The sequence below is a fragment of the Propionivibrio sp. genome (assembly GCF_041441355.1).
Lineage (GTDB): Bacteria > Pseudomonadota > Gammaproteobacteria > Burkholderiales > Rhodocyclaceae > Propionivibrio.
Genome location: NZ_JASDTF010000021.1, coordinates 1 through 48,163, shown reverse-complemented (window position 1 = coordinate 48,163; position 48,163 = coordinate 1). Strand labels below are relative to the sequence as shown.

Genomic DNA, 48,163 nt, shown 5'->3' with positions numbered 1-48,163 from the left:
CGCCGTAGTTACCGTTGAACGAACCGGTCGTCGTCACCGTCAGCGTCTCGACATCAACGTCGCTGTCGGCCACGTCGCCGAAGGTGCCAAACACCAGGCTGCTGTGATCCAGCGTCTGCAGCACGTTGCCGCTCGCGGCGTTGCCGTCTTCCAGCGCCCAGTTGGTGTCGGCCTTGGCCTCCGGTGCGTCGTTGCTGCCAAAAATGCTAACCGTCAGCGTGGCATCGGCCGGTGCCGTACCGTCGCTCACCGTGTAGTTGAAGACTTCGGTCAGCGCGGGATCGCCCACGTCACGCGCCTGCACGGCGTCGTAGCCACCGGGGTGCCCGGCCGCTGCCGCCGCCGTTTCGGAGGCGTAGAGCGTGTAGGTGTAGGCGCCGGTACCGGTGAGGGTCAGCACGCCGTAGTTGCCGAAGAAGGTACCGGTCGTCGTCACCGCCAGCGTTTCGACATCGACGTCGGTATCCGCCACGTCGCCGAAGCTGCCATACACGCTGCTGTGATCCAGGGTCTGCAGCACGTTGCCACTGGCCGCGCTCGAATCTTCCAGCGCCCAGTTAGTGTCGGCCTTCGCCACCGGCGCGTCGTTGCTGCCAAAAATGCTAACCGTCAGCGTGGCATCGGCCGGTGCCGTACCGTCGCTCACCGTGTAGTTGAAGACTTCGGTCAGCGCGGGATCGCCCACGTCACGCGCCTGCACGGCGTCGTAGCCACCGGGGTGCCCGGCCGCTGCCGCCGCCGTTTCGGAGGCGTAGAGCGTGTAGGTGTAGGCGCCGGTACCGGTGAGGGTCAGCACGCCGTAGTTGCCGAAGAAGGTACCGGTCGTCGTCACCGCCAGCGTTTCGACATCGACGTCGGTATCCGCCACGTCGCCGAAGCTGCCATACACGCTGCTGTGATCCAGGGTCTGCAGCACGTTGCCACTGGCCGCGCTCGAATCTTCCAGCGCCCAGTTAGTGTCGGCCTTCGCCACCGGCGCGTCGTTGTTGCCAAAGATCGTGATCGTCAGCGTCGAATCGGCACCCGTCGTGCCATCGCTCGCCACGTAGTTGAACACGTCGCTCGCCGTTTCTCCGTCGTCCAGGAACTGGGTCTTCGTCGGATCCACCGTGTAGCTGTAGCTGCCGTCGCCGTTCAGGGTCAGCGTGCCGTACAGACCGGCAATCGCAACACCGACATTGCCGGCACTGCCCCCCACCGAGACCACGCTCAGCGTGTCGCCACCGTCCGCGTCCGTGTCAGCCACGTCGCCAAACGTGCCCGACGGCGCGCCCGCATGGGCGAGCGTCTGCAGCACATTGCCGCTCACCGCCACTTCGCCGCCGTCTTCAAGACCCCAGTTGGTGTCCGCCTGGGCCACCGGCGCGTCGTTCGTGCCGGTGATGGTGATCGTCAGCGTGGCCTGATTGGAATTCTGGTAGCCGTCAGTCGCGGTATAGGTGAATTGGTCCTGAAGCGTGTCGCCGTCATCGAGGGACTGGATCGCATCGCTCGCGTTATTGAGCGTATAGACGTAGCTGCCGTCGGGATTGAGATGCAGGATGCCGTATACCCCTGGGATATCCACTCCGCCCGGCGGAATACCGACCACGCTCAGCGTATCGCCATCGACATCGGAATCACTCCCTGGGCTGTCGGTGATGACATTGCCCGTAGCCTGTACCAACAAGCCGCCTTCGCCTTCACCGGTCCACCGGTCTTCACCCACGGCATTGACGTCGTTACGCGCCACTGGCGTCGTGTCGTCATCAACAATCCACCCTGTCGCGGTGTTGTTGGCCGGGTCGATCGTGGCATTGGTCGCGCCGGTCAGTATGATGAAGAAGTTCTCGGCACCGGCAAAGGTGTTCGGCCCTTCATCCAAGTGATCGGGAACGATATTCACCACAACCGGGAATTCGGTCGTTCCGGCCGGAATGGTCACCGTTCCAGTCAGCACGCCTTGATAGTCGGTCCCCGGGAGGGCCGCATTGGGCCCGGCCCCGGGGCGGATTTCATAGGTTACCGTCACGTCTTGGTTGAACGGCGTACTCAGGCGCAGGACGAAGGTCACTGTGTTGAAGGCGCTCTCACCATCCGTTCCTTCAGGGATGTACGCATTGTTACCAACGATGGTCGGCAAACTCGGATCGCTCGGGTTTTCGCTGTTGGGGGGTTGATCGACGATTTCGACTGTTACGTCCAGACCAATCGTTACTGCTGGCAAGGGCTCGGATTCAGGTGGCAGGACTTCACCCGTCGGCTGCTGCAGGGCAAAGCCGATCGGCCCGGTCGGGAAACCGCTATTCACCAGCCCTTGCGGGGCCAGTTGATCGACGACGACAAAGCTACTGCCTTCTCCATCACCGCCGCCACCGCCAGCTCCCGGGCCGGCCGCCGTGGCTTCGGTCACCTGCGTCGGGTCGACGCCGGCCGCGATCTTGGCCTGCAGCGACGCCACGTCCTCCTTGGCACCTTCCGATGACGGCGCCGGCGTCGGCTGGAAGACGCTTTGATCGAGGGTCGCCGAGGAATCACGGCCCAGGTCGAAACTTCCTCCGTTGTTGAACTCGACCAATACCGCGCCGGAGGCTGAGGTCAGAATCATGTCGTTCATGAAGACCTTGTCGCCGACCTGTAAGGTGCGGACGACGCCATCACTGCCCGTCGCCGTAACGACGCCGATGACGCTCTTGACGGTCCCGATCGAGGAAACTTTGGCGCCCGATTCGAGCGTCTTGGTGACGATTTGCTTGGCCATGACAGTCCTCCAGCGAAAAAAGGAAAGAGCTAGACCCTCCGTAGTCTAGGGAGGCGCTGGAAGATGAAAATACGACCAAGGTAGGGGGCGGCGCGAAAGCGGCCGCCGCCGGGATCAGGCGGGCGCTTCGCTGGTGAACGCGCTGAGCAGCAACGCGAGCTTCACCCGGCTCGGCACGCCGAGCTTGCGGAAAATGGCTGTCAAATGCGCTTTGACCGTCAGGTCGGAAAGCCCGAGGCGCTGCGCGATGACCTTGTTGGCCACGCCTTCCGCGACCAAGCCGGCGATTTCGCGTTCGCGCGGAGTCAGTCGTTCAAGCATGGGGTTGGCGTTCGCCGCCGGTTTCGGCGCGGCGGCCTGGCGCAACAACAGGAGCATCTCCGGCAAGGCCTGGCGCGACACCCAGACGCCGCCCTTGAGCACGACTTCGACGATCCGCGCCAGCTCAGCCGGCTCCAGCGTGGCGGCGCAACTGCCGGCCACCCCGAGCGACAAGGCCGCCACTTCGGCGGCAACCGAGAACTCGGTACGCGCCAGCAGCACGCGGGCGCGCCGCGCCAGTTGCGCCAGTTCGCCATCCGCCCCGAGGGTTGTGTGCAGCGGGCTGAGGGTATCGACGACGCATAAGCTCAAACGCCCGCGCTCGGCCAGCCCCAGCGCATCCGCAAGGCGAGCGCAGGTCGCGGCATGGTCGCCCGGCCCCAGATGCTCGCGCAACAGAGAACGCCAGAGTTCGAGAAAACGGCGATCTTCGCTGACCAGAAGAATCATCTATACCCTCATCGGCGCCCTCGGCGCAGTCCCCCGCCCAAGACGCCCGGAACCCGCAGCGCAGGCGGCAGCTACGCCAGCAACCTAACGCGCGCGGCTTTCGGCCGCCGTCGGCGCACGCCGGTTCTTTCCGGCCTCCAGATAGGCGAGCAAGGCCTCCTCGGGCAAAGGGGGTGAGAAGTAATACCCTTGCGTCGCCTTATACCCCAGGGCCGTGATCTGGCGCAAGTCGTCTTCAGTCTCGCACCCCTCGGCGACGGAAAAGAGGCCCAGCTGATCGCAGATGCTGATCGCCGCGGTCAGGATCGAGAGCAGTTTGCGGTTCCGGCTGGCGTCGTGGACGAAGGACTTGTCGATCTTGAGTTCGGTAAACGGGCATTTGGCGAGCTGCTGCATCGACGAATAGCCGGTGCCGTAATCGTCCATCGAAATTCCGAAGCCCTTGAGCCGTAACCGGGTCAGGGTGCTCAGGCTGGCCTTGAGGTTGGACATCACCGAGGTTTCAGTCACTTCCAGGGTCAGTTGATCGGGCGAGAGGCCATGCGCATTCACACAGGCCAGGAGTTTGTCGGCCAGGTCCGGCACCACCAGCAACACCACCGGGAGGTTCACGTTCATCGTCAGGCCCGGGCAGATCGCTTCGGTGCGCTTGAGCATGCGCATCGCCGCATCGACCTGGTGGAAAAAATGCGGATACGCCAACTCGCCGGCCTCGATGAAATCGATGAACACGATGGGCGGCACCAAACCATGCTGAGGATGTTTCCAGCGCGCCAGCGCCTCCATGCCGCACACCCGCCCGAAAGCCAGCTCGATCTTCGGCTGGTAGAAGACGACGATCTCGTCGCATTCGAGCGCCTGCCGGAACTCCTCGGTGCTCAGACTGAGCGGTGCGTGTTTTACGGCGTCCTTGGCATGTCGGTCGGGATCGACATTGGCCAGCGCCTTGCACAGCGCGCCGGCCGAAACGGGTTTGGGCAGGATGCCGATCATCTCGAACTCGCTGTTCTCGGCAATCTCGCGCACCGCGCTCAGCAGGCTGGGGTCGACGCCGCTCATCACGGCAACGAAAAAGCGCTGCGAATAACGCCGCTCGATCTCGGAGAGCAGCTCGACCCCGTCCATCACCGGCATGTTGAGGTCGGTGAGGAGAAAATCGATGCCGCGCTCGTTTTCCAGGAGTTTGAGCGCCCCGCGCCCCTCCTCGGCCTCTAGCACACGCGCGAAGCCCAGCAGGTGGAGAATGCGCGACATCTCCATGCGCGTGCTGCGCGAATCGTCGACCACCAGCGCCGTCCGCCCGGCCCATTGGGGCAGGTGGTTGGCTCTCGAACTCTCGCTAATCATCGCACACCGCCTTTGGAATCTGGGCCAGCGGCAGCACGTGGTCGGCCGCCCCCATTTCGATCGCCACGCGCGGCATCCCGAAGACGACGCAGCTCGCCTCGTCCTGCGCCACCGTACGCGCGCCGCTGTCCTTCATTTCCTTGAGCCCGCGGGCGCCGTCGTCGCCCATTCCGGTCATGATGATGCCGGTTGCATTGGCGCCGGCGCACACCGCCACCGAGCGGAAGAGCACGTCGACCGACGGCCGGTGGCGCGACACCAGCGGCCCGTCCTTGACCTCGGCCACGTACTGCGTGCCGCTGCGCACGACCATCAGGTGCTTGCCGCCCGGCGCGATCAGGGCTAACCCGGCAACCAGCCGGTCGCCGCTCGCCGCTTCCTTGACCTCGATCTGCGAGAGTTGGTTAAGGCGGCGCGCGAAGGACGCGGTAAAGGCTTCCGGCATGTGCTGCACGACGGCGATCCCCGGGCAGTCGCGCGGCAGGCGTGGCAGCACGTATTCGAGCGCCTGGGTCCCGCCGGTCGACGTGCCGATGGCGACGATGCGCTCGGTGGTGCGGAACATCGTGCGTCCGCTGGGCGCCTGCAGCATTGCGTCGGCAGTCAGCTTCACCCGGTTTTCCAGCCCTGTGGGCGTATCCGCAGCCGGCCGCAGGTTGGAAAGCCGCGCGCCGCGCGCCGCGCGCACTTCGTCGATCAACTGCTGGCCGGACTCGGAGAGGAAGCTGCGCAAGCCGATCTTGGGCTTGGTGACGATGGCGATGGCCCCGGCCTCGAGCGCCTGCAGGGTCACCGGCATGCCTTCTTCGGCGAGCGAGGAACAGATGATCACCGGCGTCGGTCGTTCGCGCATGATCTTGCGCAGGAAAGTCAGCCCGTCCATGCGCGGCATTTCGATGTCGAGAATGATCACGTCGGGCCAGTCGCGCTGCATGCGTTCAAGCGCGAACACCGGGTCCTGCGAGGCGTGCAGCACCTCGATGTCGCCGGCCTTGGACAGCACCGTGGTCAGCACCTCGCGTACCACGGCCGAGTCGTCGACGATATGCACGCGGATTTTCGCTTTCATGTCCCGTTCCCTCCGTTCCGGCGCAGCGTGTAGAGCGAGGGCCGGAGTGCCGTGAACTCCGTCCGAATGCCGTTGAGCGTCTCGGAATGGCTGATGATCAGCACACCGTCGTGACGCAGGTGTCGGCCGACGTTTTCGAGCACTTCGGCCTTGGTGTCATCGTTGAAGTAAATCATCACGTTGCGCAGGAAGATCACGTCGAATCCGCCGATGTCGGCGGTCGACGCTTCCTCGCTCCCGAGCAGGTTGAATTTCGAAAAGCGCACGTGCCCGGTCAGTTCCGGGACCACGCGCAGCATGTCGCGGTACTCGTCACGGCCGAACATGAAGTAACGGTGCAGCAGGTGAACCGGAACCTTCTGCGCCCGCCCGCGCGGATACACGGCACGACGCGCGTCGCGCAGGACCTGCGTGTTGATGTCGGTGGCCACCACCTCGAAGTCGCACTGGTTGCCGCAGGTTTCCTTGAGCACGATCGCTGCCGTATAGGCTTCCTCGCCGCTCGAACAGGCCGCCGACCAGACGCGGAAGGTACGCTCGCCGCGAGCCATGTGCTGCCTCGCCCGTTCCGCGAGCCACTCGAAATGCGAGATTTCGCGGAAGAAAAAGGTCTCGTTGGTCGACAAGGCATTGACCACGAACTGCCGTTCGGACTCGGCCCCGGGAGCGCTCACCGCCTGCCAGTAGTCGCTGAAATTCTTCAGCCCGAGCTGCGCGACGCGGCGCGAGAGCCGGGCCTGGACGAGCGCGCGCTTGGTCGGTCCGAGGTCGACACCCGAGGCAGCAAGCATGAACTTGCGGAACAGCTCGAATTCGCGCGCGTTGATGTCCGCCACGACGCCTCCGACATTCAGGTTCGACATGCCCGTCCCGCTCCCGACAGGGCTCTCGCGCATCCGTTCATCCGGCCTCCTGCGTCGTCACGTGTTCGCTGATCTGCGCCCGACCCACCTCGTCGGCCAGTTGCGTCAATTCATCGATCGACAGCGCCTGCTGCACGTCGAGCATGACGACGAAGCGGCTGTCGACGGTGGTGATGCCCTTGATGAAATCGTTGCGCAAACCGGTGCCGAAAGAGGGCGTCGGCTCGATCTGCGCATGCGGGATTTCGACCACCTCGCGCACCCCGTCGAGCAGGATGCCGAGCGTCGAGAACTCGCTGTTCTCGTCCAGGCAGAGGATGGCGATGCAGGTCGTCGGCTTGACCTGGGTCAGCTCGCGGCCGAAGCGGATCGAGAGGTCGATGACCGGCACCACCGAGCCGCGCAGGTTGATGATCCCGCGCACGAAGACGGGCATCATCGGCACCGGCGTGATCTCCTCGTACTCGATGATCTCCCGGATGTGATGGATGTCGATGGCGAAAATTTCCTTGCCGAGCACGAAGGTGACGCAGTGCGCCATTCCTCCGCCCTCGGCTGCGGCATTGCTGTCCAGGCGTCCCATGATCGTCCTCCGGCACCCTAGAAGCGCGTGAATTTTTTCGCATCGAGCGGCTCGCCGTCATCCTCCGCTCCGCTTTCGACGGCCCCAACCGAGGCATGCTCGACGGCCGGCGCCTTGCTCCGCCGCACGGCCTTGGCAGCATTGCGAGCGCGCCCGCCGTTCCCGAGGTTGAACTGTTCGAGCAGGTTCTGCAGCTGGCTCGCCGAAGCGCTCACTTCCTCCGCAGTCGCGCTCAATTCTTCGGAAGACGCCGCGGCGTTCTGCATCGTCTGGCTGATCTGGGTCATCGCCTGGTTGATCTGGCGGATGCCGGTGGCCTGTTCGCGCGAGCCGGCGGCGATTTCCTGCACCAGCGTCGCCGTCTGGTCGATGCCCGGCAACATCTCGGTCAGCTGGCCGCCCGCCTTCTCAGCAATGCCGACCGAGCGCCCGGCCAGCTCCCCGATCTCGCGCGCCGCGACCTGCGAGCGCTCGGCAAGCTTGCGCACCTCGACGGCCACCGTGGCAAAGCCCTTGCCGTGCTCACCGGCCCGCGCCGCCTCGATCGCGGCGTTGATCGCCAGGAGGTCGGTCTTGTTGGCGATGTCGTCGATCATCGTGATCCGGCCGGCGATTTCCTTCATCGCATGCACCATGTTGTCCACGGCCTTGCCGGTATCGTTGGCGCCGCCGGCGGTCTTTGAGGCGATGCCGTCGGCGACCTTGGCGTTGTCGGTGTTCTGGTTGATCGTCGCCGACATTTCCTCGATCGAAGCGCTCGTCTCCTCGACGCTCGCCGCCTGCTGCGCGGCGCCCGAGGCCAGGCCCGTGGCGGTCGACGAGAGCTGCTCGGAGGCGCTGAACAGGTTGCTCGACATCAGCCGGATTTCGGACAGCACCTCGCGCTGCTGCCCGACCATCGCCGACAGGCTGGCGAGCAGGCTGGTCCGGTCGTTCGGACGCAGGTCGATCTGCACCGTGAAATCGCCCTGCGCGACGCGCTCGACGATCTCCTTCACCACCGAAGGATCGGCGCCGAGGATGTTGAGGATCGAGCGGATGACCAGCAGCGCGATGACGACGCTGAGCACGACGCCCACCGTGGCGCCGATGATCATCTGCCAGCGCATCGCCGCGCCTTGCGCGCTCGCTTCCTGCCCGGCCACGTCGTTGAGCCGGTCTTCCTCGTCGGCCAGGTTGCGCAGAATCTCGTTGAGTTTGGCCATCTGCGGCGAAGTCACCGCGTTCAGCTCGGCCAGGGCTTCGGCCTCCTTGCCCTGAGTGTCAAACTCGACGAGCTTGTCGATCGAAGCGAAGGCCACCGGCTTCTGGTTGGCGAGCTGGCTCATCAGGTCGCGCTCGCTGGCCGACATCTGCGCCGCGTATTTCTGGAACAAGGCCTTGATCTCGGTTTCGGCCTTCAGGTAAGTCTCGCGCGCCTTGCTCAGCCGCGCCGCACTCTCCTTCTTCTTCGCCGGATCATTTTCCAGCATCAATTGCCGGTACTGGACGCGCATCTCCTGCGCCGAATCGACCATTTTGGTCGCCAGCCGCCCTTGCACGGCATTGATCTGGGTGATCTCGTAAATCTGCTGGTTGATGGTGGACAAGCCGGCCAAAGTCACCGTCACCATGGCGATCAGCACCAGGATGATCAGTCCGAAGCCCAAGCTCAGCCGGCGGGCGACGGTCATGCTTTGCGAAGCGTTCATATTGACTACCTCCTGATGCGGTTAGGACGATGACTGAGGCTTGCCGGCAGCGCCGGATGGATCGGAACACAACTTGTCGGCACGCGCCTCGACGCGGGTCAGGCGCTCGTTGCGCGCGTGGAGCAGCCGCCCCTCGCGCTTGACCGCCAGATGCACGATCTGCGGCACGTCGAGGATCAGCGCCAGCGTGCCGTTGCCCATGATGGTCGAGCCGCTGATGCCGCGCAGCGAACGGAACATCGTGCCGAGCGGCTTGATCACCGCCTGCACGTCGCCGACGAGTTCATCCACCACGATGCCCGCCGTCGACTGCCCAAACTGGACGATGATCACGTACTCCGCCCCGGCGGCAGGCGGGAAGCCGAACAGCTCGCGCAACGAGACGTAGGGAATCCACTCGCCGCGCAATTGCAGCTGCTTGGTGTCGGGCGACATCTCGACCTCGGGCAGGTCGAGGCATTCGGACATCATGTCGAGCGGCAGAACGAAGGCGCTGCCGCCAACTTCGACGTGGAAGCCGTCGATGATCGCCAGGGTCAGCGGCAGGCGGATGCGCACCGTGCTGCCCTCGCCCGGCACGGTGATGATGTTCACCTCGCCGCGCAGCGCCTCGATGTTGCGCTTGACGACGTCCATGCCGACGCCGCGTCCGGAGAGGTCGCTCACCTTCTCGGCGGTCGAGAATCCGGGCAGGAACAGGAGGCCGAGGATTTCCTGTTCGCTCATCGATTTGCCCTCCGGCACCAGGCCGTTTTCCACCGCGCGGGCGAAGATCTTGTGCGTGTCCATGCCGCGCCCATCGTCGATCACGTCGACGACCACCGAGCCGGTGTCGTGGTAGGCCTTGAGGATCAGCCGCCCTTGCCCCCGCTTGCCGCCAGCCAGGCGTTGCTCGAGCGGCTCGATGCCATGATCGATGGCGTTGCGCACGATGTGCATCAAGGGGTCGGTGAGTTTTTCGACCATCGACTTGTCGATCTCGGTTTCCGCGCCGACCATTTCCAGCTCGACGTCCTTGCCCAGGCGCTGAGTCACGTCATGCACCATGCGCGGGAAGCGGTTGAAAATCTCGCTGATCGGCACCATGCGCAGGGTCAGCGCGTCGTCGCGGATGCCCTCGACGAGCTGGCTCAAGACCTCGAGCGACTGGATCGTTTCGCTATCGCCGGACTGGCGCGCATGCACGCGCGAGCTAGCGGTGGCGATCACCAGCTCGCCGACGCGGTTGATCAGCGCGTCCATCTTGGCCGCCTCGACACGGATGAAGCGCGAGGTGTCGGAGCGCTCGGCGCGCCGCCGTTCGACCACCGGCTCGTCGACGGCGACCGGCCGCGCGCCCTGCTGCACGGCGGGGGCAAGCACGGCACGCACTTCGTCGGCGCTGAGGAAGCCCTGCTTTTCCCAGCGTTTCAGGTGCGCCACCGGGTCGCCACCGTAGTTCTCGGCCAGCACCTTGAAGGCGGAGAGCGACGCATGCGGCGGCAGCATGTCGATCGCGCTGTCGTCGGCAATGAACTCGAACGCCTCGCGCAGCCGGGCCTCGTCGGCGCTGCTGTTGAGGACGACTTCGTGCTGCAGCACGCAGTCGGTCGGGTCGAAACTGCTGATCACGTCGGGCTGGCGCAGCAGGGTGAACACCCCGCGCAGTTCGCCCAGGCGTTCGAGGTAGCGCAGGAAGGTGCTGGGGTCGAAGCCGCTGCGGAACAAATCCTCGCCGTAACGCAGAAAGAGGTGCCAGTCGCCGCTGGCCGATGCCTGCGCTTCGCTCGCCGCCGACAGCAGGGTCAAGGGCGCTTCGGCAACCGCTCCAGGCCCCGCGCCGCCGGCGATGGCCGGCGAACCGAAGGCGCGCAACGCCTCGACCAGCGGCACGCCCTGCGGCCCGATGCTCATCGCCTTGCCGACGTCGAGTTCGGACTCGCGCAGCACTTCGCGCAGGTAATCGTTGCAGCGCAGCAGCAGATCGATCAGCGAATCGCTGGCGACAAGGTCGTGCTTGCGCATCCGGTCGAGCACGTTTTCCATCACGTGGGTGAAGTCGACGATGCCGTCGAAACCGAACAGGCCGGACGAGCCCTTGATCGTGTGCGCGCTGCGGAACATCGCCCCGAGCGCGTCGTCGTCGTGCGGGTTCTTGTTCAGCTCGAGCAGCAAGGCCTCGAGCGTCGCGCATTGTTCCTGCGCCTCTTCGAAGAAAACGGCGGTGGCCGGTGTGGTGTTCATGCCTGTCCTTCCTGCGCCGAAACGTCGGGAAAACCGCTCAGGCCGTAGAGGTCGAGCAAATCAGCAAGCTGCGGCGGAACGTCGATGACCTCCAGCGTGCGCTTGTGGATCGCGGCCTGACGCTGAAAGATGAGCAGCAACTGCAGGCCGCAGGTGTCGACCTCCTCCAGCTGGCCGAGGTCGAGCCGGATGAGCTCGCTGTTGAGCAGGGCGAACAGTTCGTCCTTGACCGCATCGACCGCGGCGACGGTCAGGTCGCCCTGCAACACGGCGCTGACCGTGCTGCCGTCGTGTTCTTCGATGAGCCGTTTGCTGCCGCCTTCGTCCATGGGGTCCATTGCGTCCACTCTCGCCTCCGTCTCGTTCGCGCCCGGCGTCGGCCGGCGCCTACGGCAACACCAGCTTCGATACCGCGTCGAGCAGCACCGGCGGCTGGAAGGGCTTGACCACCCAGGCCCGCACGCCGGCCGCCTTGCCTTCGGCCTTCTTGTCTTCGCCGGCCTCGGTGGTGAGCATGATGATCGGCGTGAATTTGTACGCCGGCAGCTGCTTGGCCGCGCGCACGAAGCTCAGCCCGTCCATCACCGGCATGTTGACGTCGGAGACGATCAGGTTGAGCTTGCGACCGTCGAGCTTGCTCAGGGCGTCCTTGCCGTCGCAGGCCTGGATCACGTCGTAGCCGGCGCCCGAGAGCGCCAGACTGACCACTTGCCTGAAACTCACGGAGTCGTCGACGATGAGGATGGTTTTAGCCATGGGGTGTCTCCAGGGCGGTGGCCCGCGCGGGATTTAGAAAAAAGTGACGTCAGTGCTCTGCGGCGTGCTGCGGACTTCACGGGCGTGATGGATGTCGCGCTGCTCGGCGGTGGTGTAGCTGGCTTCCAGCGTCTTCAGCCAGGCCCCGGACTCGGGGATGCGGTCCTCAGCCACGGCCAGCCGCAAGCGTTCGGCGTCGTCCTGGACGTGGCCGAGGATCTGGCTCACCCGGTCCTGGAACTGCAGTTCGACGAGCACGCCGTTGACCGTGCTCTCGACTTCCCGCCCGTTGGCCTGCAAGTGCTCGAGACGCTGCTCAAGCCCGGCGACGCCGCTGGAAAAATCGCTGAGCACGTCGCGCACCACGCCCTGCGCCTGGTCGATCAGCTGCTGCTCGTTCTTGCTGCTCTGGCGCGCCATCTCGATCAGCTGCAGGATCGTGCGGTTGATCGCCGTCACCTTTTCGGTGATGTTGGCCCCGGTCTTGCCCGACAGGCTGGAAAGTTCGCGCACTTCGTCGGCGACCACCGCGAAGCCGCGCCCGGCCTCGCCGGCCCGCGCCGCCTCGATCGCCGCGTTGAGCGCCAGGAGATTGGTCTGCGACGCGAGCTTGCCGACGTCGGCCGCCATGCTCGAGAGCTGGTCGACGAAACGCGTCATCGCCTCGAGTTCGGCCAGGAAGCGCTCACGCGTCCCCTGCGTCGCGCCCAGGGCGTCAAACACGCGCGGCAGCTCCTGCTGCGCCCGCTGCACGCTGCCCACCACGCTCTGCCCGCCGCCGTCAGAGGACATCGCCACCGCTTCGCGCAGCTGGCGGTTGAGTGCGGTGAATTGTTCGGAGAGGCCGTCGATCGCGTTCGCGCTCTGACTGCGCGCCAGCCCGATGTGCTTGCCCCACAACGGCAGCAGACCTTCGAGCAGCTCGCGCAAGTGCGCGGGAATGTGCTCGACCGGCGCGACGACGAGGTCGACCGGCGCCGCTTCGGTCGCGCCCGGGGGAAGGTCCACGCGGCTCAAACGCCAGGCAACCCAAGCCAGCACGCCCGAAAAGAGCACGCCCGCACCGGCACCGAGCCGCCAGTCGGCGGCCAACCAGACCCAGGCCGGCAACATGCAGAACGCCAGCCCCCACAACACCCCAACGATCGTCTTGCCGCTCATCGCCTTGTCGTTCCGTTCGTTGCGTTGTGTTTCGTTTCCATCGCCCGTAGGCCAGTCTAGGAACGCCGGCAAGGCCCAACAATACGTAATTCCCGCCGATCCTTCGAAAAAACCCACGCTTTCCAACAAAAAACCACACTCGCCGCAAAGGCCCGTCCACTGGCGCTTTCAGCGCCGCCCGCTCGCCCCTCCGCGGCGCTCTTCCGCCGCCCCGGCTTTGCCGTTCCAGGCTTTCCCCGAGGCGGCCAGGGCTCGATTGGGGCACAGCCCCCCCTGGTAAACACCTGTTTGGGCATGGGTTATAATCCGCCGCAGTCTGCCCGGCACCCTGCCGCCTACGTGCCGGAACGGAACCCAAGGGGGAACGCCGTCCGCTTTCCGGGCGAAAGAACAAAGAAGGAACGGATGTCGCACAAAACCGCACTCTTGACGCTCAGCCTGCTGACCTGCGCCGCCGCGCAGGCCAGCGGCGAAACGCCGCTGTCGCTGTCGCTCACGCTTGAGCCGTCCTTGAGCATCGCCCAGCCCGCGTCGCCCGTGGACGCCGCGGCCGCCCTGCCGCCGCTCAAGGTCAACGAGCTCAAGCTGCCGCCGGCGCTCGTCCCGGGCGTCGACCTCACCCAGCAGCCGCCCGTGTACCTGACCAAAGTGCCCGAGCCGACGATGGAGCTGAACGACGAGGACATCCTGCCCCGCCTGCGGCGCGGCTTCGGCATGGCCGACATTTCGTCCGACCTCGTGCTCTACCACCAGCAGTGGTACATGAACCGGCCCGACTACATGCGCCGCATGGTCGAGCGCAGCAGCCGCTACCTGCACCACGTGGTCGAAGAACTTGAAAAACGGGGCATGCCGACCGAGCTGGCGCTGTTGCCGATGGTCGAGAGCGCCTACAACCCGATGGCCTACTCGCGCGCCAAGGCGATGGGCCTGTGGCAGTTCATCCCCGCCACCGGCAAGCGCTACAAGCTCGACCAGAACTGGTGGAAGGACGAGCGCCGCGACATCATCGCCTCGACCACCGCCGCGCTCGACTACCTGCAGACGATCTACGAGATGCACGGCGACTGGCACCTGGCGCTGGCCTCGTACAACTGGGGCGAAGGCGCCGTCGCCCGGGCGGTGGCCAAGAACCGCGCGCGCGGCCTGCCGACGGATTACGAGAGCCTCAAGATGCCGAACGAGACGCGCAACTACGTCCCCAAGCTGCAGGCGCTCAAGAACATCTTCAATTCGCCGGCGATGATCGCCGAACTCGGGCTGCCGACCATTCCCGACCGCCCCTACTTCGCCACGGTGATCAAGAACGCGCACATCGACGTCAAGCTCGCTGCCGAGCTGGCCGAGATGCCGGTGCAGGAATTCGTCGCCCTCAACCCGGCGCATAACCGCCCGGTGATCCCGGCCGACACGGCGCTGGTGATCCCGGCCGACAAGCTCGAGACCTTCCAGAGCAACCTTGAGGACCACAAGGAACAGAACAAGCCGCTCTCCGCCTGGCAGGCCTACACCCTGCGCCCGGGCGAGAAGCTCGAGACCGTCGCCCCGCGCTTCGGAATGACCGTCGCCCGCCTCAAGGAAGCCAACGGCATCAAGGGCCGCATCGCCCTGCCGCCGGGCTTCACCCTGCTCGTCGCCGGGCAGGAAGGCGGCGAAGCCGTCGACATGGAGGCGCTGCCCGAGCAGCCGCGCCTGCCCGACCTCAACCACGATCGCGGCGGCAAGACGGTGACCCACACCGTGCGCCGCGGCGAGACGCTGCCGACGATCGCCAAGCGCTACGGGATGAGCGTCGCCGAACTCAAGCGCAGCAACGGCCTCAAGTCCGACCGCCTGGCGGCCGGCGCCAAACTTGCCGTCGCCGCGCCGGCTGAGCGCAAGCCCGCCGTCGAACGCAGCAAGCCCGAAGCCAAGGGCGGCAAGGCCGCAAATCCGCAGAATACGCAGACGGCAAGCAAGAAGGCGACGACCAAGGTCACCCGCTACACCGTCAAGCGCGGCGACACGATCAGCTCGATCGCCCGCCAGTTCAAGGTCGACCAGGACGACCTGCTGCGCTGGAACCGCGTCACCGCCAAGACCCTCGCCGCCGGCCAGACGCTGACCATCCAACTGGCGCAGAACCCGGGCGCCGACAAGCGCTGAGGATTCTCGGACAAGGCGGCGAGCAGGCGAAGGCGAATGCCAAAACCCTGCTCAGCCTTAGCCCGCATCGACCCTTTCGACCTCCCCCGGCACGAGGCGCCGTTCGATCTCCTCGCGCAGACACTCGGAAAACGCCTCGGCCAACGGGTTCGGACGGCCTTCGCGTGCCCGGATAATCCCGAAGTCGAACCACCGCTCGGGGCGTAAGGGGCGCAGAACGACCTCGGGCGTCAAAAAGGCCTGTACGCTCAGACGGTCGATCAGGGTAAGCCCGGCGCCCTCGATCACCAGCCGAGTCGCCATCTGCGAGGACGAGGTCACCACCCGATAGCAGGGCTTTACACCGCAGCTGGCGAATATTTCGTCAACCTGCTCCCGGAACTGAAGTCCAGGCATCTGGGCGATCAGTCGCTCACCAACGAGGTCGGAACCGTCGATCTCGGCCTGGGCAGCCAGCCGGTGCGTTGCCGGCAGAAGCACGCCGATCCGCACGCGCACCAACGAACGCCCCACCGCCGCACGATGGCCCACCGGCGTCCCACCGACGCCAAGGTCATACTCCTTGCCGGCGATCCACTGCTCCATGTCGCGCCGGTTTTTCAGATCGAGCGAAACATAGACCTCCGGATGTCGCCGGCCGAATTCGGCCACGGCCGGACAAACCAGGCTCATCGCCACACGCGGCATGGTCACGAGGCGCAGGCGTTGAATGCCGCTGCTGCGGATCTCGCTGGCGATGCGCGGAATGTCGTCGAGGTTGGCCAGGATGCGACCGGCCTCCTGCAGGAAGGCCGCCCCTTGCTCGGTCAGCACCATACGCCGTCCGTCGCGCAAAAACAGCGTCAGTTTAAGTTCGCTCTCGAGCAGGGCGATCAGCCGGCTGACCGCCGGCTGGCTCAGGCAAAGGGCTTTTGCCGCGGCGTTGACCGACCCTTCGCTGACCACCAGACGAAAGGCACGCAGGGCCTTGATGTTCACTCAACACATCCGTTTTTGTTATCAACCAATAGATTCTATGCATAAAGGTGATAACAAAGCCAATGCTATATTTTTTGGCATCGACTCCAACCCAGTGAAATCGCGGCCATGACTCAGCCCCTCAGCACCTTCACCGTCCCGCTCCCGGAACTCAAAACGGCCCAACTGACGCACGGTCGACTCACCTACCGCGAAACCGGTGAAGGAAAGAAGCGCCAGAACCTCCTCTTCCTGCACGGTTTGCTCGGCAACGCCAAGAGTTGGAGCTATCAGTTCCAGGACCGCAGCCTCGGACAAAATTATCGCCTGATGGCCTGGGACGCCCCTGGATTTGGCGGTTCCGACCTCGTTGAAGCACACATTGATGCTTACCTCGCCGCGCTGGCCGAATTCGTCGACCACGTCGCTGAAGGGCCGATCTTCCTCGTCGGGCATTCGATGGGCGGGACCCTCGCCGCACGTTATGCGGCACGCTACCCCGAGCAGGTCCGCCGACTCGTCCTCTCATGTACCCATCCGGGCTACGCCGAGCCTGAAACCGCCCCGATGTCGGAAAAGTTCGAGAACCGCATGCGCGAATTCGCCGAACTGGGCGCGCCAGCGTATGGAATGCGACGGGCACGCGATCTGCTACCCGAGTCCTGCCCGCCCGAAACGCTGGCCCTGGCTGCGGAAGTCGCCAGCGAAGTGCGCCCAGAAGGCCTGCGCCGTGCGACACGCATGCTGCAACTGGCGGACAATCGCCCCTTGCTGCCCTCGCTCTCGATGCCGACCCTGATTCTCACCGGTGCGTCCGACCGGGTCGTCCAACCCCGGCTACAGGCCGACCTGCTGGCGCTAACCCCCCATGAGCGGCACATCAACATGCCCGGACTCGGACACGGCCCGTACTTTCAAGCCCCGGAGTATTACAACGGATTGATTGCCGACTTCCTGCAGCACGCTTAACGCACCGCCCATTTCCAAATCATTCCAGATCATTCGTGACAGACGACATGCCGCAGAAGGCGCAAAAAAGTCCGCAAGGCGGCTTCGACACGGTCACAGGACAATTTTTAAAAGAAAGTAAACGCCCATCGGAGGGAACCCCATGCTCAGCCTGATCCTCGGCATCGCGATCACGGCCATCGCCGCACGCCTGATCATCCGGAATTACCACCCGCAAACCGTGCTGCTCCTCGCGGGTTTGACGCTGCTCACCCTGACCGTCGCACTCTTCCCCGAACAGTCGATCCTCTATCAGAAAGCCAAAAGCGTTGGCTGGACGGGTTTCGACATTTTTGCTTTCGTGAAGAATTCGCTGACCACCCAGATTGCCGGCATCGGCCTGATCATCATGGCCTCGGCCGGCTTCTCGGAATACATGGATCACATCGGCGCAACACGAGCCATGGTCCGGCTTTGTGTCAAACCGCTGACCTATTTCAAAGCGCCTTACGTCCTGCTTGCCGCCGGCTACGTCCTGGGGCAATTACTGCACATCGCCATCCCGAGCGCCGCCGGCCTCGCCATGCTGCTGCTCGTCACCCTGTTCCCCTTGATGGTCTCCATCGGGGTCAGCAAGCCCGCCGCGGCAGCCATGATCGGTTTAAGCGGTTTCATGGACCTCGGCCCGGCGGTCGGGACCGCCAACCTTGCCGCCAAGACGGCAGGCATTCCAACTGCCGTCTATTTTGTGAAACACCAGATTCCGGTCGCCCTTGGCGTCATCCTCGTCGTCACCGTACTCGTCTACTTCACGGCCCGTTATTTCGACCGCAAAGCGGGGCACTGCATAGCCCCTCAGGAGGTATTGCCGCCAGATCAGGCAAAAGAGGAGGATGCACCGGGTTTCTACGCGCTCATTCCGCTCCTGCCGATCGCCTTGATCGTGGTGTTCAGCCCGTTGATGGTGGCCCACATCGCCATGGATGTGGTCACGGCCATGATCATCGGCGCCTGTGCGGGACTCGGCTGCGAACTCGTCGTCAAACGTGACGTGCATGCCGCCTTCAAGGGATTTCAAGCCTACTTCGCCGGCGTCGGCAACGCGTTCACCAGCATCGTTTCCCTGCTCGTCTGCGCCGATGTCTTCGCCCAGGGACTACAGGCGCTCGGCACGGTCAATGCCTTGATCGACCTCACCCAGCACGCCGGTTTCGGTTTCAACGCCATGTCGGTGGCCATGACCTTGATGGTCTGCGTCACCGGCGTCATCACTGGCTCCGGCGTCGCCGCCTTCTTCGCCTTCAATGGTCTGGCACCGGCCATCGCCGCCAAATACGGGGTCAGTGCCGTGACCATGATCTTGCCGATGCAACTCATGGCCGGCATGGGCCGATCGATTTCCCCGGTCGCAGGGGTCATCATCGCAGTCAGCAAAACGGCGGGCTGTTCGCCTTTCGAGATCGTCCGCCGGACCGCAATTCCGGCCATCGGCGGCATCGTCACCATGCTGGCCCTCAACTACCTGCTCAACGGCCACGCCTGAGCCAAAACCAGAGCGGTCGTCTCACGCCTCGATCCGGTAAATCAAAGCCAATTCAAAGTCGGTGGCAATGCACGACGTGCGTCGCTGACAAGCGCGTCGCCTCCGGGTAGCTCGCCCGACAGGCGTCGTTCGCCTGCGCGCAGCGCGGGTGGAAGTGGCAGCCGGCCGGCGGTGCGGCGGGCGACGGGGTCTCGCCTGGGAGGCGTTGGACGGCTTTCTGATCGTCCAGACGCGGGCTGGGCACCGCAGCGAGCAACGCCTGCGTGTAGGGATGGCGCGGCGTGCGCAGCACTTCGTCGACCGTGCCGCGCTCGACGATGCGCCCGAGGTACATCACCGCCACGTCGTGCGCGAGGTGGTCGACGACGGCGAAGTTGTGGGTGATGAAGAGGTAGGCGAGCCCGAGCTCGTCCTGCAGGCCGCGCAGCAGGTTGAGGATCTGCGCCTGCACCGAAACGTCGAGCGCCGAGGTCGGCTCGTCGCAGACGATCACCTCCGGTTGCACGGCCAGCGCCCGTGCGATCGCGATGCGCTGCCGCTGCCCGCCCGAGAATTCGTGCGGATAGCGCTGCGCCGCACGGGGATCGAGACCGACCTGGGCGAGCAAGGCGGCGATTGCGGCGTCGAGTTCGGCCTGCGGACGGGCGCCTTCGGCGAGCGCGGTCATGCCCTCGGCAATGATTTCGCCGACCGGCAGGCGCGGGTTGAGCGAGGCGAACGGGTCCTGGAAGATCATCTGCAGGCGGCGGCGCAAGGGGCGTATCTGGCCGCGAGAAAGGCCCACGAGTTCTTTCCCGGCCAGGCGCACCGAGCCGCCCGTGGGCTTGATCAGTTGCAGCACGGCCTTGCCGACCGTCGTTTTGCCGCAGCCCGATTCGCCGACCAGCGCCAGCGTGCGCCCGGGCGCGAGGGCGAGCGAGACGCCGTCGACGGCGCGCACGTGGCCGACGGTGCGCTTGAAGAGGCCGCGCTTGATCGGGAAGTGAACGGCGAGGTCGGCGACGTCGAGGACCGCGGTGGAGACAGCGACAGCGGAAGCGTGCGCAGTTTCGATGCGCGTTGCCGGCGCAGCGCCAAGGGCGGGGGCCAACGACTCGGCCAGGTGGCAACGTACACGCGCCTCCGGACGGCCCGGGAGCGCCCGCAGTGCGGGCGCTTCAGCCCGGCAGCGCGGCACGGCTTGCGGGCAGCGCGGCGCGAAGCGGCAGCCGGAAGGCAATTCGTCGAGCGCCGGCACCTGGCCGGGAATCGTCGCCAGCGTGCCGCCGCGCGTGGCGAGGTCGGGCAGCGCGGCAAAGAGCATGCGTGTGTAGGGGTGAGCCGGCGCGCTGAAGAAAGCCTCGCGCGGCGCTTCCTCGACGATCTGGCCGGCGTACATCACCGCCACGCGCTGCGCCATGCGCGCCACCACGCCGAGGTCGTGGGTGATGAGCAGCATGCCCATGCCGCGTTCGGCCTGCAGTCGACGCAGGAGGTCGAGGATCTGCGCCTGGATGGTGACATCGAGCGCCGTCGTCGGCTCGTCGGCGATCAGCACGCGCGGGTCGGCGGCGAGCGCGATGGCGATCATCACCCGCTGCTTCATCCCGCCCGAGAGCTGGAAGGGATATTCGCCCAGCCGCCGCTCGGCGTCCGCAATGCCCACGGCGCTCACGAGCTCAAGCGCCCGCGCGTGCGCCGCGGCACCGGAAAGGCCGCGGTGGCGGGCGAGCGCCTCGCCGATCTGGCGCCCGACGGTGAGCACCGGGTTGAGGCTGGTGGCCGGTTCCTGGAAGATCATCGCCAGCCCGCCGCCGCGCACGTCGCGCATCGCCGCTTCGGGCAGGCCGAAGAGGTCTTGCCCGGCGAACCGGACGTCGCCGCCGAGCACCCGCCCGCCCGGCGGCATGAGGCGCATCAACGCCAGCGCGCTCGCCGACTTGCCGCAGCCCGACTCGCCGAGCAGGGCCAGCGTCTCGCCGGCGGCGAGGTCGAAGGAGACGCCATCGACGGCGGTCAGCACCCGTTCGCCGGCGACGAAGCCGGCGGAAAGGTCGCGGACGGACAACAGGGGCGCGGTCATCGGCTCAGCTCCGGCGCGGATCGAAAGCGTCGCGCACGGCGTCGGCCAGGAGGTTGGCCGCCAGCACCAGCGTGAACATGAAGACGAAGGCGGCGGCCAGCGACCACCACACCATGGGTTCGCGCGCCAGTTCCATGCGCGCGTTGTTGATCATCGTGCCGAAGCTGATCATCGTCGGATCGACGCCGATGCCGACGTAGGAGAGCACCGCCTCGGCGAGGACCAAGCCGGAGAAATCCATCACCAGCGCGACGATGACGAGGTGCATCAGGTTGGGCAGGATGTGGCGGCTCAAGATGCGCGCGTCGGAGACACCGAAGGCTTGCGCCGCCTGGATGTAGTCGAGCTCGCGCAGCTTCAGTGTCTCGCCGCGCAGGAGGCGGGCAAGGCCCGTCCACCCGCTTAAGCCCAGGATCACGCACAGCGCCAGGAGGCGCAGGTCGGCGCGCTCGGCGGCGGTGGCGAACCATTCCGGATGGGTGTCGATCACGACCTGCATCATCAGCACCGCGGCGGCGATCAGCAGCACGCCGGGAATCGAGCTCAGGGTGGTGTAGAGGTATTGCACGACATCGTCGACCCAGCCGCGGAAGTAGCCGGCGAGCACGCCCAGCAGCACCGAGAGCGGCAGCATCACGAGGGTGGTGACGAGGCCGATGACCAGCCCGGTGCGAATGCTTTTCAGCACTTGGTAGAAGACGCTCTGGCCGACCTTGTCGGTGCCGAAGACGTGGTAGCCGGACGACAGCGCCAGCAGCGGCCCGAACACGGCCAGCAGCACCGCCAACGCGAGCAGCACCGCGTTCCAGGCGAAAACCGTCTCACCACGCGCCAGCTGTCCGCAGGCGGCGCGGAAGGAGGTGCCCGAACGCCGCGCCAGACGGGCCGCGCAGCCGGCCGCCAGGGCGCACCAGAGCAGGGCCGCAGCCCCGAGCCCGAGAAGGGAGAGGCGCAGCAGGTCGGCGCCCCAGCCGGCTTCGTCGGCCAGATGCGCGCCGCCGTAACGCAGGCGCGGAAACTCGCGCTGCTGCACCGGTCGCCCGTCCGGCCCGGCGACTTCGACCGTCTCCTTGGCGTAGGCGCGGGTGGCGAGCGGCGCCGAGTAGGTTTTCTCGTTGCGCGCGCGCAGCGGTTCGGCAAGGGCATCGAGCAGCGAACGCACCTCAACGGCGTAGGCCGTCTTCTGCCCCGCTTCGCCGGCCAGCGGCGGGCGGTAGTGCAAGGAGTCGAGCAAGCCGATCGCGATGAAGGCGGCGAGCACCGTCGCCGCCGCCATGCCCGGTCGGCTCTGCCCGACGCGAGCGAGCGCCGCGCGCACCAGCGGCAGACGGCGCGCGCGCCAGAAGAAAGCCCCGACCCCGACGGCGAGCAGCCAGATCAGGGCGTCGGTCCACAGGAGCACGGGCATGAAGTTCATTTTTCGAAGCGCACGCGCGGGTCGACGAGGGTGTAGGAAATGTCGGTGAGCACCAGACCGACGATGTACAGCACCGAACCGATGAAGACCATGGCGCGGACGACGGCGAAGTCCTGCGCGGCGATGGCGTCGATGGTGTAGCTGCCGAGGCCGGGAATGCCGAAGAAGGATTCGGTGAGCAGCGAGCCGAGGAAGAGCGAGGGAATCAGCACCACCACGCCGGTGAGGATGGGGATCAGCGCATTGCGCAGCACATGCCCGAACAGCACGCTGCGTTCGGACAAACCCTTGGCGCGGGCGGTGCGCACGTAGTCCTTGCCGATTTCCTCGAGGAAGATCGTACGGTACCAGCGCGCCGAGGCGCCCAGCCCGGCCACCACGCCGATCAGCACCGGCAGGATGAGGAATTTCCAGGCATCGAGCTCGCCGCTGTAGCCCGAGATCGGCACCAGCCGCCACAGTTTGCTGATGAGGTACTGCCCGCCGATGATGTAGAAGAGGCCGGAGATCGACATCATCGCCACGCACAACACGACGCCCCAGAAGTCGAGCGGCGTCGAGCGGAAGAAGACCAGCAGCAGGGCGAAGGCGACGGTCACGTACAGCCCGAGCAGGAAGGTCGGCAGGGCGATGGCCAGCGACGGCCCCATGCGCGCGCTGATCTCGCGTGCAATGTCGCGCCCGTCCTCGGCACGGCCCAAATCGCCGATGAACATGCGCGCCGATTTCTCGAAGAAGATCGTCTCGGTGACGGCGCCCGCGCCGGAAGCAGCCGGATTGATGAACAGCGGCTTGTCGTAGCCGCGCTCGGCCTTCCACTTCTCGATCGCCTCGGGCGTCACGCGTTTGACTCCGAGCTGCATGCGCGCCATGTCGTCGGGCGTGTTGACCATGAAGAACAGCGCGAAGGTGATGAGGTTCACCCCGATCAGGATCGGGATGGCGTAGAGCAGGCGGCGGACGAGGTAGGCGAACATGGGATCAGCTCCGCGCCGTGCCGCGCTCGCGGCGGCGGTAGGCGCGCACGGCGGGGACCACCGCCGCGGCCAGCGCGGCGAACAGGAGAGCCAGCGGCCAGAACACCGGCGCGTTCCACTCGGCGCGCCGGCGCTGGCGCTCGGCGGCGTCGATGCGCTGGTACTTGAGGATGTTGTTGCCGACTTCGCTCGGCTTGCGGCTCTGCAGCCAGGTGTGGGCGAGCGTGTAGCGCTTGGGGTGGAAGCAGAAGATCCAGGGCGCGTCGCGCTGCAGGATGGCCACCATGCGCGCGATCAGTTCGAGCCGGCGGGCCGCGTCCGGCCCATCGCTGCGCATGTCCTTCATCTGCGCGAAAAGGCGGTCGAATTCGGGATTGACGTAGTTGGTACGGTTCTCGCCGCCCGTACCGCCGGCTTCGCTGCCGGCGAGCAGGAAGAGGAAGTTCTCCGGGTCGGGATAATCGGCGCCCCAGCCGAGGAAGAAAATTTGCACCGCGCCGCGTTTGAGTTTGTCCTGGAAGCGGTTGAAATCGGTGGCGCGCACCACGAGCTGGATGTCGAGTTTGGCGAACTGGCGCGTCAGCCAGTCGCTCATCGACTTGTCGCCCATGCCGCCGCCGGTGGTGTCGAGGTAGAGAACCAGCGGCTCGCCGCTCTTGGCGTCGCGGCCGTTCGGCCAGCCGGCTTCGGCGAGCAGGCGCCGCGCGGCCTCGACCGGTTTGCGCTTGGGCTGGCCGTCGACGAGGTCGTAGACCACCGGGTTGAAGTCCGCCGCGCCGGCAATCCCGGGCGGGATCGGCCCCATCGCCGGAACGCCCCGCCCGTTCATGAAGATCGACAGGTACTCCTCCTGGTCGATGGCGATCGACAGCGCCTGGCGAAGCTTGCGCGCCCGCTCGGCGCCGACGCCCCCCGGCCCGGCGCCGCCGACCGTCGCGTCGAGCATGTTGAAGCCCATGTAGAACAGCGAGGCACGCACCGAAGTGATGAGGCGGATGCCTTTGTCGCGCATCTCATCGGAGATCTGCACGTCGCCGCCAACGCTCATCCGCACCGCCTGGTCGAAGCTGTCCGAGGCGATGCCCGAGGCGTCGTAGTAGCCCTGCAGGAACTTGTTCCAGTACGGGATGCTTTCCTTCTCGCGGGTAAACACCGCCTGGTCGATCTGCGGCAGCGGTTTTCCGCAGTCGTCGAGCAGCCCGTCGGCGCGGTCGCTTTCCTCGCCCTCGCAGGGGTAGGTTTCACCGCGATAGTTGGGGTTGCGGGAGAGCACCATGCGCCGGTTGGGGTCGTTCTCGGTCAGCATGTACGGCCCGGTGCCGACCGGGTACCAGTCGAGCGTCAGGTTCTTTTCGGCCATGCCCGGCTGGCCGTAGAAGCGGTCGGCGTCGCGCGGCACCGGCGCGAAGAAGGGCATTGCCAGCCAGTACATGAACTGCGGGTAGGCGCCCTGGAGGCGAATGCGGTAACGGTAGCGGTCGAGGCGGGTAACGCCTTCGAGCGGATAGCGGTCGAGGTCGAGCCAGGCGTCGGCGGGCTCGGCCTTCGCCGCTTCGCGCAGCGCGCTGCCCAGCGCCTTCAGGCCGACGATGCGTTCGGCCATCATGCCGTATATCGGCGAATGCAGGCGCGGATGCGCGAGGCGCTTGATGCCATAGATGAAGTCGTCGGCGGTCAGCTCACGCGTGCCCTGTTCGGTGAAATCAGCCAGCGTATTGATGCCGCTCAGCGCCTCGCGGTCGAGGTTCTGGTAGCGGGGCTGGCCGCTCGCGTCGAGCGCGAAGGCCGGATGCGGCTGGAAACGGATGCCCGGCGTAATGGAAACGTCGTACTCGCTGTAGGCGACCTGCGCCGGCGGCGCATCGTCCGGCAAACGCTGTCCGCGGGCGTCGAAGAGGCGCACCTCGGGCATCGCCGCGGCGCTGCCGGGAATCAGCGTGTAGGGGCGCTTGAGGTAGTGGTACTGCAGCGGCGGCTCGTAGATCTGGCCGGTGAACACCGACTCGTCTTCGGCGTAGGACTGCGCCGGATCGAGGTGCTTGGGCCGCTCGGTAAACGCCGAGTAGAGGATGTTGGCATGGCGCTCGCTCGCCGGATAAGGATCATTCAGGGGATCATTCAAAGGACCGTCTCGCCCGTCGCCGCAGGCGGCGAGCAGGACGAAGACGGGCACGAGCAGGAGGCGTCGAAGCAACATGAGGCGAAGTGTAACGCGACTTTGTTGTCGCAGCTTTCCGTCGACACGTGGATTCGCGCTGCGCCGCCGGATGCCATGCGCAAAAGCTCGCCACACGCCGTGCGGCCGACTTCGGCGCAGGCGCCAAATCCCCTATAATGCGCGGTCAGGCAGTCCGCTGCCACCGGACAAAAATCTAATCGGAACACAGGAGAACCCATGGGATTTCTGGCAGACAAACGCATTCTCATCACCGGCGTGCTGTCCAAGCATTCCATCGCCTACGGCATCGCCAAAGCCTGCCATCGCGAAGGCGCGCAACTGGCCTTCACCTACCAGAACGAACGTTTCCTCGAGCGGGTCAGCAAGTTCGCCGACGAATTCGACAGCACGCTGGTTTTCCCCTGCGACGTCGCCGACGACGCGCAGATCGACGCCCTTTTCGCCGAACTCGGCAAGCACTGGGAAGGCCTCGACGGCCTCGTGCATTCGATCGCTTTCGCCCCGACCGAAGCCATCGAAGGCGACTTCCTCGACGGCATCACCCGCGACGCCTTCCGCATCGCGCACGACGTCTCCTCGTACAGCTACCCGGCACTGGCCAAGGCCGCACGCCCGCTGCTGCTCAAGGGCAACAACCCGGCGCTGCTGGCCCTGACCTACCTCGGCGCCGAGCGCACCATGCCCAACTACAACACCATGGGCCTGGCCAAGGCCAGCCTCGAGGCGGCGACCCGCTACCTCGCCTTCTGCCTCGGCCCGCAGGGCATCCGCGCCAACGCCGTCTCGGCCGGTCCGATCAAGACGCTGGCCGCCTCGGGCATCGGCAACTTCGGCAAGCTCCTGGCCTACAACTCGCATCACGCGCCGCTGCGTCGCAACGTGACCATCGAGGAAGTCGGCAACGCCGCGGCCTTCCTGCTCTCCGACCTGGCGAGCGGAGTGACCGGCGAGATCATGTACGTCGACGGCGGCCTCAACACCACCGCGCTCGGCAACGCCGACCCGATGCCGGCCTAAGCCGCAGCCGCATCACGCAGCAACCGCACAAAAAAACGCCGCCGGAGGTCAGCCTCCGGCGGCGTTTTTCTTGGCACTTGGGCGCGCGGCGGGCCGAAACCCGCGCACGTTCGGAAGCGCTTAGCGTTCGCGGGTTTCCGCGACCAGCGCCCGGTTGATTTCGACCTTGTGCCGCAAACGCAGGGCCGCGAGGTAGGCCGCCATGTCTTCCTGCCCGACGATGCCGGCAAATTGCTCCTGCAGCGATTTGAGCTGGGCCGGATCGACCTTCTCCGGGCGTTCGACCTTGACGATCTTGTAGATCGCGTAGCCCCCGCCCAGATCGGCCCCGGCATAGGCCGGCAACTGATCAACCTTGGCCTTGAACAAGGCCTGCACCGCCGGCGCCGGCAACTGACGGCCTTGCAGACGGGTCACGCCGCGCACCGGCGACCAGGCCGCCTTGTCCGCTTTCTCGGCCTTGTCACCGCCGGCCTGCAATTCCGCCAGCTTGGCTTCGCCGGCCTCGCGCGCCAGACGCGCGGCTTCGCGTGCTCGGAGCAGGGTCTCGACCTCGCCCTTGACCTCGGCGAAAGGCCGCACTGCCGCCGCCTGATGTTCGACCACGCGCGCCGCGAGCAGCGTGTTGGGGCCGACTTCGATCGCTTCGGTATTGCGCCGGTTCTTGATCGCGTCTTCGGTAAACAACCCGGCCAGCACCTTGGGCGTGGCCAGCGGGCCGAGGGCCGCGAGCTGGCGCGGGTCGGGCTGCTTGCTCAGCCAGCCGGACTTCTGCACCTTGAGTTTGTACTTCTCGGCTGCCGGCTGCAGGCTGTCCGACTGTTCATAAACGGTGTTGTTGAAGCTTTCGGCCGTCTCGGCGTATTTACGCATCGCGGCCTGGCGCTTGAGTTCGCTCTCGATCTCGGCGCGCACCTCCTCGAGCGAGCGCAGCTTGCCGGGTTTGATCCCGGTCAGGCGGATGAGGTGATAGCCGAAATCGGACTTGACCACGCCGGACAACTCGCCGTCCTTCAGCGCGAAGACGGTGTCCTCGAAGGACTTGACCATCATCCCGCGCCCGAAGAAGCCGAGGTCGCCGCCCTGTTGCGCGGTTCCCGGATCCTGCGAATGCTTGCGCGCCAGCTCGGCGAACTTGCCCGGCGTCTTCTGCAGCTCGGCCAGCAGCGCCTCGGCGCGTGCTTTGGCCTTTGCATCGTCGCCTTCCGGAGTGATCAGGATGTGGCTGGCGCGGCGCTCTTCAGGCTGCTGGAAGCGGTCCTTCCGGCCCTCGTACCAGGCCTTCACCTCGGCGTCGCTGACCGTGACCTGCGCCAGCAGGCTGTCGAGCGAGAGCAGCACGTATTCGGCCTTGACCTGCTCGGGCACTTCGAACTTGGCGGTGTTCTCGTCGTAGAACTTCTGCACCGCCGCCGCATCGAGCTTGACCTTGGCGGCGTACTGCTCGGGCTGGAAGCGCAGTTCGCTGAAGCGACGCTCTTCGTTCTGGATGCGCAGCAGCGCTTCGGCCTGCACGCTGCCGACCAGCGCCGATTCGCCGACCGCGCCCAGCAGTTGCTGCAGGGTCAGGTCCTGGCGGATGTTGGCCTCGAACTGTTGCGGGCTCATCCCTTGTCCGCGCAGCATCGTCTCATAGCGCTCCAGGGAGAACTTGCCGTCCTCCTGGAAGGCCGGAATGCGCCCGATGGCGTTGGTGACCACTGAATTGACGACGCGCAGGCCGTTCTTTTCGGCTTCCAGCAGCAGCAGCCGCTGGTCGATCAGGTTGTTGAGCACGGCCTGGCGAATCTCGGGGCGCTGCATCAGCTCGGGCTGGAAGGACGGCCCGAGCGATTGGCGCATCTGATCCTGGCGGTCGCGCAGCGCCTGCTCGAACTGTTGCACGGTAATCTTGGTTTTGCCGACACTGGCGACGTCGTTGCCGACGCCGCTGTTGCGGACGTAGGAATCGACGCCGAAGAAGGCGAAGGGCAGCGCGATCAGACCGAGAAAAATCTGGACGATACGTTTGTTGTTGCGTACGGCGTCGAACATGATGTTTGTCCGCTGGCTCTATGGGTTGCGTGGGTCAAAAAAACAAAAAGGCGAACGTGCGTTCGCCTGGGTCGGGACGGCGGGGACAAGCCTCCGATTCAAAAACCCCCGGCACGAATCAAAGGCTTGCGCACTCAGTGTTCATGGCACCCCAGCTCCGCCCTGTGCCCGTGAATGAGGGCCGAGTATATCAGAAGCCCGCGTCGCCTAAAAATCCACGCGCCATGCGGCCCGGAGCCCGCGCCGTCTCGGCGCGGGGCACGCGGGGCAGCATCGCTTTTCTAGCCTAAAAACCGACTACAGCTCGAGATCGAGCACCGGCAGGAATTGCTGTCCGCCGTGCATGTCGCGCTCGAACACACCGCCTTGCGGACGGTGACGCGGGTAGGAGATCTTGACGACGTTGAGGCTGGGCACGGAGAAGAACTTCACCTGCGCCTGATCGACGTCGTACAGGGCGCCGATCGCGGTCGGCTGTAACGCCGGCGAAACGCTGTAGCGGTCAAACGCCGTGCGATCCGGGAACCACAGGTCGAGGGTGATCCAGAACGGCCCGGCGTTCTTCGACCGCACGTGGCTGCACACTTCGCTGACCTTAGGCATGGACGTTCTCCTTGGTGTCGATCCACACGGTGCGGACCAGCTCCATCGGCCCGTCGACGTGGACGACGTGATTGAGCTTGAATTCGTAGACCCGGCCGCGCTCGACCTCGGCGGGCGAGAACGGAAAGGCGTAACTCGGCAGCTCCTGACAGGCGTTGAGCGGCAGGTGGAAGAGCCAGGGATTGCAGGTCTTGGCGATCTGGGTGGCGATTTCCTGCGTCGCGGCGGTGGCCACGAACATCAGCCCGACTTCGCGCGGCGGCGGCGTACCGGGGTCCAATTGACGGCCGCAGACCGCATTCCAGCCGTAGGCGCGCAGAGAAATGTCGAAGTCGCCGGCGCGTGACCCCATGTTGTCGTGCACACGCTTGGTCAGCACCTCGTGCATCTGAACCATGAAACGGTCGAGCTCGGCCAGAACCTCGCGCTCCTGGATGCCGACCAGCATCATCGTCTGATAGCCGCAACCGCGCGCGCCTTCGAGTTTCATCGTGTACGGCTGCGGAATGAGCTTCGACCCCGAGACGCGAACGATACGGTCGTCGACGGCCTCGTAGACCGCCTCGGTCACGTCGAGGATGCAGCCCGGCTCGTGCAGCAGGAAGGGATCGCTGTTCTCGTAGAGCATGTGCGCGGCGATGGTCTCGATCGTGCACTGGTTGTTCATCCCCAGCGGCTCGACCGTGAAATCATCCTGCCCGACGCGGATCAGCACGCCGCCTTCGCGCGGATGCGTCGTGCACAGCGAGCCGCACTCGGCGATCTTGCCGGCGTGCCAGGCCTGCGCTGCGCCCGCGCCGCGCATCAGCGGCACCGCGGCGAGTACGCCCGAATCGGTCGAACGGCCGCCCAGGACGATGTCAGCGCCGGCCGCGAGCGCAGCGATGTAGGGTTCCGGCCCCATCAGGGCGACGATGTGGTCGCAGACGGAGAACTGTTCCGCCGAAACCTCTTCCATCGGGGCGAGCGTGGTGATTTTCCCTTCGCCCATCTTGGCGATCATCCCTTCGGCGGTCTGCTCGGAGTAGATGACCGCGATGCGCGGCGTCAGGCCGTGTTCGCGGGCGATTTCCAGGGCGATGTCGCGCGTCCATTCAAGCGCCAGATCGCCGCCCGAGGTGCCGCAAGAGCCGATGAGCAGCGGAATCCCGGCCTTCGCCTGGGCGCGCATCAGGATCGACAGATCGTGCTTGATCGAATCACGCGAGTATTTGGCGACGCCAGTGGCGAGGTAAGCCGGACCACTGTCGGTTGAGCCTGCGTCGCAGGCGATGGCATGCGCGTCGGGAAGGCGGGCGAAGACGTCGCTCTCCTTCACGCCAAGACCGAGCGCCCCGACGGGCACCAGGATGTTTACAGTGGGGATGGGTACGGAAGAAGCTACGGAAGGCATGTCGGCGGTTCCTTGTGTTGACGACCCGGAGGATTGTAGACAATTCATACGAATCGTCAACACATCGGCCAATGGTATAGTCGCCGCCATGATGACCGACTCCGCCCTCCTCTCGCCGCGCGTGATGATCGACGACACCGTCGCCCGGCTCGAAGAACTGATCATGCGCGGCGAACTTGCGCCCGGCGCGCGCCTGCGTGAACAACACCTCGCCGATACCCTGGGCGTCAGCCGCGGCCCGCTGCGCGAAGCGATTCGCACCCTCGAAGGACGCCGCCTGCTGGAGCGCACGCCGCACGCCGGGGTACGCGTCGTGCAGTTGTCGCTCGATGATCTGGAACAGCTCCTGGCGATGCGCGAAGCCCTGGAAGGGATGGCCTGTCGCCAAGCGGCGGAGCAGATGACCATGCACGAGATTCGTCAACTGCGCGAAACGGCGGCGCGCATCGAGTCGCTGATCGACGAAGGTTCGGAGCTGATGTACGCGAGCCGGCTGGACAATGATTTCCACCGCCAGATCGCGCTCGGCAGCCGCAACCTCTGGATTCGCCGACTGCTCTGCGAAGACCTTTATTCGCTGCTCCGCCTCTACCGCCTGCACGGCGTGCGCCAGCCCGACAACACCGCGCACATCACCGCCAGCGAACATCACATCATCATCGACAGCATCCACGCCCGCGACCCGGACGGCGCCGAACAGGCCATGCGCGAACACGTGCGCCACAGCCGCGACCGCCTGATGGCCCAGGCGCGGCGCACCGAACAGGCCCAATGATGTTGATCACAGGAAAATCGAAGCTGGGACTCCGTGGCCTGCTCACCGCCTGCGCCCTGGTTCTGGGGCTCGCCTCCTGCTCGACCATGAGCGAGAAAGAATGCCAGTTCGCCAACTGGCGCGACATTGGCCTGACCGACGGGCTGGCCGGAAAGAGCCTGGGGCTGCTCAACGAACGTCGTAGCGACTGTGCCGAAGCGAATATCCAACTCGACCAGAAAGCGTACCTGAAGGGGCGGGAGGAAGGCCTGAAGACCTACTGCCAACTGGGCAACGCCGTACACCTCGGCTTGCGCGGCGAACCCTACGAAGGGGTGTGCCCCGCCGCGATCGAGCCGGAATTCCGGCGTCGCTACACGATCGGGCGTGATGTCTATCATTTCCGCACCGAAATCGATCGCCTCGAGCGCCGCTTGGCATCGCTGGAACAGCAATCTCGCGCCCAACAACTCGACTTCGAAAATCGCTTGGGTTCAAAGAACCGGAACGAAGACTATCAGCGGCTCTACCGAAAATTCCAGAACGAGCAAGACCGGATTCGCTACGAACAGAGCGAAACGGTACGCGACCTGCATTGGACCGAAGAGCAACTGCACGAGGCTGAAAGGGTCCTGCGCAAGCTGCGGTGAACGCGAGCCCCTTCGGGGCCAATGCTCCAAGGCCGCAGCCGAAGCCGCCCTGCGAGCCGGCCATGAAGTACTGGAGACTGAAAAGACAAAGGCCGTCGATCGGTGAAGATCGACGGCCTTTTAAATTGGCGGAGTGGACGGGGCTCGAACCCGCGACCCCCGGCGTGACAGGCCGGTATTCTAACCAACTGAACTACCACTCCAGTTTTACTGCAACAGCCGACGCGTTCTGGCGCTCATCGGGCTGGTGGGTGCTGACGGGATCGAACCGCCGACATCCAGCTTGTAAGGCTAGCGCTCTACCAACTGAGCTAAGCACCCGCGCTTCGCCGAAGCGGAAAACGCGCTAGTTTACCGCATCCTTGAGGCCTTTGCCAGCGCGGAACTTCGGAACTTTGGCTGCCTTGATCTTGATCGCTGCGCCAGTGCGTGGATTACGGCCGCTACGCGCTGCGCGCTTGCCGACGTAGAAGCTGCCGAAACCAACGAGCGAAACCGTACCGCCCTTCTTGAGTGCCACTTTCACGGCTGCGATGGTCGCGTCCAGCGCGCGGCCTGCGGCCGCTTTCGACAGATCCGCCGATTGCGCGATCTGGTCGATCAACTCGGATTTGTTCACGAAACGCCCTCCAGAAAAGAGTAGTGGTGCAGGAACCCCTGCCCGGCGTTTATAGCAAGGCCAAAATCCGCATGTCAAGCCCGGAAAACAGGCGGCAAATCCAGAAGCTGCAAGGCTTGCGCCCCTTCCGAAAATTCATTCGGAAGGGGCTGTTTCGAATCAATGAGTAACGACCGATTGTGCAGGCGGATTCTCGCTTTTCTCGTTGGCCTGCGCCGTTGCAGCAGCATCCTCGGGCAGCGCTTGCGGCACGCGCTCAAGCGCCAGTTCGAGCACCTGGTCAATCCACTTCACCGGCACGATCTCAAGTTTGTTCTTGATGTTGTCGGGAATCTCCGCCAGATCGCGCACGTTCTCTTCAGGGATCAAGACCTTGGCCAGACCGCCGCGCACCGCGGCGAGTAGCTTCTCCTTGAGTCCGCCGATCGGCAACACTTCGCCGCGCAGCGTGATCTCGCCGGTCATCGCCACATCGCAACGCACCGGAATGCCGGTCATCGAGGAAACCAGCGCGGTGGTCATCGCGATGCCTGCCGATGGCCCGTCCTTTGGCGTCGCGCCTTCCGGCACGTGGATGTGGATGTCCTTTTTCTCGAAAGCATCGTCGACAATCCCCAGGCGTTGCGCGCGGGCGCGCACGACCGATCGCGCGGCCTCGACCGATTCCTTCATCACGTCGCCGAGCGAGCCGGTAGTGATGGTTTTACCCTTGCCCGGCAAGGCGACCGATTCGATGGTCAGCAGCTCACCGCCGACCTCGGTCCACGCCAGGCCGGTCACCTGACCAACCTGGTTCTCACGCTCGGCAACGCCGAAGGTGTAACGGCGCACGCCGAGGAACTTGTCGAGGTTGCGCGCAGTGACCGCCATCTTGGCCTGGCTCTTCTTGAGCAACAACGTTTTGACGACTTTGCGGCAGATCTTCGAGATGTCGCGTTCGAGCGCCCGCACCCCCGCCTCGCGGGTGTAGTAGCGGACGATGTCGCGCAGCGCGCTCTCGGCGACCGTCAGCTCGCTCTTCTTCAGGCCGTTGGCCTTCATCTGCTTGGGCAGCAGGTAGCGCTGGGCGATATTGATCTTCTCGTCCTCGGTGTAGCCCGAGAGGCGGATGACTTCCATGCGGTCGAGCAACGGTGCCGGGATGTTGAGGGTATTGGCGGTGGCAACGAACATCACTTCCGAGAGGTCGTATTCGACCTCGACGTAGTGGTCGACGAAGGTCGAGTTCTGCTCCGGATCGAGCACTTCGAGCAGCGCCGAGCTCGGGTCACCGCGGAAGTCCTGGCCCATCTTGTCGACTTCATCGAGCAGGAAGAGCGGGTTCTTGACCGCGACCTTGGTCATGTTCTGCAGGATCTTGCCGGGCATCGAACCGATGTAGGTGCGGCGGTGACCACGAATCTCAGCCTCGTCGCGCACGCCGCCGAGGCTCATGCGCACGAATTTGCGCCCGGTCGCCGTGGCGATCGATTGGCCGAGCGAGGTCTTGCCCACGCCAGGAGGCCCGACAAGGCACAGGATCGGCGCCTTGAGGCGCTCGACGCGCTGCTGCACCGCGAGGTATTCGAGGATGCGTTCCTTGACCTTCTCCAGGCCCCAGTGATCCTTGTCCAGCACCTTGCCGGCTTCGGAGAGGTCTTTGCTGATGCGCGTCTTCTTGCGCCACGGCAGACCGATCAGCGTTTCGATGAAGTTACGCACCACGGTCGCTTCGGCCGACATCGGCGACATCAGCTTGAGCTTCTTGAGCTCGGACTGCACCTTGGCCATGCCTTCCTTGCTCATCCCGGCGGCCTTGGCTTTTTTCTCCAGCTCTTCGTAGTCCGCGCCTTCTTCGCCTTCGCCGAGCTCCTTCTGGATCGCCTTAACCTGCTCGTTGAGGTAGTACTCGCGCTGGCTTTTCTCCATCTGGCGCTTGACGCGGCCGCGGATGCGCTTCTCCACCTGGAGGATGTCGATCTCGGTTTCGAGCTGCGCCAGCAGGCGCTCAATCCGTGCCCGGATTTCGGTCATCTCGAGCACTTCCTGCTTCTGCTCGAGCTTGAGCGGCAGGTGGGCGGCGATGGTGTCGGCGAGGCGACCGGCTTCCTCGATGTTCGAGATTGAGGTCAGAATTTCCGGCGGGATCTTCTTGTTCAGTTTGACGTACTGGTCAAACTGGGCGATCACGGCGCGGCGCAGCGCCTCGACTTCGTGGTCGGCGGTTTCGCGCGCGGCAACGTCGTGGGCGACGGCAACGAACATCTCGTCGCGCAACTGCACGCCCTCGACCCGGGCGCGGCGCACGCCTTCGACGAGCACCTTGACCGTGCCGTCGGGCAATTTGAGCATTTGCAGGATGTTGGCAACGCAGCCGATGGCGTACAGGTCTTCGGCCTCGGGCTCGTCTTTGGCTGCGGATTTCTGCGCCACCAAGAGGATGCCGTTGCCAGCCTCCATGGCCACTTCGAGCGCCTTGATCGATTTTGGCCGCCCGACGAAAAGCGGGATCACCATGTGCGGGAACACGACCACGTCGCGCAACGGCAGCAAGGGCAGTTCGACGGCTTCGTCAGGGAGAGTTGGGGTCGTAGACATCGTTGTGCTCTAAGTGAAGAAGGACTTGCCCCAATACTTTGGGGCAAGTCCTTGGAATTCAAGCCGCGCCGCAAAACGGGCGCGGGACTCGGGCGTAGGCTCCGAACGCTCAGTTGGCGCCGGAGACTTTGGCCTTCGGCGTGTCGGCGTAGATCAGCAGTGGTTTGCCTTCGCCACGGATGGTGTGTTCGTCGATCACCACCTTTGTGACTCCCTCCAAGCCGGGAAGTTCGTACATGATATCAAGCAAAGCCGACTCGAGGATCGAACGCAAGCCGCGCGCACCGGTCTTGCGCTCGATGGCGCGCTTGGCGATGGCCTGCATGGCCTCGGGCCGCACTTCCAGTTCGACGCCTTCCATCGAAAAGAGCTTCTGGTACTGCTTGACGAGCGCGTTCTTCGGCTCGACCAGGATCTGCACCAGCGCTTCAACCGAGAGTTCCTCGAGCGTGGCGACGACCGGCAGACGGCCGATCAGCTCGGGGATAAGGCCAAACTTGATCAGGTCTTCGGGCTCAACGGTGCGCAGCACCTCGCCGATGGCCTTCTTGTCGTCCTTGCTCTTCACTTCGGCACCGAAGCCCATGCCGCCCTTCTCGGAACGGTTGCGGATGACCTTGTCCAGCCCGTCGAAGGCACCGCCGCAGACGAAGAGGATGTTGGTGGTGTCGACCTGCACGAAGTCCTGGTTCGGGTGCTTGCGCCCGCCCTGCGGCGGCACGCTGGCAACCGTCCCTTCGATCAGCTTGAGCAGCGCCTGCTGCACGCCCTCGCCCGAAACATCCCGGGTAATCGACGGGTTATCCGACTTGCGCGAAATCTTGTCGATTTCGTCGATATAGACGATGCCCTTCTGCGCTTTCTCGATGTCGTAATCGCACTTCTGGAGCAGCTTCTGGATGATGTTCTCGACGTCCTCGCCGACGTAGCCGGCTTCGGTCAGCGTCGTCGCATCGGCCATCACGAAAGGCACGTTGAGCATGCGCGCCAGCGTCTGCGCCAGCAGCGTCTTGCCCGAGCCGGTCGGCCCGATGAGCAGGATGTTGCTCTTGGACAGTTCGACTTCATTGTCGGCCTTGCCCTGATGGCGCAAGCGCTTGTAGTGGTTATACACCGCCACCGCCAGGATGCGCTTGGCGGTTTCCTGGCCGATCACGTACTGATCGAGCAGGGCCGAGATTTCGCGCGGCGTGGGCAGGTCCGGCTTGACCATCTTGCCGTCCTTGTCGCCACCGATCTCGTCGCGCACGATGTCATTGCACAGATCGATGCACTCGTCGCAAATGAACACCGACGGACCGGCGATCAGTTTCTTGACTTCGTGCTGGCTCTTGCCGCAGAACGAGCAGTAGAGCAATTTGTCGCTGCTGTTTTTCTTCTCAGCCATCTCGGCCTACCTCAGGTTGGAGCGGTTGTTGCGGTGTTGCGAATCAAGCGCTGCGCGTGGCGAGCACCTTGTCGATCAGGCCGTATTCAGCGGCCTCGGGCGCCGACAGGAAATTGTCGCGGTCGGTATCGCGCTCGATGCGCTCGACCGGCTGCCCCGTGTGCTGGGCCATGATCTCGTTGAGCTTGGCGCGCAGGGTCAGGATTTCCTTGGCGTGGATGGCGATGTCCGAGGCCTGCCCCTGGAAACCGCCCATCGGCTGGTGAATCATGACGCGCGAGTTGGGCAGGGCAAAGCGCTTGCCCTTGGTTCCTGCGGTGAGCAGGAAAGCGCCCATCGAGCACGCCTGCCCGAGGCACAGCGTCGACACGTCGGGCTTGATGAACTGCATGGTGTCGTAGATCGACAGGCCGGCGGACACGGAGCCGCCCGGCGAGTTGATGTAGAAGCTGATGTCCTTGTCAGGATTCTCAGCTTCGAGGAACAGCAACTGGGCGACGACCAGATTGGCCGTCGCGTCGTTGACCGGGCCGACCAGGAAGACGACTCGTTCCTTGAGCAGGCGAGAGTAGATGTCGTACGCGCGCTCGCCACGCCCGCTCTGCTCGATGACCATCGGCACCATGCCGAGCGCTTGCGGATCCCACTGCGTCTGTGCTGCGAAACGGTCAAAACTCATGCCTGCTCCTTGCGTGTTGCGTTGTTACGGGAGAATCAGCCCTGCTGCTGGCCCATCAGCTCGTCAAAGGCGACGGGCTTGTCGACAACCTTGGCCGTGGACAGCGCCCAAGCGACAACGTTGTCTTCGATCGCCACGCCTTCGATTTCAGCAAGACGCTGCGGCTGGGCGTAGTACCAGCGCACGACTTCTTCCGGATGCTCGTAGCTCTGTGCGGCTTCCTCGACGATGGTCTTGATCTGCTCGGGCTTGGCATGCAGTTGGTTGACCTTGACCGCCTCGGACAGCACGAGGCCCAGCGTCACGCGGCGCTTGGCCTGCTCGGCAAACCACTCGCGCTTCATCGGGAAGTCCTTCATCTTAGCGCCACCGCGCTGCTCCATGTCAGCCCGCGCGGCGTTCATCAGACGCTCGATTTCCATCTCGACCAGCGCGTTCGGCACGTCGATCGGGTTGGCCTTGAGCAGGGCTTCCATGACCTGGTCCTTGACCTTGCTCTGCAGACGCTTCTTCACTTCGCGCTTGAGGTTGGCTTCGATCTCGCTGCGCATCTTCTCGACGCTGCCGTCGCCGACACCGAGGGTCTTGGCGAAAGCTTCATCGATCTCGGGCAGGATCGGCTCGCGCACTTCCTTGACCGTCACCTCGAAGCTGACCTTCTGGCCGGCGAGGTCCTTGGCGAAGTAGTCTTCCGGGAAGGTCATCTCGAAGGTCTTGGCTTCGCCAGCCTTGAGGCCGGTCACGGCCTGCTCGAAGTCGGCCAGCATGGCGCCTTGACCGAGCACGAACGGGTAATCATGCGCCTGGCCGCCCTGGAAGGGCTCGCCGTCCTTCTTGCCGAGGAAGTCGATGGTCACCTTGTCGCCAGCAGTGGCGGCGCGGTCGACCGGCTCGTAGCTCACGCGCTGCTTGCGCAGGACGTCCAGCGTGCTGTCGAGTTCGGCTGCGCCGACTTCAAGCTGGGCGCGCTCGAGCTCGACGTCCTTTAGGTCGGCGACCGTGAATTCGGGATAAACCTCGAACACGGCCGAAAATTCGATGTGCGTCGTGCTCTCGGTCTGCTTGGCCTCGATGCGCGGGTAGCCAGCAACACGCAGCTGCTGGCTGCGCACGGCGTCGCTGAAGGCGCGCTCGATGGCTTCGTTCATGGCCTCGTTGTGGGCCTGAGCGCCGTACTGCTGCTTGACGATGCTGGCCGGCACCTTGCCCGGGCGGAAGCCGGGCATCTTGGCGTTTTTGCCCAGACGCTTCAGGCGCTGCTCGATCTCCTTGTCGAGGTCGGCAATCGCCACGGCGAGGTCAAGACGACGCTCCAGCGCGCTCGGCGGCACGGCTTCGGTCGCGTTGCTGGCGTTGGTTTCCACGTTGGTTTCCATTGAAACTCCTTGAAGACTTTTTTGTTTCGCGCCGTGTTGGCGGCTGCTCGGATGACTGCTCGACGGTGGTGCGAGAGAAGGGAATCGAACCCCCACGCCTTGCGGCGCTGGAACCTAAATCCAGTGCGTCTACCAATTTCGCCACTCTCGCGCTAATCGGCCATTCTACCCGAGAAAACCCTATACTGTCAGCCGCCTGCGAGCCCCTGGCGCCAAGCGCCGCATGCCCGCCAGCCCACCCGCTTCCGCTCCCGCAAGCCACCATGCCCGTCGACCACTACGAGAACTTTCCCGTTGCATCCCTGCTTCTGCCCGCCCGCCTGCGCCGGCCGATCGAGGTCATCTACCGCTTCGCCCGCGCCGCCGACGACATCGCCGACGAGGGCGAAGCGAGCGACGCCGAACGCCTCGCCGGGCTCGCCGCCTACCAGGCCGAACTCGACCGCATCGAGGCCGGCCTCCCGACCGAGAACCCCGAGTTTTCGGAACTCGCCACCGTCGTCGCCGCTTGGCGGCTGCCGGTGCAACTCCTGCGCGACCTGCTCGACGCCTTCGCCCAGGACGTAATCAAGAAGCGCTACGCCGACCGCGCCGAACTGCTCGATTACTGCCGCCGTTCGGCCAACCCGGTCGGCCGCCTGCTGCTGCACCTCTTCGGGCGCACCGAAGCGATCCACCTCGCCCGCTCCGACGCCGTGTGCACAGCCCTGCAGCTCGTCAATTTCTGGCAGGACGTCGCGCTCGACTGGCAAAAAGGCCGGGTCTATCTGCCGCAGGACGAACTGCGCCGTTTTGCCGTCGGCGAAGCGCAGATCGCCGAAGGGCGTTGCGACGACGCCTGGACCGCGCTGATCGACGCCCAGCTCGACCATGCCCGCCGCCTGCTCCAAGACGGCGCACCGCTGGTGCACGCCCTGCCCGGCCGGCTCGGTTGGGAAATCCGCCTCACCATCCAGGGCGGCCTGCGCATTGCCGAGCGCGTCGCCGCCGTGCGCGGCGACGTCTTCCGCCAGCGCCCGACGCTCGGCGCGGGCGACTGGTTGCACATGGGCAGCCGCGCGCTCTTTATGTAAACTCCGCGCACCACTCACAGGACCCGCGCATGACGCCCGACGAATACTGCCAGGACAAGGCCGCCGCCAGCGGTTCGAGTTTCTACTACAGCTTCCTTTTCCTGCCGCCCGAGCGGCGGCGTGCGATCACCGCGCTGTACGCCTTCTGCCGCGAGATCGACGACGTGGTCGACGAATGCCACGACGCGCAGATCGCCGCCACCAAGCTCGCCTGGTGGCGGGAAGAGCTCGCCCGCGTCTACGCCGGCAACCCGCAGCACCCGATCGGCCAGGCGCTGCGCCCGGCGACCGAACGTTTCAACCTGCCGCACGAGCTGCTCAGCGAAATCATCGACGGCATGGAGATGGACCTCACCCAGTCGCGCTACCTCGACTTCACCGCGCTCTCGCTCTACTGCTACCGCGTCGCCAGCGTCGTCGGTCTGCTCGCCGCCGAAATTTTCGGTTATCAGGACCGGCACACGCAGAAATATGCGCACGATCTGGGCATGGCCTTCCAGCTCACCAACATCATCCGCGACGTCGGCGAAGACGCCCGGCGCGGCCGCGTTTACCTGCCGCTCGACGAAATGAAGCGCTTTGGCGTCACGGTGGACGACCTCTTCGAAGCGCGCCAGACCGACAATTTCCGCAAGCTGATGGAATTCCAGATCGAGCGCGCCGAACATTACTACGCGCAAGCCCTGGCCCAATTGCCGGCCAGCGACCGCAAGACGCAGCGCCCCGGCCTGATCATGGCCGCCATCTACCGCGACGTGCTCGACGTCATCAAAGCCGAAGGCTGCCTGGTGCTCAAGCAGCGCACCTCGCTCACGCCCTTGCGCAAGCTCTGGCTCGCCGGCCTCACCTGGGTACGCAGTTGATCCGCCGATGAGCACCGCCTTGCGCGTTGCTGTCGTCGGCGCCGGTTGGGCCGGCCTCGCCGCGGCCGTCGAACTCGCCGCCGCCGGCGCCCGCCCCGTCGTTTTCGAAGCCGGCCGCCAGCTCGGCGGGCGGGCCCGACGGACCCGACTTGATGAACGCGAGCTCGACAACGGCCAGCACCTGCTCATCGGCGCCTACCGGGAAACCCTGCGCCTGATGCGCCGCATCGGCGCCGACCCGGAGCAGCTACTACAACGCCGCCCGCTCACCCTGCACTACCCGGCCCGCGGCCTGCGCCTCGCCCTGCCGCGCCTGCCCGCGCCGCTGCACCTGGCCGCCGGCCTGCTCGGCGCCGACGGCTGTACGTGGGCCGAAAAAAGGGCCGCGGCGCGCTTCGCCCTCGCCTTGCGCTGCCAGCACTACCGTCTGCCGGCCGACCAACCGCTGGCCGAACTGCTCGATGCCTACGGCCAGCGCGGCCCGCTACGCAAAGGCCTTTGGGAAGCGCTCTGCGTCGCCGCGCTCAACACTCCACCGGAGGCCGCCTCGGCCCAGGTTTTCGCCAACGTCCTGCGCGACAGCCTGGGCGGTGCGCGGGCCGACACCGACCTGCTGCTCCCGGCCACCGACCTCGGCCGCCTGCTTCCCGAGCCCGCCGCCGCCTTCGTCGCTACGCACGGCGGCGACGTCCGTTGCGGCTGCCGCATCGACGCCCTCGCGCCGCTGCTCGACGACCCAAATTTCGACCACGTCGTCCTCGCCGTCGCTCCCCAGCACGCCGCCCGCCTGCTCGCTGCGCTGCCGCAAACCGCATCCGTCGCCGCCCAACTCGCGAGCTACGCCTTTGAACCGATCGGCACGCTCTACGCCGACTACCCGCCCGAACTCACCCTGCCCGAGCCGATGCTGGGCCTGCCCGGCGGGCTTGGGCGCGGCCTCGGGCAATGGGTCTTCGACCGCGGCCAGTTGGGCGACGCCCCCGGCCGCCTAGCCTTCGTCATGAGCGCGCAAGGCGCCTGGGACGACCTCGCCGACCCGGCGCTCGCGGCCGTCCTGCACGAAGAACTCGAAGCCAGCCTCGGCCGTCGCCTGCCGCGACCGCACTGGGTGCGCAGCATTCGCGAACGGCGCGCCACCTTCGCCTGCACGCCAGACTTGCCGCGCCCGGCCACGGCCACTGCCCTGAACGGCCTCTGGCTGGCCGGCGACTACGTCTGCGCCGACTACCCGGCCACCCTCGAAGGCGCCGTCCGCAGCGGCGTCGCCGCGGCCCGCGCGCTGCTCGCCAGCCCGCGCCAACCTGGCGCCTGAACCCGCCGCCAGGCACTATTCACGATGCATGCGAGATGACTGACGATCGGTGCACAATCGCCCCCTAGGGTTTACAGATCGCCGCTTTTCTTTTAAATTCGCGCCCCATGTCAGGTTACAAAGCCATTACAAACCTGATTGCGGCCGTCGCATTCGGATTCACTTTTGCAGCCAGCGCACCGGCGCAGGCGACGGAACAGCAATACAGGGCGGGGGAAGAGCTGTCATTGTTCGAGCGGTATACGAACAGTGCGCAGGCGCTCATCCTCAAAGGTCTCGAGCTCGTCGGCATCAAGTACCGTCGCGGCGGCACCGATCCGGACAGCGGCCTCGATTGCAGCGGCTTCGTCCAACTCGTCTTCCAGGACGCCCTCGGCAAGACCCTGCCGCGCACCGCCAAGGAACAGAGCCAGGTCGGCGAAACCATCGCCAAGCATGAACTCAAGCCGGGCGACCTCGTTTTCTTCAACACCATGCGCCGCGCCTTCTCGCACGTCGGCATCTACCTCGGCGACAACCGCTTCGTGCATTCGCCCCGTGCCGGCGCCGAAGTCCGCGTCGAAGACATGAGCCAGGGGTATTGGGTCAAGCGCTACAACGGCGCCCGCCGACTCGTCGATCAGTAACGGAGCCACCCGCACGCAGACCAAAAAGGACGCCACGGCGTCCTTTTTTCACGCCTGTGCCTGCCGCACGGCCCCTTCAACCCGCCGATGCGAATTCTTATCATTTACAAAACTCGGGACAGCGATTAACATGGACGATGAGATACGTTCTCATTTTCTAACGGAGAATCCCGAACGATGAACGCTGCACTGAAAACCCTTCTACCCGCCCTCGCCCTGACGCTCGCAGCCGCCGGCGCCCACGCCGAGGAGAAGGTCCTCAACCTCTATTCCGCCCGCCACTACCAGACCGACGAGGCGCTCTACGCCGGCTTCACCAAGAAAACCGGCATCCGCATCAACCGCATCGAAGGCAAGGAGGAAGAACTCCTCGAGCGCCTGAAAAATGAGGGGGCCAACAGCCCAGCCGACATCCTGATCACCGTCGACGCCGCCCGCTTGGCGGCCGCGCGAGAGCTCGGCCTGTTCGCCAAGGTCGAGTCCAAGACGCTCGATGCGCGCATCCCGGCGCACCTGCGCACCGACGAATGGATCGCCTTCTCGACCCGCGCCCGGGTCATCGTTTACGCCAAGGACAGCCTCAAGGCCGGGGACGTGCAAAGCTACGCCGACCTCGCCAACCCCAAGCTCAAGGGCCAGGTCTGCTCGCGCTCGGGTTCGCACCCCTACAACCTCTCGCTGCTCGCCTCGATCATCGCCCACGAAGGCGAAGCCAAGGCCGAGCAATGGGCCCGCGGCATGGTCGCCAACTTCGCCCGCGCGCCCAAGGGCGGCGACACTGACCAGATCAAGGCCGTCGCCGCCGGCGAATGCGGCGTCGCCATCTCCAACAGCTACTACGTCGCCCGCCTGATGCGCTCGACCAAGCCCGAGGATCAGAAAATCGTCGCCAAGATCGGCGTCGTTTGGCCCGACCAGGCCGGCCACGGTACGCACATCAACGTTTCCGGCGCCGGCATGCTGAAGAACGCGCCGCACAAAGCCGCCGCGGTGAAGTTCCTCGAGTACTTGGCGAGCGACGACGCGCAGCGCTACTTCGCCGACGGCAACAACGAATGGCCGGCCGTCGCCAGCGTCAAGGTCGACAACCCCGCCCTGGCCCAGCTCGGCAAGTTCAAGGCCGACACCCTGCCGGTCGGCGCCCTCGCCATGTACCGCGCCAAAGCACAGATGATCTACGACCGCGCCGGCTTCCGTTAAGCCGAGCCTGAGCGATCACGCAAAAAAGCCGCCCGATAATCCGGGCGGCTTTTTGTATTGCGGAACCGAGTTCTCGTCGGTCACTCGCCTTGAGCTTGAGTATGCTGAGCACGCAAGATCTCTCGCGTTTTCTGCTCTCCATCACCTTGTATCACCTGGGCAACGATTTTGTCGTCATCGACCCCTTGGGCACACAAACTCACGGCCAAAACCCCCATCGACGTCAGGGTGTGATGCAGTGAGTCCTTCGCGAACCCTTCAATGAAAACGGCGTGATGCCCCTGCTCTGCGAGTTTCTGGTAAAAGCTGCGCTGTGACTGGTAACCGACGCGTACATCCAGTCGGTCGGCGAATACAAAAACTCGCCGTGACTCGTCTCGAGCAACCCCCGTCACATGTTCAATCGGATCATGCATCTCATAGGTGTATCGCCCTTCCCACTCCATTCCTGGATTTGGCCTCTGTCGCTCGACCAAACTCAGTTTCGTCGCGACGGACCCACTCGTGATCGAGGCGCAGTCGACATCACGCCGCCCCAGTGTCAAAAGCGCGGCCACCAAACCACCACCACCACTCTGCCCGGAAAGATATAAGCGCGACCAGCCGTACTTCGCCTTGAGCGCATCAATTGCAGCAGCCACCAAGGCCGCTTCTTGAGGAGTCCGCCTGACATAGGGATGTGGCGCACCAGTCGACCCATACACCCCCGGGCGACTCAAAAAAATCGTCGGCATCCCGATTGTTTTGGCCAGCTTCTCCGCCTCGCCGATCGTTTTTAGGTAGGTCGCGCCCTTGATACCCGACGGCTCGACCCGGTCACCATGAATCCAGACCAGCACTTTTTTCGCATCAGGAACGTCCGCGCTCGGAAAATAACGGATGCAGGCGCTACCACCTGTCTTCGTATCCGAAAATCGTCCCTTTTCGATCCATTCCGCCGTTACCCACAGGGCATGCCGCTTGCTGCGGCATTCGGCTTCCGAGATTGCAGGCGGCCCAGCTTTGATTTCCGCAAACAATGAAGGGAAGACTTCATCGTCCCCCGGGCTGGTTGCATAAAGAGACGGCGAGGTGCCGTACATTCCCACGAGCAACACCAGAAAACAAAACGCGCTACGGCTGAAACGTCGAGGCATCGAAATTCTCCCTGGCCATTTTTATGTCGGATGAACGCCGCGGCGGCCATGATACGCCGCGCGAGCGCCATGACAAGAGCACCGCAAATTGACTGAGCTACAAGGCGCCAAGCCATTTAAACCGCAAAGCAACCCAACACATCAGCACGCGAGCCATGTACCGCGTCAACGGCGCTTCCTCAGGCAGCACAAAAATAAAATTGCAATAATGCAATCATTAGTTAAAATAAAACGATAATTTTTATCGTACAAGGAGGACAAGTCCATGACCGATATCCGCGAACCCCGCCCCGGCAAAACCTTCGTTCGCAGCGCCCGACGCCTTGAACACGCTGCGCTCGGCCTGGCCATCGTGATTCCGCTGGTGGTGGTCCTCACCCCCTTTCTGACCGACGCGGCCGGACTGAGCCAAACGGCGGGCCTCGGCGCATGGCTCGCCACGCTGGAATGGACGCCCGCGCAACGCGCCATCGCGGCCGGCACGGCCTTGCTGCCGGCCGGCGCGCTGGTGCTGGCGCTGCTCGCGCTCCGCCAAGTCTGCCGCGAATACGTGGCTGGGCAGCTGTTTTCCGATGCCGTGCTGCGCGCCTTCCGGCACCTGGGGCACGCCCTCGTCGCAGCGGCCGTGCTGCAGCTCCTGCAACCGACGCTGCTCTCCCTGCTCCTCTCCCTCACGCAGCCGCCCGGTGCGCGCCAGCTGACGATCGGCGTGCAATCGTCCGACCTCTTGCTCGGCTTGCTCAGTGCCGTGGTCCTGCTGCTCGTTCAGGTGATGCGCGTGGCGCAGCAGGTGCAGGCCGAAAACGCGGAGATCGTCTAAAGCCATGCCGGTACGCGTCAATCTCGATGTCATGCTGGCGAAGCGCAAGATGCGCTCCAAAACGCTGGCTGAACTGGTGGGCATCAGCGAACAGAACCTCTCGCTGCTCAAAAGCGGCAAGGTGAAAGGCGTGCGTTTCTCGACCCTGGCGTCGATCTGCCACCACCTGCAATGCCAACCCGGCGACCTGCTCGAATATTGCCCCGACGCCGACGATGCCCGAGCCGCCTCGGACGACGACTGATACACGAACGTGGCCGCAGCGCGAGGCCGGGCTGCTCATCGCCCTCCTCGCCTCGCTCCTCGGCCACGCCTTGGTGCTCACAACCACCACCCGAACGCCCCCGGCCGCGCCACCACACCTCAATCCCGAGGCGCGCCTCGCCGTGCGTTTGTCGGCCGCCCCGCGGGCGCACGCCGATCCGGTGCGGGCAACCGGCGCTCCCCCCCGCCCGCGCAAGGCAGAACACCCCACGGCCATCACCGTAAAGCGCGATCCGGCAACGCCCGCAGCACGATGGGCACCTGAGGATACCCCGCCGCCCCCAGCCCCGATCGATCTCGACGCCGCACGCGCTGAGGCACGACAGTTTGCCCGGCAGCCTCCTTCGAGCACTGCTGTTGAGAAGGGCAAACCCGCGCCATCGCCCGTGCCGCCCCTGAACGCAGACGAAGCGCACGCCGCCCTGCCAGCCCTCGCCCGGCGACTTCAACGGCCCTTGGAGCGCGCCGAGGAAACTCTGCTCGCCGACGGCACGCGGCGACTCCGCTTCACCGGCAAGCGCTGCCTCGACCTCCCGCGCGAGTTGCCGCTCGCCCAGCAAAGCAACTTCGGCGAAACGCTGCGGGTGGCGACAAATTGCCCTGAATGAGCCCGGCGCGAATGCCCAAGGAAAGGAGGACAACTGCGAGCAATTGATCATGCCGATGGCAAGGCGTAGGATAGCCTTTAATCAGGATGAACGAGGGGCAAATTGCGCCCAGTCCCCGTTGTCCGAAATCGGCCAGAAGCCGACCGTCAGCCAGTGGCTAATTTGGACGGATGAATGACCGTTTCGATTTCGAAGCAGTCAGTACCCAAGCATATCAAGCACTCTCAATAGCTAGGTTCTGGCAGGAAACCGAAGCCGTTCCAACATGAAATCCACAAACGCTCTGACCCTGGCCGACATATGCCTGTTCTGCGGATAGGTTACTGAGAACTGACGTGACCTTCCGGCATACCCTTGCAGCACTTCAACCAGTTCGCCTCGAGCCACTGCCGGCTCAGCAATGAAGTGATAGATTTGGAATAGTCCCCCGCCAGCATTGCCCCAACTGATACAGCCAAACGCATCGTCGAGAACCCGGAAACGGCTACGGGACATATAGTCCAGGTCCTGGCCATCCGGCATCTTCAATATCCAGGGCATGGCGCGGCCGGTCGTTGGCAAGATGAATTGCAGACAATCATGATGGGCCAGGTCATCCAGGTTCTGTGGCACGCCTTTCCGCGCAAGATAATCCGGCGTTGCAAAGATGCCCGCTGTTGCATCCTCCAATTTATGCGCAATCAGGCGTGAGTCCTGTGGCGTACCGGTACGGATGGCCAAGTCATACCCCTCATCAACAATGTCGGCCACGCGATTGGATAGGCTCAACTCCAATTCAATTTGCGGATACGCTGCTGTGAAGTGGTGAAGCACGGGCAGCAAGCGATAGTTCGCGTAAAGCGTCCCCACGCTGATGCGTAGTAAGCCACTGGGTACTTTTTGATTGCCGGTAATAGCCCGTTCTACCTCGGCAATCTGTTCCAACGCCTGCCTGCACTCCTGCCAATAAAGCTCCCCCTCATTGGTGAGCCGCACATTGCGGGTTGTCCGTGAGAAGAGGCGGACCCCCAGACGCTCCTCCAGACGCTTGATGGACCGACTGACCGAAGCTGGCGTCAGCCCCAATGCCTCTGCGGCGGCGGAGAAGCTGCCAAACTCCGCTGCCTTGCAGAAGAGTTCAATACTGCCGACCTGGGTGGTATCGAAAGTACGCATTATTTGTTCTTTGGTGTAATAAATAATGTGATTTTATGGTGATTTATTCGAATCGGCGCCAGAAGTAAAGTACCCGCTTCTGTACCAAGTTAATCGAGGAAAGCACCATGAGCGACATTCTTTGGCCTGCCGGTTATGTTCCCGGCTTCACGGACAACTATTGCTCCAATGAAGTTATCGTCACCGGCCTAAGCGTCAAAGAAATTTGGCCGCTTCTGAATACGCCGCAGCTGTGGCCAAGCTACTACGCCAATTCGGCCAATACGCGTTTCTACGATGGCAAAGGGCCCGAACTGGCCAATGGTGACCGTTTCTATTTCGAGACTTTCGGCTTTCCCGTTGAAGCGCAGGTGGTCGAGCACGTTGCTCCAGTTATCGGTCAAGCAGCACGAGTTGCTTGGCACGGCTGGGCCGGCTCGACCCCGGAAGACCGTCTTGATGTCCACCATGCCTGGCTGATTGAAGAACTCTCGGGAGGACGTGTCCGCATCCTCACGCAGGAAACACAGGTAGGCAAATCGGCGCAGACACTGGCGGTGTCCCGGGAAGTGGTGTAACAGCGTGAGGGAGTGAGGTGTTCGCCGT

At 64.7% G+C, this 48,163-nt stretch carries 41 protein-coding genes and 3 tRNA genes; 15 read left to right on the top strand and 29 right to left on the bottom strand.

The window, feature by feature from the left end; translation table 11 throughout:
• The 11 genes from QMB55_RS08965 to QMB55_RS08915 all read right to left on the bottom strand — a co-directional run.
• Positions 1–2,740 (bottom strand): retention module-containing protein (locus QMB55_RS08965; protein WP_497588353.1); only part of this gene is annotated, 2,740 nt, incomplete at its 3' end.
• Positions 2,741–2,854: 114 nt separating this feature from the next.
• Positions 2,855–3,511 carry a response regulator transcription factor gene (locus tag QMB55_RS08960; RefSeq protein WP_497588352.1) on the bottom strand — a complete coding sequence of 219 codons (657 nt, stop codon included), beginning with the start codon at positions 3,509–3,511 and terminating at the stop codon, positions 2,855–2,857.
• Between the two features lie 84 nt (positions 3,512–3,595).
• Entirely contained in the window at positions 3,596–4,858 is a 1,263-nt protein-coding gene (locus tag QMB55_RS08955; protein WP_497588351.1) for an EAL domain-containing response regulator, read from the bottom strand.
• The gene (locus tag QMB55_RS08950) at positions 4,851–5,927 is read right to left on the bottom strand and encodes a protein-glutamate methylesterase/protein-glutamine glutaminase (RefSeq protein ID WP_497588350.1); all 1,077 of its coding nucleotides are present in this window, start codon (positions 5,925–5,927) and stop codon (positions 4,851–4,853) included. Before QMB55_RS08950 ends, QMB55_RS08955 begins: the two co-directional genes overlap by 8 nt.
• Complete coding sequence (locus QMB55_RS08945) at positions 5,924–6,790, bottom strand: CheR family methyltransferase (RefSeq protein WP_497588349.1); 867 nt, start codon at positions 6,788–6,790, stop codon at positions 5,924–5,926. Before QMB55_RS08945 ends, QMB55_RS08950 begins: the two co-directional genes overlap by 4 nt.
• Positions 6,791–6,827: 37 nt before the next feature.
• Positions 6,828–7,373 (bottom strand): chemotaxis protein CheW, encoded by a 546-nt coding sequence (locus tag QMB55_RS08940; RefSeq protein WP_497588348.1) that lies wholly within the window; start codon positions 7,371–7,373, stop codon positions 6,828–6,830.
• A gap of 17 nt (positions 7,374–7,390) precedes the next feature.
• Positions 7,391–9,064, bottom strand: a complete 1,674-nt coding sequence (locus QMB55_RS08935) for a methyl-accepting chemotaxis protein (protein ID WP_497588347.1) — start codon at positions 9,062–9,064, stop codon at positions 7,391–7,393.
• 21 nt (positions 9,065–9,085) lie between these two features.
• Entirely contained in the window at positions 9,086–11,287 is a 2,202-nt protein-coding gene (locus QMB55_RS08930; protein ID WP_497588346.1) for a chemotaxis protein CheA, read from the bottom strand.
• Entirely contained in the window at positions 11,284–11,625 is a 342-nt protein-coding gene (locus QMB55_RS08925; RefSeq protein ID WP_497588369.1) for an STAS domain-containing protein, read from the bottom strand. Before QMB55_RS08925 ends, QMB55_RS08930 begins: the two co-directional genes overlap by 4 nt.
• Before the next feature lie 49 nt (positions 11,626–11,674).
• The gene (locus tag QMB55_RS08920; protein ID WP_497588345.1) at positions 11,675–12,043 is read right to left on the bottom strand and encodes a response regulator; all 369 of its coding nucleotides are present in this window, start codon (positions 12,041–12,043) and stop codon (positions 11,675–11,677) included.
• A 33-nt stretch (positions 12,044–12,076) separates the two neighbouring features.
• Complete coding sequence (locus tag QMB55_RS08915; protein WP_497588344.1) at positions 12,077–13,204, bottom strand: methyl-accepting chemotaxis protein; 1,128 nt, start codon at positions 13,202–13,204, stop codon at positions 12,077–12,079.
• A gap of 405 nt (positions 13,205–13,609) precedes the next feature.
• Between QMB55_RS08915 and QMB55_RS08910 the strand changes: the two genes are divergently transcribed.
• Positions 13,610–15,349, top strand: a complete 1,740-nt coding sequence (locus QMB55_RS08910) for a LysM peptidoglycan-binding domain-containing protein (RefSeq protein WP_497588343.1) — start codon at positions 13,610–13,612, stop codon at positions 15,347–15,349.
• A 57-nt stretch (positions 15,350–15,406) separates the two neighbouring features.
• Here the strand turns inward: QMB55_RS08910 and QMB55_RS08905 are convergent, their stop codons facing one another.
• Positions 15,407–16,327 carry a LysR family transcriptional regulator gene (locus QMB55_RS08905; RefSeq protein WP_497588342.1) on the bottom strand — a complete coding sequence of 307 codons (921 nt, stop codon included), beginning with the start codon at positions 16,325–16,327 and terminating at the stop codon, positions 15,407–15,409.
• Between the two features lie 108 nt (positions 16,328–16,435).
• Between QMB55_RS08905 and QMB55_RS08900 the strand changes: the two genes are divergently transcribed.
• Together QMB55_RS08900 and dcuC are read left to right on the top strand one after the other, a co-directional pair.
• Positions 16,436–17,275 carry an alpha/beta fold hydrolase gene (locus QMB55_RS08900; protein ID WP_497588341.1) on the top strand — a complete coding sequence of 280 codons (840 nt, stop codon included), beginning with the start codon at positions 16,436–16,438 and terminating at the stop codon, positions 17,273–17,275.
• Positions 17,276–17,417: 142 nt separating this feature from the next.
• A complete protein-coding gene (gene dcuC, locus QMB55_RS08895) occupies positions 17,418–18,797 on the top strand; it encodes a C4-dicarboxylate transporter DcuC (RefSeq protein WP_497588340.1) in 1,380 nt (459 codons plus the stop codon).
• Between the two features lie 52 nt (positions 18,798–18,849).
• On the opposite strand, the gene QMB55_RS08890 is transcribed toward dcuC, so the two are convergent.
• The 4 genes from QMB55_RS08890 to QMB55_RS08875 are packed head-to-tail and all read right to left on the bottom strand — an operon-like array spanning position 18,850 to position 25,450.
• The gene (locus QMB55_RS08890; protein WP_497588339.1) at positions 18,850–20,859 is read right to left on the bottom strand and encodes a dipeptide ABC transporter ATP-binding protein; all 2,010 of its coding nucleotides are present in this window, start codon (positions 20,857–20,859) and stop codon (positions 18,850–18,852) included.
• 4 nt (positions 20,860–20,863) lie between these two features.
• The gene (locus QMB55_RS08885) at positions 20,864–22,276 is read right to left on the bottom strand and encodes an ABC transporter permease (RefSeq protein WP_497588338.1); all 1,413 of its coding nucleotides are present in this window, start codon (positions 22,274–22,276) and stop codon (positions 20,864–20,866) included.
• Positions 22,273–23,253: an ABC transporter permease gene (locus QMB55_RS08880; RefSeq protein WP_497588337.1), complete on the bottom strand. Its 981-nt coding sequence runs from the start codon at positions 23,251–23,253 to the stop codon at positions 22,273–22,275. Before QMB55_RS08880 ends, QMB55_RS08885 begins: the two co-directional genes overlap by 4 nt.
• 4 nt (positions 23,254–23,257) lie before the next feature.
• Positions 23,258–25,450 carry an ABC transporter substrate-binding protein gene (locus QMB55_RS08875; protein WP_497588336.1) on the bottom strand — a complete coding sequence of 731 codons (2,193 nt, stop codon included), beginning with the start codon at positions 25,448–25,450 and terminating at the stop codon, positions 23,258–23,260.
• 198 nt (positions 25,451–25,648) lie between these two features.
• On the opposite strand from QMB55_RS08875, the gene fabI reads away from it, so the two are divergent.
• Positions 25,649–26,449 (top strand): enoyl-ACP reductase FabI, encoded by an 801-nt coding sequence (gene fabI / locus QMB55_RS08870; RefSeq protein WP_497588335.1) that lies wholly within the window; start codon positions 25,649–25,651, stop codon positions 26,447–26,449.
• 120 nt (positions 26,450–26,569) lie between these two features.
• On the opposite strand, the gene QMB55_RS08865 is transcribed toward fabI, so the two are convergent.
• From QMB55_RS08865 to QMB55_RS08855, 3 genes are all read right to left on the bottom strand, one after another.
• Positions 26,570–28,483, bottom strand: coding sequence for a SurA N-terminal domain-containing protein (locus QMB55_RS08865; RefSeq protein ID WP_497588334.1), 1,914 nt, complete (start codon positions 28,481–28,483; stop codon positions 26,570–26,572).
• 297 nt (positions 28,484–28,780) lie between these two features.
• The gene (locus QMB55_RS08860) at positions 28,781–29,086 is read right to left on the bottom strand and encodes a DUF4387 domain-containing protein (RefSeq protein ID WP_497588333.1); all 306 of its coding nucleotides are present in this window, start codon (positions 29,084–29,086) and stop codon (positions 28,781–28,783) included.
• A complete protein-coding gene (locus tag QMB55_RS08855; RefSeq protein ID WP_497588332.1) occupies positions 29,079–30,479 on the bottom strand; it encodes an acyclic terpene utilization AtuA family protein in 1,401 nt (466 codons plus the stop codon). The genes QMB55_RS08860 and QMB55_RS08855 overlap by 8 nt, the downstream gene beginning before the upstream one ends.
• Positions 30,480–30,567: 88 nt before the next feature.
• Here QMB55_RS08855 and QMB55_RS08850 point away from each other — a divergent pair, with 88 nt between their 5' ends.
• Together QMB55_RS08850 and QMB55_RS08845 are read left to right on the top strand one after the other, a co-directional pair.
• On the top strand, positions 30,568–31,254 hold the full coding sequence (locus tag QMB55_RS08850) for a GntR family transcriptional regulator (RefSeq protein WP_497588331.1): 687 nt from the start codon (positions 30,568–30,570) through the stop codon (positions 31,252–31,254).
• On the top strand, positions 31,251–31,883 hold the full coding sequence (locus QMB55_RS08845) for a DUF2799 domain-containing protein (RefSeq protein WP_497588330.1): 633 nt from the start codon (positions 31,251–31,253) through the stop codon (positions 31,881–31,883). The genes QMB55_RS08850 and QMB55_RS08845 overlap by 4 nt, the downstream gene beginning before the upstream one ends.
• Before the next feature lie 126 nt (positions 31,884–32,009).
• Here QMB55_RS08845 and QMB55_RS08840 read toward each other — a convergent pair.
• The 8 genes from QMB55_RS08840 to QMB55_RS08805 all read right to left on the bottom strand — a co-directional run bounded on the left by QMB55_RS08840 (position 32,010) and on the right by QMB55_RS08805 (position 38,672).
• Positions 32,010–32,086 (bottom strand) — tRNA-Asp (locus QMB55_RS08840).
• A gap of 42 nt (positions 32,087–32,128) precedes the next feature.
• A tRNA-Val gene (locus QMB55_RS08835) sits at positions 32,129–32,204 on the bottom strand.
• Between the two features lie 25 nt (positions 32,205–32,229).
• The gene (locus QMB55_RS08830) at positions 32,230–32,502 is read right to left on the bottom strand and encodes an HU family DNA-binding protein (RefSeq protein WP_497588329.1); all 273 of its coding nucleotides are present in this window, start codon (positions 32,500–32,502) and stop codon (positions 32,230–32,232) included.
• Positions 32,503–32,661: 159 nt separating this feature from the next.
• The gene (gene lon, locus QMB55_RS08825) at positions 32,662–35,079 is read right to left on the bottom strand and encodes an endopeptidase La (RefSeq protein WP_497588328.1); all 2,418 of its coding nucleotides are present in this window, start codon (positions 35,077–35,079) and stop codon (positions 32,662–32,664) included.
• 109 nt (positions 35,080–35,188) lie between these two features.
• Positions 35,189–36,466 (bottom strand): ATP-dependent Clp protease ATP-binding subunit ClpX, encoded by a 1,278-nt coding sequence (gene clpX, locus QMB55_RS08820; RefSeq protein ID WP_497588327.1) that lies wholly within the window; start codon positions 36,464–36,466, stop codon positions 35,189–35,191.
• 43 nt (positions 36,467–36,509) lie between these two features.
• Positions 36,510–37,145 (bottom strand): ATP-dependent Clp endopeptidase proteolytic subunit ClpP, encoded by a 636-nt coding sequence (gene clpP, locus QMB55_RS08815; protein ID WP_497588326.1) that lies wholly within the window; start codon positions 37,143–37,145, stop codon positions 36,510–36,512.
• A 35-nt stretch (positions 37,146–37,180) separates the two neighbouring features.
• Positions 37,181–38,521, bottom strand: a complete 1,341-nt coding sequence (gene tig, locus QMB55_RS08810; protein WP_497588325.1) for a trigger factor — start codon at positions 38,519–38,521, stop codon at positions 37,181–37,183.
• Positions 38,522–38,587: 66 nt separating this feature from the next.
• Positions 38,588–38,672 (bottom strand) — tRNA-Leu (locus QMB55_RS08805).
• A 112-nt stretch (positions 38,673–38,784) separates the two neighbouring features.
• On the opposite strand from QMB55_RS08805, the gene hpnC reads away from it, so the two are divergent.
• The 5 genes from hpnC to QMB55_RS08780 all read left to right on the top strand — a co-directional run bounded on the left by hpnC (position 38,785) and on the right by QMB55_RS08780 (position 43,595).
• Positions 38,785–39,594, top strand: a complete 810-nt coding sequence (hpnC, locus tag QMB55_RS08800) for a squalene synthase HpnC (RefSeq protein WP_497588324.1) — start codon at positions 38,785–38,787, stop codon at positions 39,592–39,594.
• 29 nt (positions 39,595–39,623) lie between these two features.
• A complete protein-coding gene (gene hpnD / locus QMB55_RS08795; protein WP_497588323.1) occupies positions 39,624–40,457 on the top strand; it encodes a presqualene diphosphate synthase HpnD in 834 nt (277 codons plus the stop codon).
• Positions 40,458–40,464: 7 nt separating this feature from the next.
• The gene (gene hpnE, locus QMB55_RS08790; RefSeq protein WP_497588322.1) at positions 40,465–41,769 is read left to right on the top strand and encodes a hydroxysqualene dehydroxylase HpnE; all 1,305 of its coding nucleotides are present in this window, start codon (positions 40,465–40,467) and stop codon (positions 41,767–41,769) included.
• 227 nt (positions 41,770–41,996) lie between these two features.
• Entirely contained in the window at positions 41,997–42,395 is a 399-nt protein-coding gene (locus QMB55_RS08785; protein WP_497588321.1) for a C40 family peptidase, read from the top strand.
• Between the two features lie 177 nt (positions 42,396–42,572).
• Positions 42,573–43,595, top strand: a complete 1,023-nt coding sequence (locus QMB55_RS08780; protein ID WP_497588320.1) for an extracellular solute-binding protein — start codon at positions 42,573–42,575, stop codon at positions 43,593–43,595.
• Positions 43,596–43,675: 80 nt separating this feature from the next.
• Here the strand turns inward: QMB55_RS08780 and QMB55_RS08775 are convergent, their stop codons facing one another.
• Entirely contained in the window at positions 43,676–44,731 is a 1,056-nt protein-coding gene (locus tag QMB55_RS08775) for a hypothetical protein (RefSeq protein ID WP_497588319.1), read from the bottom strand.
• Positions 44,732–44,996: 265 nt separating this feature from the next.
• On the opposite strand from QMB55_RS08775, the gene QMB55_RS08770 reads away from it, so the two are divergent.
• From QMB55_RS08770 to QMB55_RS08760, 3 genes are read left to right on the top strand one after another with little or no spacing between them, the layout of a single operon-like run.
• Positions 44,997–45,551, top strand: coding sequence for a DUF2975 domain-containing protein (locus tag QMB55_RS08770; protein WP_497588318.1), 555 nt, complete (start codon positions 44,997–44,999; stop codon positions 45,549–45,551).
• 4 nt (positions 45,552–45,555) lie between these two features.
• Positions 45,556–45,795, top strand: a complete 240-nt coding sequence (locus QMB55_RS08765; RefSeq protein WP_497588317.1) for a helix-turn-helix domain-containing protein — start codon at positions 45,556–45,558, stop codon at positions 45,793–45,795.
• Entirely contained in the window at positions 45,767–46,423 is a 657-nt protein-coding gene (locus tag QMB55_RS08760; RefSeq protein WP_497588316.1) for a hypothetical protein, read from the top strand. The genes QMB55_RS08765 and QMB55_RS08760 overlap by 29 nt, the downstream gene beginning before the upstream one ends.
• Before the next feature lie 231 nt (positions 46,424–46,654).
• Here the strand turns inward: QMB55_RS08760 and QMB55_RS08755 are convergent, their stop codons facing one another.
• Positions 46,655–47,578 carry a LysR family transcriptional regulator gene (locus QMB55_RS08755; protein WP_497588315.1) on the bottom strand — a complete coding sequence of 308 codons (924 nt, stop codon included), beginning with the start codon at positions 47,576–47,578 and terminating at the stop codon, positions 46,655–46,657.
• 107 nt (positions 47,579–47,685) lie between these two features.
• Between QMB55_RS08755 and QMB55_RS08750 the strand changes: the two genes are divergently transcribed.
• The gene (locus QMB55_RS08750) at positions 47,686–48,135 is read left to right on the top strand and encodes an SRPBCC family protein (RefSeq protein WP_497588314.1); all 450 of its coding nucleotides are present in this window, start codon (positions 47,686–47,688) and stop codon (positions 48,133–48,135) included.
• Positions 48,136–48,163: the final 28 nt, after the last annotated feature.

What these genes read in the sequence shown, in the direction of transcription:
- QMB55_RS08780 (WP_497588320.1), top strand. Translation starts at nt 42,573, where the DNA reads ATGAACGCTGCACTGAAAACCCTTCTACCCGCCCTCGCCCTGACGCTC.
- dcuC (WP_497588340.1), top strand. Translation starts at nt 17,418, where the DNA reads ATGCTCAGCCTGATCCTCGGCATCGCGATCACGGCCATCGCCGCACGC.
- QMB55_RS08775 (WP_497588319.1), bottom strand. Translation starts at nt 44,731, where the DNA reads ATGCCTCGACGTTTCAGCCGTAGCGCGTTTTGTTTTCTGGTGTTGCTC.
- QMB55_RS08945 (WP_497588349.1), bottom strand. Translation starts at nt 6,790, where the DNA reads ATGTCGAACCTGAATGTCGGAGGCGTCGTGGCGGACATCAACGCGCGC.
- QMB55_RS08750 (WP_497588314.1), top strand. Translation starts at nt 47,686, where the DNA reads ATGAGCGACATTCTTTGGCCTGCCGGTTATGTTCCCGGCTTCACGGAC.
- tig (WP_497588325.1), bottom strand. Translation starts at nt 38,521, where the DNA reads ATGGAAACCAACGTGGAAACCAACGCCAGCAACGCGACCGAAGCCGTG.
- QMB55_RS08765 (WP_497588317.1), top strand. Translation starts at nt 45,556, where the DNA reads ATGCCGGTACGCGTCAATCTCGATGTCATGCTGGCGAAGCGCAAGATG.
- QMB55_RS08855 (WP_497588332.1), bottom strand. Translation starts at nt 30,479, where the DNA reads ATGCCTTCCGTAGCTTCTTCCGTACCCATCCCCACTGTAAACATCCTG.
- QMB55_RS08950 (WP_497588350.1), bottom strand. Translation starts at nt 5,927, where the DNA reads ATGAAAGCGAAAATCCGCGTGCATATCGTCGACGACTCGGCCGTGGTA.
- QMB55_RS08755 (WP_497588315.1), bottom strand. Translation starts at nt 47,578, where the DNA reads ATGCGTACTTTCGATACCACCCAGGTCGGCAGTATTGAACTCTTCTGC.
- clpP (WP_497588326.1), bottom strand. Translation starts at nt 37,145, where the DNA reads ATGAGTTTTGACCGTTTCGCAGCACAGACGCAGTGGGATCCGCAAGCG.
- QMB55_RS08915 (WP_497588344.1), bottom strand. Translation starts at nt 13,204, where the DNA reads ATGAGCGGCAAGACGATCGTTGGGGTGTTGTGGGGGCTGGCGTTCTGC.
- QMB55_RS08880 (WP_497588337.1), bottom strand. Translation starts at nt 23,253, where the DNA reads ATGTTCGCCTACCTCGTCCGCCGCCTGCTCTACGCCATCCCGATCCTG.
- hpnD (WP_497588323.1), top strand. Translation starts at nt 39,624, where the DNA reads ATGACGCCCGACGAATACTGCCAGGACAAGGCCGCCGCCAGCGGTTCG.
- QMB55_RS08940 (WP_497588348.1), bottom strand. Translation starts at nt 7,373, where the DNA reads ATGGGACGCCTGGACAGCAATGCCGCAGCCGAGGGCGGAGGAATGGCG.
- QMB55_RS08960 (WP_497588352.1), bottom strand. Translation starts at nt 3,511, where the DNA reads ATGATTCTTCTGGTCAGCGAAGATCGCCGTTTTCTCGAACTCTGGCGT.
- QMB55_RS08885 (WP_497588338.1), bottom strand. Translation starts at nt 22,276, where the DNA reads ATGAACTTCATGCCCGTGCTCCTGTGGACCGACGCCCTGATCTGGCTG.
- QMB55_RS08770 (WP_497588318.1), top strand. Translation starts at nt 44,997, where the DNA reads ATGACCGATATCCGCGAACCCCGCCCCGGCAAAACCTTCGTTCGCAGC.
- QMB55_RS08935 (WP_497588347.1), bottom strand. Translation starts at nt 9,064, where the DNA reads ATGAACGCTTCGCAAAGCATGACCGTCGCCCGCCGGCTGAGCTTGGGC.
- QMB55_RS08875 (WP_497588336.1), bottom strand. Translation starts at nt 25,450, where the DNA reads ATGTTGCTTCGACGCCTCCTGCTCGTGCCCGTCTTCGTCCTGCTCGCC.
- QMB55_RS08910 (WP_497588343.1), top strand. Translation starts at nt 13,610, where the DNA reads ATGTCGCACAAAACCGCACTCTTGACGCTCAGCCTGCTGACCTGCGCC.
- hpnE (WP_497588322.1), top strand. Translation starts at nt 40,465, where the DNA reads ATGAGCACCGCCTTGCGCGTTGCTGTCGTCGGCGCCGGTTGGGCCGGC.
- QMB55_RS08860 (WP_497588333.1), bottom strand. Translation starts at nt 29,086, where the DNA reads ATGCCTAAGGTCAGCGAAGTGTGCAGCCACGTGCGGTCGAAGAACGCC.
- QMB55_RS08955 (WP_497588351.1), bottom strand. Translation starts at nt 4,858, where the DNA reads ATGATTAGCGAGAGTTCGAGAGCCAACCACCTGCCCCAATGGGCCGGG.
- QMB55_RS08920 (WP_497588345.1), bottom strand. Translation starts at nt 12,043, where the DNA reads ATGGCTAAAACCATCCTCATCGTCGACGACTCCGTGAGTTTCAGGCAA.
- QMB55_RS08890 (WP_497588339.1), bottom strand. Translation starts at nt 20,859, where the DNA reads ATGACCGCGCCCCTGTTGTCCGTCCGCGACCTTTCCGCCGGCTTCGTC.
- QMB55_RS08845 (WP_497588330.1), top strand. Translation starts at nt 31,251, where the DNA reads ATGATGTTGATCACAGGAAAATCGAAGCTGGGACTCCGTGGCCTGCTC.
- fabI (WP_497588335.1), top strand. Translation starts at nt 25,649, where the DNA reads ATGGGATTTCTGGCAGACAAACGCATTCTCATCACCGGCGTGCTGTCC.
- clpX (WP_497588327.1), bottom strand. Translation starts at nt 36,466, where the DNA reads ATGGCTGAGAAGAAAAACAGCAGCGACAAATTGCTCTACTGCTCGTTC.
- QMB55_RS08850 (WP_497588331.1), top strand. Translation starts at nt 30,568, where the DNA reads ATGATGACCGACTCCGCCCTCCTCTCGCCGCGCGTGATGATCGACGAC.
- QMB55_RS08760 (WP_497588316.1), top strand. Translation starts at nt 45,767, where the DNA reads ATGCCCGAGCCGCCTCGGACGACGACTGATACACGAACGTGGCCGCAG.
- hpnC (WP_497588324.1), top strand. Translation starts at nt 38,785, where the DNA reads ATGCCCGTCGACCACTACGAGAACTTTCCCGTTGCATCCCTGCTTCTG.
- lon (WP_497588328.1), bottom strand. Translation starts at nt 35,079, where the DNA reads ATGTCTACGACCCCAACTCTCCCTGACGAAGCCGTCGAACTGCCCTTG.
- QMB55_RS08925 (WP_497588369.1), bottom strand. Translation starts at nt 11,625, where the DNA reads ATGGACCCCATGGACGAAGGCGGCAGCAAACGGCTCATCGAAGAACAC.
- QMB55_RS08930 (WP_497588346.1), bottom strand. Translation starts at nt 11,287, where the DNA reads ATGAACACCACACCGGCCACCGCCGTTTTCTTCGAAGAGGCGCAGGAA.
- QMB55_RS08865 (WP_497588334.1), bottom strand. Translation starts at nt 28,483, where the DNA reads ATGTTCGACGCCGTACGCAACAACAAACGTATCGTCCAGATTTTTCTC.
- QMB55_RS08900 (WP_497588341.1), top strand. Translation starts at nt 16,436, where the DNA reads ATGACTCAGCCCCTCAGCACCTTCACCGTCCCGCTCCCGGAACTCAAA.